Source organism: Novosphingobium organovorum (genome assembly GCF_022832435.1).
GTDB lineage: Bacteria > Pseudomonadota > Alphaproteobacteria > Sphingomonadales > Sphingomonadaceae > Novosphingobium > Novosphingobium organovorum.
The window spans coordinates 1-56,962 of sequence record NZ_JALHLF010000016.1 but is presented as its reverse complement, the minus strand read 5'-3'; the positions used below and the strand labels follow the sequence as shown (position 1 = coordinate 56,962).

Sequence of the window (56,962 nt, the reverse complement as noted above, 5' to 3'; positions counted from 1 at the left end):
GTCTCCAACGGCCTTGATGCCCGTGCTGTCGATCAGCCGATGCAATGGCCCGGAACGGGGCTGGCAGGGGATCTCGACAAGCAAGGTCTTCTGCCTCCGGCTCAGAGTGCTGAAATCCGGCACCAGCCATACAAGCCCGACCATCGCGAGAAGGCGGGCGACCATGCCGGAGGTCTGGCGCAAGGGCAGCTTGAACACGCCCTTCTGGGGCAGGCTGGCCTGGATCGCGGCGTCGGAGAAGACAGGGTGGCGCCCGCGATTACGGGTTGGCGCGGACAGCATTTGCATCCCGGGATCAAACCAGACCTGAAGCGACCCCCTCTGCGCCAGCGCTGCGTTGTAGGACTTCCAGTTCGTCGTGCGGTAGCGTGCGCGGGGCGGTTTGCTCATCACCGACCCATAACCAACTGAGTTCACAATCGGAATCCCTCGGGCATTTGCGCAACAAAGCCCCCTGACTGGAAAATGCTCTGATACCCAAGCGCCGAGAGGTGCAGGCATCAGGGCTTGGTATAAGATAAGGAGCGCGCGCCCGGCTTCGGCCTCAAGGGGCGTCCGGCATCGCCTCGCCTGCCGCGATCACCCCCTGTGGACGCCTGCGTGTCATTTCGCCTTGCATTTCCGGCGCGGGGGCGTGACAGAGCGCAGCGATCCCACACACGAAAGGGCAGCCCAGGCCTGAGATCGTCGCTTGCGGGCGCGCGATCTCACGAAATCGTGGACAGCGCGCTGGAACTTCGCGGGCTTGTCCGGCAATGGGGCTGTCGCAATCGCCTCCACGGTCTCGTGCCCGAGACCTGAAACCTGAGTTGACGACCTAGATATGAGCAGAAATGAACGCGGCGCAGAGATGGAAACGCCGGTTATCGAAGCAAACCGCGGCTCTGTCGCCAAGTTCATAGCCTATGCCAAGCGTCGCGGCACGATCACCGTCGACGAGCTGAACAGCGCCCTCCCGCAGGACCAGATGACCGCCGACCAGATCGAGGACGTCATGGCCGCGATCTCGGAGATGGGCATTCGGATCGTCGAGAACGAGGACGATCCCGACGCCGACGATACCCCGGAAAAGACCAGGGCGCGGGCCGGGGACGAGAGCGACGAGGATTCCCCGTCCGACGAGGATGGCGGCGACGAAGACGATCAAGGCAGCGAGGGCAACGCGGCTTTCGAGAGCCGCGCGGCCAAGCCCCGGAAGGCGGAAAACATCGGCAGCACCGATGATCCGGTCCGCATGTACCTGCGCGAGATGGGCGCGGCCGAGATGCTCACCCGCGAAGGTGAGGCGGCCATCGCCAAGCGTATCGAAGCTGGCCGCGACATGATGATCCAGGGCCTGTGCGAGAGCCCGCTGACGTTCCATGCGATCATCCAGTGGTCCGAGGCCCTCGATTCCGGCCAGATGCAGCTGCGCGAGATTCTCGATCTCGACGCGATGTTGGCCAAGGAAACCCAGTCGGAAACCTTCGCCGAAAGCGACGAGGATGACGGCGGCAACGAAATCAGCGAAAAGACCGCGGGACCCTCGTTCAGCGATGACGAGGATTCCGAGGAACAGGACGCGGACCAGCTGGACGAGAATGGCTCGCCCGCCGCCAACCCGCGCCGCGAAGAAGCCGACGAGGACGAAGGCGGCATCAGCCTTGCGCAGATGGAAGCGACGCTCATGCCCGATGCGCTGGAGCGCTTCGCGCTGATCGCCGGGCTGTTCCGCAGCTTCGAACGCCTGCAGTCGGACCGCACGCAGGCCGCCGGGCTCGGCATCGCTTTCCCCGAGGCGCGCGAGGCGCAATACCAGCAGCTGCGCGGCGAGCTCACCGCCGAGGTCGAATCGGTCAAGTTCCACGCGGCCAAGATCGAGGAACTGATCGACAACCTCTACGTGTTCAACCGTCGTCTCACGACCCTGGGCGGGCAAATGCTGCGCCTGGCCGAGCGCCACAAGGTCAAGCGCGCCGATTTCCTCGATGCCTACGTCGGCCGGGAACTGGACGACAGCTGGGTCGCCGAAATGGCCGGCAAGGACAAGAAGTGGGCGGCTTTCGCGGCGGCCGAAGCCGATGCCGCCGAGCGGATCCGCAACGAGGTCTCGGAGATTGCCGCGGCCACCGGCATGGCGCTGTCCGAGTTCCGCCGCATCGTCAACATGGTCCAGAAGGGCGAGCGCGAGGCGCGTATCGCCAAGAAGGAGNCAACGAGGTCTCGGAGATTGCCGCGGCCACCGGCATGGCGCTGTCCGAGTTCCGCCGCATCGTCAACATGGTCCAGAAGGGCGAGCGCGAGGCGCGTATCGCCAAGAAGGAGATGGTCGAGGCGAACCTGCGTCTGGTGATCTCGATCGCCAAGAAGTACGTCAACCGCGGACTGCAGTTCCTCGACCTGATCCAGGAAGGCAACATCGGCCTGATGAAGGCGGTCGACAAGTTCGAATACCGCCGCGGCTACAAGTTCTCGACGTACGCGACCTGGTGGATCCGTCAGGCGATCACCCGCTCGATCGCCGATCAGGCGCGCACGATCCGCATCCCGGTCCACATGATCGAGACGATCAACAAGCTGGTGCGGGCCAACCGGCGCTTCCTCCACGAACACGGCCGCGAGCCCACGCCGGAGGAAATGGCCGAGCAGCTCTCGATGCCGCTCGAAAAGGTCAAGCGCGTGCTCAAGATCGCGAAGGAACCGGTCTCGCTGGAAACCCCAGTCGGAGATGAAGAGGACAGCCACCTCGGCGACTTCATTCGCGACGAAAACGCGGTGATCCCGGTCGATGCGGCGATCGAGGCCAATCTGAAGGAAATGATCACCCGTTCGCTGGCCTCGCTCACCCCGCGTGAGGAACGCGTGCTGCGCATGCGCTTTGGCATCGGCATGAACACCGATCACACGCTCGAGGAAGTCGGCCAGCAGTTCTCGGTCACCCGCGAGCGCATCCGTCAGATCGAAGCGAAAGCGCTGCGCAAGCTCAAGCACCCGAGCCGTTCGCGCGCGATGCGCGCCTTTCTCGACTGATCATACGGCACCGATCCAGCGTCGCGCGTGAGAGGGTTTACGCCCCCTCACGCGCCGCCGTGCGCGTAAAGAGGATAACGGTCTATTCGCCCCTGTCGCCGCTGGGATAGCTGTACCGCCAATCCTTGCCGCCAAAGACATCGAGCAATGCGGCCTCGGGCACCACAAGCGGCTCGATGCCGCCAGCAGGCAGGCCCAATCGTGGGCCACCCAACCCGAGTTCGTCGAGCCTTCGGACAGGTCCATGGGGGCGATGCCCCAGGCTAGAGCGGTTTTCACGCATTTTCCGCATCGTCTGGTAATTCCACCTGACTGGAAAAAAGCGCTAGGCGCGTTCTGGTGTCACTCCGCACAAAGCCGGTTCAGGGTGCTCCGCACGGTTGCGGCAAGCCCAGGCAGGTTCACAGGGCCATGCGTGTCCACCCGGATGACCGGTCCGACACCAACCGGGCCGTCGTATTCATCCAGCATTTCGCACGAGATATCTTTCAGCGGATGGGCCCGGTGGTGTCCCTTTGCCGCCGCGCGCGCGGAACCGCCATGCGCAGGTCTCGGGTCCACAGTCACAGTGAATTTCGAGGATTGGCCCGCCGAGACCGAGCAGACGCGTGCGCTCATAAGCGCTGCGCGACCGGAAGTTGGCCTCCAGCACGGCGGCGTACGGCGCGCGCTCCGCCAGCGCCCACAGCAGCTCCATCGCCGCGCCTCCGATCCGACGCGATGCGGCCAGATCGCATGCGCGAAGCAGCCGGCCTCGATCACGGGGGCGGGCTGACGGCCGGGCGCATAGAGCTCGTTGTAGCCACCATAGGCATCGGCCTGCAGAATCCCTGCCCAGGACGCCAGATGCGCCCGCGGATGCTCGCCGCGCCGGTCGCGGGAATAGTGGAACAGCGCTGCGGGCGGATCGCTGCCGGCAAAGGGCCGGTCATCGCGGACGTAAACCCACAGGCGCGCCGTATCGGTCTTGCCCTTGGCCAGGACCGGCACGGTCGTATCGTCGCCATGCAGCCGCCGGGCCGCAAGCACGTGCGCCTCGATCCGTCGATAGAGCGGCATCAGGGCGAAGGTCGCCGCGCCCACCTGGTCGGCCAGCGTCGAGGTGCTGAGCGCCACGCCTTCGCGCGCGAAGCGCTCGGCCTGGCGGTTGAGGGGCTGGTGCTGGCCATACTTCTCGAACAGCAGCATGGCGAGGAAGCTTGGCCCGGCCCATCCGCGCGGCACGACATGGAACGGCGCCGGGGGCTGCGTGACCGCCTCGCAATCCCGGGATGAAAACTTCTCGCGGACCGTCTGGATCACCTTCCACTGGCGCGGGATCACTTCGAGCGTCTCGGTCACGTCCTCGCCCAGCTTCGACAGGCGCGCGCCGCCGCAGGACGGGCACGAACACGGCGCGGGAATGACGACGCGCTCGCGCGGGAGATGTTCGGGGAACGGCTTACGGCGTGGGGCATGAATGTCGCGAAGCGACGCGGTATGGCGAAGGCCCGCGTTGCTGTCGCCCGCAAGCTTGCCGTCATCATGCACCGCATGTGGTGCGATCATAGCGAGTTCCGCTGGGGCAAGGCGCCGACCTGCCAGGCAGCATGAGGAGAATTAAACCGCATCCCGCCTGACAACGCGGGTATAGGTCTTTACGAGGAACTCGATCAGGGCGTCGACAAGAGGATCGTAATTCTGGTTGGCTTCGCGCCGCGCGTTGCCCAGGATCGCCTTATATTCGGCTTCCAGCGCCCGATAGCGATCCATAGCAACGGGTTCATTGATGTCCCTGGCCATTCAGCGAGAACTGGAAGAACTCGCGGCCCTTGGGGCTCCTGCACGGGATCAACGACACCAGCTCCCTCGGGAACCGGCGCCTGTACATCAGGATGCCGCTCTTGCTCTTACGGAGGTAATCTACCACGACGATCATCTCATGCCTCGGTGTACGAGTTGGTGTACGACCGAGCGGTTACCGAATGGTGGATTTCCGGGGTTTCATTAGAAACCAACCCTTTAGAAGGGTGTTGGTGCCAGAAGAGAACTCAAAAACGGCAAATTTGTTATTATAATTCAATAGAATACTGCGTCTGTCGTCGGTAGATGCCATAATCGATACCCTGGGACTTTTTGCTTCAGAGGTTCGAGTCCTTCGACGGAAAATTCCGACCTGAAAGCAGGTCAATCAGGCGGGTGATTCGGATAACCCGGTTCCGATCGTTCCAAACAGGAAAACCTAATTTTCGCGCGGAACGATAACCTGAAATCTGCGCATCCCGAAGCGCTTGACCCGGCGTGAGGAGCCGCCGCTGTCCGAAATACGACTTCAAATTTCGGACAGATCATAGGCCGCCAGACCCTGAAGATGCCATTTCCCAGCGTCTCATCGCTACCAGTCGCTTGTTCTCTTCGCTCCTGAACGGGCAGACGTTATCCAAATCATGATACGTTTACATATCTCATTCAGCCTATATGATATGAAAAGGGATCATTCAAATTTGACGTGCCGGCCAAAGCAAGATATGTAGACGCTTCATGTGATTTCATTTTGAAACGTATAGGGATCACCGTGAACGCTATATCCGAAACCCTGCGCGAACTCGGCGACCTCCTGCGGCAGGCGAGGCTGGCGGCCGGGTTGACGCAAGAACAGGTGGCCGATCTGGCTGGCATATCCCGTCCACGCTATCGCGATATCGAAACGGGCATTGCTGCAGCGCGCGCAACGACGCTCATGAATGTCTCCCGTGCGCTCGGGCTGGAGATGATGCTGGTGCCGCAAGCGATGGTCCCGGCCGTCCGGGCATTGATGCGTCCGCGTGACGACGACGACTTGCCCGCCTTTGTTTCACAGCCGGATTGAAGGCGAACCTCATGGCTCAGACTTCTCACGCACCTCAGGCGATCCAGTCCCTGGACGTGTTCCTGAATGCTCTGAAGGTCGGTGTGATCGTCAGGACGCCCGGTGACTTCAACGCGTTCAGCTTTGACGAGGCATACCGGACGACTGGCGGTGTGCCGATCCTCAGCCTGTCCTTCCGCGCGGCCACCGGGGGCTTGCGCAAGGATCCCAAGCCGGTGAGCGGGGCATTGCCGGCCTTCTTCGCCAACCTGCTACCAGAAGACAAGCTGCGCGAGGCGATGGAAAAGCATCATGCAGACGCCGTCCGTCCGGGCAATGATTTCGACCTGTTGGCGGCGCTCGGCGCGGATCTGCCGGGAGCCGTCCGGGTCCTGCCGAGTGACGGCACGAAAGTAACGTTGCAGGACAGTGCAAAGGGAAAGCCGAAGGCGCGTTTTTCACTCGCGGGCGTGCAGATGAAGCTGTCGGTGATGAAGAACACCGGCAAGGGGGGCGGCCTGACGCTTCCGCTCGATGACGACCAGGGGCAATATATCGCGAAGTTCCCCTCCACGGCATTTCCGGGTGTGTCCGAGAACGAGTTTGCCAATCTCGCCTTGGCGGCCGCGATCGGCATGGACGTGCCCGAGCGCGAACTGGTCGAGAAATCCGATTTCGAGGGAATTCCGGACGATTTCGACACGCTGTCAGACGGCAAAGTCCTTCTCATCAGGCGTTTTGACCGTGGCTCACAGGGTGAAAGAATCCACATCGAGGACTTCGCCCAGGTGTTTGGCGTCTATCCTTCGCGCAAATATGAGGGGGCGGCCTATCACGATGTGGCCGCCGCCGTGAACGCGGCCGTGTCCCCTACCTCCGCGCTCGAATTTGTGCGCCGGCTCGCGCTGGCGGTGGTGACCGGCAATGGCGACATGCACCTGAAGAACTGGTCGCTGATCTATCGTGATGACGGCAGTACGCCCGCGCTCGCGCCGATCTATGACGTATTATCGACCATCCCTTACATTCCCACAGACAGCATGGCGCTGTCACTTGGTGGCGAACGGTCGTTCAAGGCGCTGTCGGCGCCGCGCTGGAAATCCTTCGCGAACCGCGCGAGGCTGCCCGAGCCGGCGGTTCTCCAAGCCGTCGTGGAGACGGTGGCTCGCGTCAATGAGCATTGGTGGCATCTGCCGGAGCGCGCCGTCGTCCCAGCGAAGGTGCTCGAGCGTATCGATGCGCATGTGAAAGTGATGACGCCGATTCTGAACTCCTGCGCGGAAAAATAAGCACGGAAGAAACTCGGACGATATTGTTGTCATCGCAAACGAAACAATCTTGTCGAGACGATGATTATCCATGTTCCCAATCGGGAATATGACGCTGCTATCGATCTTCCGCCGCCGCGTTCATTCCCGATCAGCAACATTTTTTTACGTTGCCGCGCGTACACCCTCGACAATTTACTGCTTCAGCCTTCAACCAGCCGCCTCAGGCAGCGATAGGGGATGAATGTCGATCTGCCGATCTTGACGGTCTCGATCTCGCCGGACTTGATTAACTCGTAAAGCGTCGATCGGGGGATGCCTGTGAGCTTCACCGCAGTGGATACCCGCACGCTGATCGGCTCGGTCGGCAATGTCTCCAGAGCGGCAAGGGCTTCCTGCCTCGCCTGTCTGCGCTCTTCGATGGTTGGCGATCTCGTCATGACCGCGATCGCAGGCAATTGAGCGTCATAGTGTGATCCTCCCGGCCGGCCTCTCGAACGCGGCTGCATGCGAGGGTTCGCCACGCTGGAACGAGGTCCACGCGCCATTGTCGAGCGCATAGCGGAATCCTTCAGCGCGAAGGACACCGCGTGCCGATACCACCAGCCGCCATCCGGCAGCACGCAGGGCGTCCAGATCGCGACCTGTGCCAATGCGGGAAGCGTAGGCGATCATCATCGCACCGGGACACGTCGCGAGCGCAAGAAGGCCCGGTCGCTTTCGAGGAATGCGGCCAGCATTGCTGGAATGAGTTCTGCAATCGGCTCTTCGCGCCCATAGGACTCTGCATAGAGCGCGGCATAGTCCTGGAGCATTTGATGCAGGTCTGGCGTGACGGTGAAGGATAGCTTGATCGCCGTCCTGTCCGGCAGCTTAGGAAGCTTGAGTTCCGGCATATGTTCCTCCTAATTGCGCCACGGTGCAAGTATGAGATCACGGTGCACAATCAGCCGTACCGGAGCGCCGGGCCGGATCGTGATCGTCGGCTGGATCTGCAGATTGCGGGACGTGATCTGGTCGCCAGCGCGGGACACGTTCTGCTGAGTGGACTCCCGGATCGCCTGGACGAGGTCGCTTTCGCCGGTGAACGTCAGGTTCGCACCCACGCCGAGCAGGGTCGAGATCGCCACGCCCTTGAGCAGGGCCCAGGTGTGAAAATCGACTTTATCCGAGAGTCCCGCGTAGCCCGAGGGATCGGTGGCGGGCACGTTGTCTATGCGCAACGATGAACCATCGGGCATGACGATCCGCTGCCAGACGATCAGCGCGCGGCTCTGGCCGAATGCCACGACCGAGTCGTAACTGCCGATCAGCCGCGCGCCTTGCGGAATGAGCAGGATCCGCCCAGTCGCGCTATCATAGGTGTTCTCAGTGATCTGCGCGGTGACCAGCCCGGGCAGATCGGAGCGCAGGCCGGTGATCAGGCTCGCGGAAATCACGCTGCCCGCCGACAGGGTATAGGGTGATAGCGGCGGTGTCAGGACATGGGGATTGACGTCGCCGCGCGGATCGAGGTTCCCGACGAAGGCTTCCTTGCGTCCCTGCGCATTGGGATCGGTCGCCGGATCGAGCGCCAGTTTCGGCGGACTGGGCTGGGTACCCTCTCCAGCAGGTACGCTGGCCGTCGGTGCTTCGGCGGATGCCGCTGCCTGCCGTCCCTGTACCAACACACCGGATTCGCGCGCGGCCTTCAGTTCGGCAAGCTGGCGCTCATGCTCGGCCGCCTCGGCCTGCTGGCGCTGCTGATCGCTCGGGTTGATCCCGGTTGCAAGCTGCTGCTGGCGATCAAGGATCGGTTTGCCGAGGTCGCCGGGCAGCGGCGGTCCGAGCCTGGGCACGTCGCCATAGCTTACCGGCAGGCCGCTGAGCGTGTCGCTGGCGGGACGCAGATCGGGCTGGGAGAGCTCCTGCTGACCTGCGACGCGGTGGAACAGACGTGGCTTCAGCGCCAGCCATGTCACCGTCATGAGGCTGACCGATCCCAGCGCCGCGATGGCGATGATGACGCCGCGCTTGAATCGGATCGCGCGCGGCGGGCGCGAACGGAGCGCCAGGTTCTCGGGATCGAGCTTGGCAGGCTGTGTCGTCACCGCCTCGGTCACGACGGCCTCCGCCGACTGATCCGCACCACGTCCTGATGCTTGAGCCCGAGGCGCAGTTCGGCCGCATCGAAGATCCTGTCGACGACATAGTAGCGGCCCTGCACGCGGTAGTTGACCAGCTCGGCATTGCCCTTGGCATCGACCAGGAACAGCGGTGGCGCTTCGCTTTCACCGAGACTGGCGGGGAACTCGATGAACGTCTGTCGCCCGTCATCGAATGCGCGCAGCGGCCGCCAGGCAGGCTTGTCGCCGGTAATGACATAGCCAAAGTGCAACTGCTCGACGGCGAGCCCCGAAGCCACCGGCTGCGCTGCTCGCGCCGCTTCGGCGGCGGCCTTCAATGCGATTAGCGCGTCCTGCGGATAGGTCCAGGAAAGCGCCGACATGGCCGTGCGCGCGGTACTGGTGAGCGCCAGATGATAAGTCCGCCGATCGGTGGTGATGATCACATTGGTGGCGAGCCCAGCCGTGAACGGCTTTACCAGCACATGCGTGCGCTTGGTCTCACCCGAACCGCTAGTCGTATCGCCGATCGCCCAGCGCACGGTATCGCCCGCCGCCACCGCCACCAGCGTCTCGCCGGGCTGGAGCGCGATGTCGGTGACTTGGCCTGGCGCGGTCAGCACATGGTAGATCACGCCGTCGATGTACGGAAAGACCTGCACTGCATTGAGATAGCCGCGGGTCGCCGGTTCGAGCGTCGCGGCGCGATTGGCGGCCCAGACGCGCAGTTCGGCCGGCGAAGGGGAAATATGGCGACGGCGCGGGACCGGCGTGGCGGCCTTCGGCGGAGACGATTCGACAGGTGCGCCAGGCGGTGCCGCGACCGCAACCGATGGCACCGCTGCGCGCGCGGGCAATGCCGGAGCCGTCGATGTGGTCTGGGCGGCAGCGGGAGCAGCGAGGGCAAGTGCCGTCGCCGCGCGAAAAGCGGCTTTCATGGCTGGGTCTCCTGATTTGTTGCGGCGCCGAGGTTGGGGTCGAGCGGCGATCCAGCGGGGATGCTGGCCGGTGACGGCAGCGCAGCGCGCGCCGGCGCGACGGCCGTTGGCGAGGAACCGGCTGGCTCGAGCTCACGGCTCCAGTCGATTGCATCGACGTAGATGCCGAGTGGGTTCTTTCTCAGCGTATCGGCGCTGGTCGGCGGCACCATCTGAACGGTCAGGATTGCCGTCCAATGCGAGGTGCCTGCCTGAGCGCCTCGCTCGTAGGCGGTCTCGACCCATTTGATCTGGAACGACTTGTCCGAGGCGCGCACCACGCTGGTGACCTGCACCGAGACGGTGCGCTCGCCGATATGACCGAACGGATCGGCAGCGCGGGCGTAATCACCGAGGAATATGCTCCCGCGCTTCGTCGTGAAATCATAGGCCGAAAGCCAGTCCTGCCGCATCAGCACCGGATCGAGCGAGACCGAGCGCACATGCTCGATGAACCGGGAGAGGAACCAGGCAACTTGCGGATCGGTCGGCTGATAATCCTTGTCGGCGGGCTGGACGGCGCGCGCCTCGCCGAGCTTGTCGACCTCGACCACATAGGGAACGACGCGGCTTTGCAGCGACTGCCAGAGCAGGCCTCCCGAAAGCGCGGTGCTGAGGCCGAGGCAGCCGAAGGCCATCAGCCGCCAGTTGCGGGCTTGGACGCGGGCTGAGCCAATGCGTTCGTCCCAGAGTTGCCCGGCACGTTGATAGGGCGTCTCTGGCTCGGGTGTATGTCCGTATCGCTGGACGGCGCGCTTGAAAATCATGAGGATCAGTCCTCCCTTTCCTTGATGTCGGGGGTTGCGCCATGACCGCCACGGTCGCCGGATTGGACAGCGTGCATGGCGGTCTGGCGGTGATGGCGGGCGCTCTGCTGCGCCTTCATCGCCCGTGCCCATCCGGGCATGGATGATGCGCTATCCGCGGCATCTCCGGCGACGGATGCCGGCCGTCCGGTCATGGCGTTGAATGCGGCCTGGCGGCCAGATTCGGCGGCCTCGCCAAGACCCAGCGCAGCCGACATCCGCGACCGCGTGGCACCGGCCGCGGCGCTCGCCATTCCGCCGATACCGGCGCCGACGCTGGATGCGCCTGCGCCTTCCTGACCGAGCGTGTAGGCGGTCGATGCCGCCGAACCCATCGCGGTGCCTGCACGCATTGCGCCGAGTCCGGCCGCAGCCAGACCGCGGGCAGCATCGACCGCCCCTGCGCCGCCGAGGTACATGATGCCGCCCGCGCCAAGCGCGGTGCCGAGCGCTGCGCCCGCCCCCAGTTGCGGCGCGCCCGCGACAAGACCCGAGGCAATGCCGGGACCGAAGATGCCGAGCCCGAAAAGAGCAAGGCTTGCCAGCACGAGGCTCATGGCCTGTCCAATGTCGGGTTCCTGACCCTGGAGCGCGGCGGTGAACTGGGTGAAGTAGTTCGAGCCGATGCCGACGATGACCGCGAGCACCATGACCTTGATGCCCGACGACACGACATTGCCGAGCACGCGCTCGGCCAGGAAACTGGTCCGGTTCCACAGCGCGAAGGGCACGAGGATGAAGCCGGCCAATGAGGTCAGCTTGAACTCGAGGATCGTGACGAACATCTGCACGGCGAGGATGAAGAAGGCGAGGATCACGATCACCCACGCGACCAGCAGCACCACGATCGTCAGGAAGTTGTCAAAGAACGTCGTGAAGCCGAGATACTGGTTGACCTGTTGGAGCAGCGGCCAGGCAGCGGAGAAGCCGGTCCCGGCAAGACGGCCGGGCTTCAGCAGATCAGCAGCGGTGATCGTCCCACCGCCTGCGGTCAGCCCGGCCTGCGCGAACGATCGGAAGATGATGTCGCTGAGGGTCGAGAAACCGTTGATGATGAACGCGAAGGCGCCGATGTAGAGGATCTTGCGGATCAGGCGGCCAAGCACATTGTCCTCGCCGCCCAATGCCCAGAACAGCCCAGCCAGCGTAATGTCGAGCGCGATCAGTGTGCGCGTCAGAAAGCTGACGTCGCCGCCCAGCAGGCCGAAGCCGCTGTCGATATAGCGGACGAAGGCCGCCATGAACTGATCGATGACATTGAGATCGCCCATGCGCTTCGTGTCCTGATGCTTGGTTCAAAGGATGCCGCGAGGCGCGGTCTCGGGGAGCGGGAGCCGGACCTCGCGGCGACGGCGGCGACAGAGGCGCGGAGGATCGCCGCCGCCCTGACCGGCGGGCCTACTGGGGCGTGTAGGCGCTGCCGGAGCCGAGGAATTTCGCCGAAGCGCTCTGGGCATCGGTACGCGACTGGGCTTGGTTCGCCCGCTCGATCGCTTCGGCACGGTATTGCGCCGCCATGAGAGTCTGGATCTGGAACTGCTGCTTTGCGACCAGCGCCAGAAGCTGGTTGGTCGCCTGACTGGCCTGCAGTGCGCCTTCGGCGCTCTGGCTTCGCGCGATGATGCCCGTCAGCGCCGCCTGATCGGCGGCGATATTCTCGACCACCTGCGCCTGCACGGTCATGGTCTGCTTGAAGGCCGCGCGCGCAGTGTCCATCCGCGCCCGGGCGCTTTGGACCTGCTGGCTGGTGGTCAGGCTTTGCGCGAATCTGTCAGGGTAGAGTGAGCGGAACTGCTGGTCGAGGCTTGCGACCTTGAACTGGATGCCCTGCGCCTGGCCCATCAACTGGTCGATCTGCTGCATGGTCTGCTTGAGCGCCTGCAACTCGGGAAAGCTGATCGTCGTCAGGTTCTTCGCCTGATTGATGAGGCTTTGCGCCTGGTTCTGGAGCATGCGAATCTGGTTGTTGATCTGCTCGAGCGTGCGCGCGGCGGTGAGGATATTCTGGCTGTAGTTCGAGGGATCGAACACGGTCCATTGTGCCCAGGCAGGCTCGCTCGTCGCCAGCGTGGCGAGGGCGAGCGCGCCGGTGACGGCGCAGCCGAGCGCGCCGGCGATGAGGGGCTTCTTGAAGGGCAGCATTCTGGTCATGGTCATTCTCCGGGGGCTGGAGGTTGGGGAGCGGTGGATCGGGCGGCGCCGGGAAACTCGCCGATCAGATCAGCGGCCCAGGCGAGATCGGCGGAGCGCAGGAAGTGAGCGGCGAAGCCTTCCGCGCCGCGCTCTGTGAGAAGGCCGTCGATTCGCTTCTGGCTGTCGGGATCGGACGCACCGCAGAGCGCCAGTGCGATCGGACCCAGGCCGAGTTCGAACAGGCGATTGCCGCGCGCCGATTGCAGATAGTAATGCCGCTTGGGCGTCGCGCGGCTGATCAGTTCGATCTGCCGGTCGTTGAGGCCGAAGCGTTCATAGGCGGCGCGTGACTGTGGCTCGATTGCCCGATCATTGGGAAGCAGGATGCGCTGCGGGCAGCTTTCGATGATGGCCGGGGCGATGCTGCTGTCGGCGATGTCGGCCAGGCTCTGGGTCGCGAAGAGCACCGCGACGTTCTTCTTGCGCAGCGTCTTCAGCCATTCGCGGATGCGCGCGGCGAAGAGCGGATGGTCGAGGAAGATCCAGGCCTCGTCCAGGATCAGCAGGGTCGGACGGCCATCAAAGCGTTCATCGAGCCGGTGGAAGAGATAGGTCAGCACCGGGGCGACCACCCCGGATTGCCCCATCAGCGCTTCGGTCTCGAAGCACTGGACATCCGCCAGCGCGAGATTCTGCTCAGCGGCATCGAGCAGGCGGCCATAGGGTCCCTCGAGCGTATAGGCGGTGAGCGCGGTGCGAAGCGCGTTCGACTGGAGCAGCATGGCGAGCCCGGTCAGCGTGCGCTCCTGCGGCGGTGCCGAAGCGAGGCTGTTCAGCGCCGACCAGACGGCGTCCTTGACCTCGGGCGTAACCAAGATCTTTTCGTGCGCCAGCAGCGCTGCGATCCATTCCGCCGCCCAGCTGCGTTCACCGGCATCGTCGATCCGGCGCAGCGGCTGGAACGCCAGGGCATCCTCGCCATGAGGGCCGCCCTCCGCGCCGAGCCCGAGAGCATGGTGCGCTCCGCCCATCGCCAACACCGCCGAGCGCGCCGAGAAGCCCTTGTCGAACACATAGACCTGGGAATTCGTGTAGCGGCGGAACTGCAGCGCGATCAGGGCGAGCAGCACCGACTTTCCGGCCCCGGTCGGCCCGACGACGAGCATGTGCCCGACATCGCCGACATGGGTAGAGAACCGGAACGGCGTCGATCCGCTGGTCTGGGCATGGAGCAGCGGCGGCCCGCCGAGGTGACGGTTCTCCGTCGGCCCCGCCCAGACCGAAGACAGCGGCATGAGATGGGCGAGGTTTAGCGTATGGACCAGCGGCTGGCGGACGTTGGCATAGGCCTGGCCGGGCAGCGAAGACAGCCAGGCCTCGACCGCGTTCAGGCTTTCGCGACCGCAGGTGAAGCCGAGGCCGTTGACGATCCGCTCGACCGCGCGGACCTTGTCTTCCACCCGCGCCCGGTCGGTATCGGCAACGGTGATCGTGGTGGTGAGGTAGCCGAAGGCGACATGATCGCCGCCGAGCGCCTGCAGCGCGAGATCAGCATCGACCACCTTGTTGTCCGCGTCGGTATCGAGGAGCTGGACCGGCTGGTTGTACATCACCTCGCGCAGCAGCGCGGTGATCGACTTGCGCTTGTTGAACCATTGCCGCCTGATCCTGGTCAGAGCCTTGGTCGCGTCCTGCTTGTCGAGCGCGATGAAGCGGGTGACCCAGCGGTAGCCGAAATCCTGGTGGTTAAGCGCATCGAGGATGCCGGGCCGGCTCAGGTTCGGGAATCCCAGCACGGTCAGTGTGCGGAGATGTGTTCGTCCAAGCTTCGGTTGGAGGCCGCCGACCAGCGGCGTGTCGGCGAGCAGTGCGTCGAGATAGATCGGCGTATCGAGTGCCGCGACCGCATGGCTACGATCTGAAATCGTGCCGTGGAGATAGGTCAGCGTCTCGGCATCATCGAGCGCACGGACTTCGGGCATGAAGCCGGAGAGAAGGTCGAGGATGCGGTCGACTTCGGCGATGAAGCCGGCAAGGCTGGCGCGCCAGTCGCGGCCCTGCGCATCGTCGGGCCGTTCGACCAGGCTCCGTCCGGCGGCATCGTTGCTGTCGGCGGGCGGCAGCCATGTCAGCGTGCCGTGATAGATGCTCTCGAAATGCTGGCCCTCGGCTTCGAACCCGGCACGCCGTTCCTGATCGACCAGCCAGGATGCGGCGTCGGGAAATGTGCTGTCCGGATAGCCCTGGCTCCCGCGCCGCTCAGCCTCGAAGAATAGCGCCCAGCCTGTACCGAGGCGCTTCAGCACATTGTTGGCGCGCGCGCAGGCCGAGACGAGTTCAGCTTCTGTCGCGCTTTCGAGGTCGGGACCGCGAAAGGCAAAGCTGCGCTGGAAGCTGCCATCCTTGTTGAGGACGACACCGGGCGCCACCAGCGCGGCCCAGGGCAGATGATCGGCGAGGCGGTCGGCCCGCGACCGATATTCGGCGAGGTTCAACATGCCAGATATCCCTTCTGGCGCAGATGGCGGAGCAGCACGGGCGCGAAATCGGGGTCGCGGCGCGCGGCGAACACTGCGACGCTGTGGCCGACCGCCCAGAGCGCGATGCCGACCAGCCACTGCTGGAGACCGAGACCGACCGCGGCCGCGATCGTGCCGTTGACGATCGCGATCGCGCGCGGTGCGCCGCCGAGCAGGATCGGCGAGCCCAGGCTGGCGTGGATCGGCGCCTCGAAGCCCTCAATGTGGCTCATGCGACGAGCGCCCCGCCGCCGAAGCTGAAGAAGGACAGGAAGAAGCTCGAGGCGGCGAAGGCGATCGACAGGCCGAAGACGATCTGGATCAGCCGTCGGAACCCGCCCGCCGTCTCGCCGAAAGCCAGCGTCAGCCCGGTCACGATGATGATGATCACCGCGACGATCTTGGCGACGGGTCCCTGCACGGATTCCAGCACCTGCTGGAGCGGCTGCTCCCATGGCATGCCCGAACCGCTGGCATGGGCCGTGCCGGTCAGGGTGAGCGAAAGGCCGAGCAGCAGGCCGGTCAGGAAAAGGCGGTCACGATTGGGAATGGGAAAGGTGCGCATGTCAGTCTCCTGTGTGGTCAGGGGTTGGGGAGAGATCGACGACGGCGTAGCCGCCATCGGGGTCGATGCCCGCGACGCAGGCGATCGTCTCGATGCGCCGCGCGGTGCCGCGGCCGGCGATGAAGACGATCAGGTTGATCGCCTCGGCGACCAGGCGGCGCGGCACGGTGACGACGGCTTCCTGGATGAGCTGTTCGATCCGGTAGAGCGCGGAAGACGCGCTGTTGGCGTGGACGGTCGCGATCCCGCCGGGATGGCCGGTGTTCCAGGCCTTGAGCATGTCGAGCGCTTCGCCGCCGCGAACCTCGCCGACGATGATGCGGTCGGGCCGCAGGCGCAGCGTTGAGCGCACCAGGTCGCCCATCGTGACAGCGCCCGCTCTCGTCCTGAGCGCGACCGTGTCGCGGGCGGGCGATTGAAGCTCGCGGGTATCCTCGATCAGGATGACCCGCTCGTCGAGATGCGCCATCTCGGCGAGCAGCGCATTGGCGAGCGTGGTCTTGCCCGAGCTGGTGCCGCCGGCGATCAGGATGTTCCGGCGATCGACCACTGCCAACGAAAGCATACGGGCAGCCTCGGCCGACATGATGCCGTCAGCCACATAGTCCATCAGGGTATAGACCCGCGCCGCGGGCTTCCTGATCGAGAAACAGGGCGCGGTCGAGACCGGCGGCAGAATGCCTTCGAAGCGCTCGCCTGCGCCTTGCCCATGCGGCGGCAGCTCGGCCGAGACGATGGGACGCTCGCCATGGACCTCGGCACGGGCATGCGATGCCACCAGCCGGATGATCCGCTCGACCTGGGAGCCATCGAGCTTCACGTCGGTATCGACCCGGCCTTCACCGAGGATGTCGACGCGGAGCGCGCCGTCGGGATTGACCATGATTTCGATGACGCGGGGATCGGAGAGCGCGGCCGCGATTGCCGGCCCCATCGCGGTGCGCAGCATGGCGCGGCGACGATCCGCGGATACGGCCGTCATCATGACCGGCCTCCCTTTGGTTCGGGCGGTGCCAGCGTGCGCGTGCCTGCAGCGATCTGGCGACCGACCTGGGCGACGAAGGATTCGAAGCGGTCGCGTCCGATCGCGCGGCCTGTGGCATCGGCCTCGGGCAGCGGCGCCGTCACCATCAACTGGTAGCGGACAAACAGCGACAGGCTTTCCAGCAGGACATCGATGTCGCGCCGCGCGCCGTCGAGCTCGCGCGACAGCCGGTCGAGACGGACCTTCAAAAGATCGTCGACTTCCTTGGTCCCCCGGCGCGCCAGCCAGTCGCGGAGCGCGTCGTTGACTAGGTGGCTCTTGTTCCCACGGTTGCCGGCGGCGAGCGCTTCGAGCGCGTCGCCAATCTCGCGGTCGAGATAGAGGTTCTGGCGGATCTTCATCGCCGCCTCACAGCCCGGGCACGAGGTCGCGGTGGGCGCCCTCGTTGATCGCATAGCCGCGGGCGACGGCGCTCAGGCCCTGCGCCTGGTCCATGGCGCGCTTGTCGGCCGCGACATCGTCATCGTCGGGCACAAGTTGCGGATCGCGCGTTTCTGCGGCGTCGACGCTCTTGGCTGGTTGCTCGGGTAGACCAGGATGGCGCTGCTGCTGCACACCGCCATCGTCCTCGCCACCCGCGGCGTCCTCGGCCTGATGTAGCCGGGCATCGATCCCGCGCACCCGGTCGGACCAGTCATCGCCGCGCGGCTTCGGGCAATCGGGATAGCGGCCCGGCGTCAGCACCGGCGCGGGAGTCACGCGCGCGGCGAAGTTGCGATCACGGAAATAACGCAGCTTGCGTGCGCGGATCGGTGCAAGCCCGGAGACGAGCACGATCTCCTCGTCGGGCGACAGCTGCATCACCTCGCCGGGCGTCAGGAGCTGGCGGGCGGTCTCCTGGCGGCTGACCATGACATGGGCGAGCCAGGGCGCGAGTCGGTGGCCGGCATAGTTGCGCATGGCGCGCTGCTCGGTTGCCGTGCCGAGCGCGTCGGAAATGCGCTTTGCGGTGCGTTCGTCGTTGGTCGCGAAGGCGACCCGGACATGGCAATTGTCGAGAATGGCGTTGTGCTCGCCATAGGCCTTCTCGATCTGGTTGAGGCTCTGCGCGATCAGGAAAGCACGGATGCCGTAGCCGGCCATGAAGGCGAGGCTGGTCTCGAAGAAGTCGAGGCGGCCGAGCGCCGGAAACTCGTCGAGCATCATCAGGAGCTGGTGCCGGCGTGCGGAAGTGCCGGGCTGGTCCAGCCGCTCGGTCAGGCGACGGCCAATCTGGTTGAGCACCAGTCGGATCAGCGGCTTGGTGCGGCTGATGTCCGAGGGCGGGATGACCAGATAGAGCGACAGCGGCCGGTCGGCCTCGATCAGGTCGGCGATGCGCCAGTCGCAGCGCGAGGTGACCTCGGCAACGGTCGGATCGCGATAGAGGCCGAGGAAGGACATCGCGGTCGACAGCACGCCCGAGCGCTCGTTCTCGCTCTTGTTGAGCAACTCGCGCGCGGCGGAGGCGACGACGGGATGGACCTTGGGATTCTTGTCGTCGCCGAGATGATTGGTGGTCATCATCCTGCGGAGCGTGGCGACGAAGCTGCGCTGCGGGTCGGAAAGAAAGGTCGCGACCCGCGCTAGCGTCTTCTCCTCCTCGGCATAGAGGATGTGGAGGATCGCGCCGACCAGCAGCGAATGGCTGGTCTTTTCCCAGTGATTGCGGCGTTCGAGCGCGCCCTCCGGGTCGACCAGGATATCCGCGATGTTCTGGACGTCGCGCACTTCGTCCACGCCGCGCCGAACCTCGAGCAGCGGATTGTAATGCGCCGACGCGGCGTCGGTCGGGTTGAGCAGCAGGCAGTGCGAGAACCGCGCGCGCCATCCGGCGGTCAGCGTCCAGTTTTCGCCCTTGATATCGTGAACGACCGCCGAGCCGGTCCAGGAGAGCAAGGTGGGGACGACGAGACCCACGCCCTTGCCCGAGCGGGTCGGTGCGAACGCCATGACATGCTCGGGGCCATCATGGCGCAAATAGCGGCCGCGAAGCGTGCCGAGCATCACGCCGGCGTCGTGATGCAGCCCGGCGCGCTCGATTTCGCGGCGGCTTGCCCAGCGGGCTGACCCGTAAGTGGTGACGTTGCTCGATTGTCGCGCGCGCCACAGCGAACCGAAGATCGCCGCCGCACAGCCGATGAAGCCGCTGGCGCCTGCGAACATGCCCGCCCGGTCAAAAACGTGCGGAGCATAAGCATCGTAGTGATACCACCACGGAAACAGCGCCCAGGGATGGTAGACCGGCACGCCATCGAGCCGGAACCAGGGCGCACCCAGTTCTGGTTGATAGGCCAGCATGGCTGCCGCCCATTGTGTCGCCGCCCAGATGCCCAGCAGGACGATGGCGAAGACGACGATGATCTGGCCGATGAGCAATTTGGTGGGTGTCACGTCGAGGCTCCCGCCCGCCGGACAGGACCGGTTCGGGCGGTTTCAGACTCGGTGACAGGCGCTGAAAATTGAACGGGGCTGATGGGCGCAGATGGGCTCGCGCCGGCCTGTTCCGGTTGGATGCCGGAACGGAAGGCTATCCGGGAGTGGGTGCCTGGCGGTTAGAGGCCGGCGTCGGCTTTCAGCGTTTCGAGGCGTTCGCGCGAGACGATCTCGACGATATCGCGCAGGGCACGGACCGCTTGCGACAGGGCGTCGAGGTCGTCATTGCCGATCTCGTAGCTCGCCGAATAGCGGGCCTCGACATAGGCGCGCTTCAGAAGTTCGAACCGGCGGCGGTCGATCCTGGTGGCGCGCGGCCATACTTCGATCAGGCGCGGTTCGCTGTCCTCGGCAAGCGAGCGCAGAAACTTGATGTTGTGCGAGCGAGGAAAATAGAGGGTACGGACCAGTAGGAAGCAGATATAGGCACGTTCCGTCGCCTGATGCAGAAGGAAGGCTGCATCTTTGCTTTCGCCTTCTTGGGGATCGCAAAGGACGCCAGCTTGATACCGCTGTCGACCTTAGCCAGCCAATCATGGAAATAGGCTGATGCCATCTCATAGGCGTCGGCGGCCGTCAGCGGTTTAGGCATTGCGAGCGCGCTACCCGGCAACTCGTAGAGCACGATTCCGTCACGGGCGATGTCAGTCCAGAAATACTCGCCCCGGCTCAGCGCCTGATTCACTTCGTCCAGCGTATGGACGATGATGTTCACCGGCCGCGCGATCGCGCTGTCGTGCAGGATCTTGTCCTCGGCGACATACCAGTAATCGGCGACGTCGGTGAGATCTGGGTGGCTGACGATGACCAGCAGGTCAAAATCCGACTGGTAGCCATTCTCCGGCTCGTCCACCCAGTCGGTCCGGGCATAGCTACCGAACAGAATGATCTTGAGGATCTTGCCGTTCTTCTTCCACGGCTGGTTTGCGCGCGCGATTGCATCGGCAAATTCGCCCATGAGCGTTTGCTTCACGCGGTCCAGTTCGCTTTGCTGGACCAGGGGCAGATGGTCGATATCACTCCGCACGAAGGGGATTCTCGCGGTACGCCATGAAGTTGGCAAGCCTTGACCACATCGACGGGCGCGCCGATGATCGCGCGTCACGCACGAACGCTATCCAGCGTGTGTTCCAGATGATCGCGCACCTTGCCGCCTCCCTTATTTAAGCCTGCTTATCTTAGCTCATTTGCTAATTAAGTGAAGGGGAGATTGCTTAAATAAGGCGTGCCATGCATATTGGCGCGCATGGCTGATCCAGAACCGAATCCGCGGCTGGGCCGTTTTGTGGAAACCCCCGTCGCCGGAGAGATTGTCAGGGCATTCGTGCCGCCGCCGCTGCCACCTGCGCCACCGATCGACGTGCTGGCGCTGCTCGACCGGCTCAGCCTCGCTGAGCGTGCCCTAGGCCGCCTCGACGGCATCACCATGCTGCTGCCGCGTCAGGAACTCTTCCTCTACATGTACGTAAGGAAGGAAGCGGTGCTTTCGTCGCAGATCGAGGGCACACAATCGACGCTCTCCGACCTGCTTCGCTTCGAAACCGAGGCGCAGGCCGGGCAGCCGATCGACGATATCCGCGAGGTCTCTAACTACGTCGATGCCATGATGCATGGTCTCGAACGGCTGGAGGAAATGCCGCTCTCGCTTCGCCTCATCCGCGAAATGCACGAACGCCTGTTGCAAAGCGGCCGGGGCGGCACCAAGAGTCCCGGCGAATTCCGCCGATCGCAGAACTGGATTGGCGGCCCCCGCCTGGGCAATGCGCTGTTCGTTCCGCCGCCAACCATGGAACTCGATGGCTGCCTCGACGCCTTCGAGCGGTTCATGCACGAAAACGAATCCCGGTTGCCGGCACTCATCAAGGCAGGCCTGCTTCACGTCCAGTTCGAGACGATCCACCCCTTCCTCGATGGCAACGGCCGCATTGGGAGGTTGCTGGTCACCTTGTACCTTTGTGTCAACGGCGTGCTGCGTAAGCCGCTGCTCTACCTCAGCCTGTATCTGAAGACGCACCGGAACGACTATTACCGGCTGCTGCAAGAGGTTCGCGAGCGCGGCGCGTGGGAGGCTTGGCTCGATTTCTTCCTCGCCGGCGTGGCCGATACCGCCAATCAGGCCTTTGACGCTGCCACCCGCATCGTCGATCTGTTCAAGGAGGATCGCGAACGGATCACCGCTGAGAGTGATCGTGCCGGATCGGCGCTGCGCGTCCATGATCTGTTCCAGCAGAACCCGTTCCTCAATGCGAACCAACTGGTCGAACGGACTGGCCTGTCGGCGCCGACCGTGAACGCGGTGCTCGCCGACCTTGAATGCTTGGGGGTGGTTGAGGAAATCACGGGCAGGCGGCGTGGTCGCGTTTTCAGCTACCGGCGATATCTTGCGATCCTCAGCGAGGGTACGGAGCCGTTGCTCTCACGAACAATCTGACGTCAGCTTGGTCGGACGATCCGGAGCGTCTCCCTTGCAGAATGCAAAGGCCAGAAGCCGCCATTCCGACTGCTCGATGGTAACGCAGGTACGTCGCCGAGATTGCACACGATCAAACGAAGCTAGGAAGCTAGGCCGCATATCACATTTTCGATGCGTCAAGCGCCTTAATGCACGATGGATTGACAAACCTTGTCTGCCAACTCATTATGAGTCGCATGAAGCGCTTTGATGCATATGATTTTGGTGTGTTGGGTGGCTTCGCGTCAATCTCTGCAGGCTACCCTTTTCGCGGCAAGATCGACGCACTGCCGAAAGGCGGGGTCGCCGTTATACAAATGCGCAATACCGATCCTGACGCTGGGATCGGTTGGAATGGGCTTTCGCGCATCGAGCTGCCACGCCCATCCACAAAAGCATTTCTTCGGCCCGACGACATCATTTTGTCCACGCGCGGTGGACGCAACTTCCCCTATTGCATCGAGGAACGCGGTGAGCAGGTCGTTTGCTCGCCGCATTTCTTCGTCATTCGCGTCATGACAAGTGCGATCCTGCCCCAATTCCTGGCTTGGCAGATGATGCAGAAGCCCGCGCAAGACCACTTCGCAGCGGGCGCGACCGGCTCCTACATCCTCAATCTCAAACGCGAGGTGGTTGAGAGCCTGCCGATCACGATCCCACCACTGGCGCAGCAGCAGCACATTGTCGATTTGGATGCGGCAATGCGCAGCGAACGTGCGATCCTCACCCAACTTATCGACAACAGAGCCGCCGAAATGGCGGCCATTGCCCGGCAGCTGCTTGCACCTGCCTTTCAGCGCTCGGAGCAGAGAACATCGTGAACGACCAGATCAAACAGGACGAAGTGAACAAGGCCGTTTGGGCCGCCTGCGACACCTTTCGCGGGACGGTCTCTGCCGACGTTTACAAGGACTACGTCCTCACCATGTTGTTCCTTAAGTACCTGTCGGACGTCTGGCAGGATCACTATGACGAGTACAAGAAGCAGTATGGCGACACGCCCGAACTGATCGCGGAGCTGATGACGAGCGAGCGTTTCGTCCTACCGGAATCTGCCAACTTCACCACACTCTACAAGGCGCGGCATGAACCGGGGAATGGCGAGCGGATCGACAAGGCGCTGCACGCCATCGAAGAGGCTAACGTCGGCAAACTGCGCGACGTATTTCAGGATATCAGCTTCAACTCCAACAAGCTGGGTGAGGAAAAGCAGAAGAACGACATTCTTCGCCACCTGCTGGAGGATTTCTCCCGTCCCGAGTTAAACATGCGCCCTTCGCGCATCGGCAACCTCGATGTGATCGGCAACGCCTACGAATTCCTCATCAAGAACTTCGCCGCCGATGCAGGGCGCAAGGCGGGCGAGTTCTATACGCCGCCCGAAGTATCCGAACTGATGGCCGAAATCATGGACATGGCTGAGGGCGAAGAGGCCTGCGACCCCACCTGCGGTTCTGGCTCGCTTCTGATGAAGTGCGGTCGCCGCGTGCAGGCCAAATTCGGCGGCTCAAAGCGGTATGCGCTCTTTGGGCAGGAATCGATCGGCAGCACCTGGGCGCTCGCCAAGATGAACATGTTCCTGCACGGCGAGGACAATCACCGCATCGAATGGGGCGACACCATCCGCAACCCCAAGCTGCTCGAAGTGGATCCTCGCCGTACAAATAATATGCTCGAACCGAGCAGGGACCGGCTGAAGCACTTCGATGTGGTCGTCGCTAACCCTCCCTTCAGCCTCGACAAGTGGGGCATCGATACTGCGGAGAATGACCGGTTCGGGCGCTTCCGTCGCGGCCTGCCGCCCAAGACCAAGGGTGATTACGCCTTCATCCTCCACATGATCGAGACGATGAAGCCGAAGACCGGACGCATGGCGGTGGTCGCCCCGCATGGCGTGCTGTTCCGTGGATCGAGCGAAGGCACGATCCGGCAGAAGCTGATTGAGGAAAACCTGCTTGAAGCGGTGATCGGCCTGCCGGAGAAACTGTTTTACGGCACCGGCATTCCGGCATGCGTCCTGATCTTCCGCAAGACGAAGACGGACGACAAGGTGCTGTTCATCGACGCTAGCCGCGAATTCAAGGCGGGCAAGAACCAGAACCAGCTTGATGCGAACCATCTCGCGAAGATTGTCGAAACCTATCGCAAGCGCGAGAGCGTCGACAAATACGCCTATCTCGCCACGCCCGAGGAACTGGCCGAAAACGACTACAACCTCAACATCCCGCGCTATGTCGACACCTTCGAGGAAGAGGAAGAGATCGACCTGGTCGCCGTCCGCGCCGAGCGGTTGAAGCTCAAGGCCGAGCTTGCCGCATTGGAAGACAAGATGGACGGCTACCTCAGGGAGCTTGGCTACTGATGGCTGGCGAGATCATCCAGTACCAGACGGAAGATGGCGTCACCGTCATCCGCCTTCAGGCGAGCGATGGCAGCGTCTGGCTCAGCCAGGCCGAAATGGCCGAGCTGTTCCAGACCACCAAGCAGAGCATCAGCCTGCACGTCCGGAACATTCTGGAAGAGGGCGAGCTCGAGGAAACGGCAACTGTCAAAGAAAACTTGACAGTTCAAACCGAGGGGAAACGCAAGGTTTCCCGCCAGATTTTGCTCTACAACCTGCAAATGATCCTCGCGGTCGGCTTCCGCGTGCGGTCGCTTCGGGGCATGCAGTTCCGGCGATGGGCGTCAGAGGCGCTGAGCGAGTATCTGGTCAAGGGCTTCGTCATGGACGACGAGCGCCTGAAGGAGCCGGACAACGACTATTTCGAAGAGCTGCTCGCCCGCATCCGCGATATCCGCGCGTCGGAGAAGCTGTTCTACAAGAAGGTGCTGGATATCTACGCCACGGCCGTGGACTATGATCCCAGGGCAGAGGCCAGCCAGCAGTTCTTCCAGACGGTGCAGAACAAGATGCACCACGCTGCCCACGGCCAGACGGCAGCGGAAACCAAACTGGCGCGCGCCGATGCCGCCAAGCCGATGATGGGGCTGACCAGCTGGCCTGGCGAAAAGCGGGGGCGCTTGCCCACCAAGCAGGACGCGCAGATCGCCAAGAACTATCTGCAGGATGAGGAGATGGAGACGCTGAACCGCATCACCGTCGCCTTCCTGGAATTTGCCGAGGCGATGGCGAAGAACCGCAAGCCGATGCACATGGCCGACTGGATCGCCAAGCTGGATGATTTCCTCAAGCTGGGCTATCACCCGCTGCTCGATGGCGCGGGCCGGGTTTCCGCCAAACAGGCGCAGCGCCATGTCGATGCCGAATATGACCGCTGGCATGCCCGCGCGATCAATGCGCCGAGCGCGGTTGAGCAGCATTTCATCGAGGCCACCGCCAAGGTGAAAAAGCTTGCCGTTGACAAGCCCGCCAAGGGCAAAGGCGGTGCGAAATGATTCCGGAGGGGTGGCGGGAGCTTCAGCTCGGTAACGTAATCAAACTGGCCAGCGGAGACGGCAGGCCTGCCGATGTTGTCGCTGTCGCCGACGAACAGTGCCGGAACCCCGTGTATGGCGGAAATGGCGTACTCGGATTTTCCGCTATGGCCAACTCACATGGAGACGACATTATCATCGGGCGTGTTGGCGAGTACTGCGGCATTACCCGCTTTGTGCCGGGGGCAAAGTGGATCACGGATAACGCGCTTTACGTCAAAACCATCGAGGCAGGCTTTGACCGCCGTTTCCTTGCAATCAAGCTTCAGCATTATGATTTGTCGCGTCTGCGCGCGAAGGGTGGTCAACCACTAGTAAGCCAAAAGCCGATTTATGGCCTACGCTTCTATTTCCCGCCCGAGAATGAGCAGAAGGCTATTTGGACTGCCGTTGAAACCTGGAACCGCGCTATCGAGACAGTCGAGGCGCTAATCGCCAACGCCCGCGCGCAGAAGCAGGCGCTGATGCAGCAGCTGCTCCCGCAAAGCACCACCCCATCCAAAAAACGCCTCCCCGGCTTTTCGGGCGAGTGGCGTGAGATCAGGCTTGGAGCCGCTTTCTCGGAACGCGTGGAGCGTGGCGACGATCAGCTTCCTCTGCTCTCGGTAACACAGGCGAACGGCGTCATTCCCCAAGGCGAAGCCGGTCGCCGGAACATTTCGAGCGATGATCAGTCAAACTACAAGACGGTCCGCGCTGGCGACATTGCCTACAACACCATGCGTATGTGGCAGGGAGCTTCTGCTCTCAGCACGCTGACCGGAAAAGTCAGCCCAGCATACACCATCGTCACCCCGCGCAAGGGGCATGATGCCTTGTTCTATGCCTACTTGTTCAAGCAGCCGAAGATGATCCACGTGTTTGAACGCCATTCGCAGGGGCTGGTGTCCGACACTTGGAACCTCAAGTATCCCCACCTCGCGAAGATCCGCACTTGCGTACCTGACATCGAGGAGCAGCGAGCAATTGCAGCGGCGTTTGCGAGCATGGACGATTCCACTCGCGCCTACGAGACCCAACTCACCGCCCTCCGCCAGGAAAAAGCAGCGCTGATGCAACAACTGCTCACCGGCAAACGGAGGATCAAACTCCCGGAAAGCGAGGTGGCCTGATGGCAATCGCGCCCTACGGCTATGCCTATGAAAAGCTGTTGGGCGCGATGGAGATCATGGCGACCGGCAAAGGCACCCGCCCGGAACGCCTCGCGCGCGTTGGCAAGCAGTATCTCCTGCCGATCCGCAGCCCGAAGATGCACAAGCTGCCCGACGAACTCGCGGCATCGCTGGACAGCCTTTACCGCGAACTCACTTCCGTCCCGCCGCCAACGCAGTGGGACAATGCCTTCGACGCCACCGCGCAGCGCATGTCCTGGCAAAAGGCCGAGCGCCTGGCCGGACAGCTATTCAGCCTGTTCCTGGCGGTAGTCGAGCTGAGGAGCCGGGCGGCATGAAGTTCGAAGTCTACTGCGATGAGGCCCTACCGGACCTCTTCACCTCCGAAAAGCCACGCGCCAAGTATCTGATGATCGGCGCGCTGTGGCTGCCAGCCGACTTGCGCGAAGAGGCCAAGGCCAAGATCGCAGCGCTGCGCGAGCGGCATAACGTTCATGGCGAAATGAAATGGCGCAAGATTTCTCCTTCCCGGCTTGATTTCTATGCCGAGGTTATCGACCTCTTCTTCGGCTACGCAGCGGATATGCGCTTCCGCTGTATCGCAGTGGATCACGAAAAGACTAATCTGGACCACTTCCACGATGGTGACGGCGAACTGGGCTTCTACAAATTCTATTATCAGCTGCTGCACCACTGGATTCTGGACTTTAACGAATACACCGTCTTCTGCGACCTGAAATCCAACCGTTCGCCCACCCGCCTTGCCGAACTGCGCAAGGTGCTGAGCAATGCGAACCTTTCCGCCGAAATTTTGAATGTGCAGCCCCTGCCATCCGGCCAGCTGGTGCTGATGCAGCTGTGTGACATCCTTCTGGGCGCAGCCAGCAGCCGCCTCAACTTCGATGCGCCCGCATCGCCCGCCAAGCTGGCTATCGTCGAACGGATCGAGGCGCGTCTCGGCCGCAAGATCGGGCCGACTTGGAAGAGCGAGGAAAAGTTTAACGTCTTCAAGATCAATCTGCAGGGAGGCTGGTAATGCCGCCACCCTTGCTCAAGCTGGCGGATCAGGCCGCCTATCAGCAGCATTTCGTGGCCAAGTATTGCGCCGGGCCGCTGATGACGCATGACGGCATCCCCGTCTTTTTCAAACGCCACGCTTTCTATCACGCCTTCTTCGATACCGTGGTCCACAAGGACGATACGTTTTCGGCTGTCCGCGCCGAGCGGATGGACTGGATCGAAGCCACACTGACCGATCCCACGACACAACGCCTGCAAGGCTATCTTGCCAAAACAAAGACGCATGATCCGGCGCGGCGCGTGGAACTGCGCCACCAGAATTTCATCGTCGTGCTGATCATGGGCATGAAGCAGGACGGCAGCCTGAAGGCCGAATTCCTGACCTGCTATGCGGTCAACAACAACCGTCTGCCCAAGGTCCAGCAGGCCCCAGCCTGGAACAGACAGGATTGCGAAAATGTGCTGCGAAAGGGATAATTGGACGTTGGTTCGCTACGCTGGCCCAGCGTCCAAGGCCTTGATAGGTTCAAAGCCGGTAGGCAGTGAACTCGGAAGTGATCTGGGGATATATCCCCAACATGTCAACAAAGAGTTGACTCGGCTCGTCGCTTGTGAAGCTGGGAGCAATTCCGCAATTCGTGAGAAATGCCGTTATCCCAATCGGTTGACTGGGGTGGCGCAATGACCATTACTCCCAATACCGCCGAGCTCTACAGCTCCCATATCCCGGCCCTTGCAACGTTGGTGTCGCTAGGCTGGGACTATCTCTCGCCCGAGGCTTGCCTCGCCGCGCGCGGGGGCAATCAGGGAGTCGTCCTGCGAGATGTGCTGGTTGAGCAGCTGCGGCGGCGGACCTTCGACTACAAGGGACGGACCTACCCGCTTTCGACCAACGCGATCGATCAGATTGTCCGCGAGCTGACGTCGCCCGCGCTCAATGAAGGGCTGATCACCGCCAACGAGAAGCTCTACAACGCCATCACGCTGGGCATCACCGTCACCGAATTCGTTGATGGCAAGAAGCACAGCGTCACCGTGCCGATCATCGACTGGGCTCACCCGCTGGCAAACAGCTTTGTCGTCAGTGATGAGATGGAGGTGCTCGCCGTACCGGGCACCCACACGCGGCGGCCTGATATCGTCGGCTTCGTCAACGGCATCCCGCTGCTGGTGATCGAAGCCAAGCGGCCCGACAGTGGCAATCCCAACAAGTCGATGGTCGACGAAGGGATCAGTCAAACGATCCGCAATCAGGGGCAGGAGGAAATCCCGCACCTGTTCGCCTATGCCCATCTGCTGCTCTCCATCGGCATGACTGATGGACGCTATGGCACCACCAGGACCCCGCGCAAGTTTTGGGCGCAATGGCGCGAAGAGGAGTTTTCCGAGGACCATTTCCGACAGATCAAGAACGCCGTAACGGAAATCGATCCGCGCGCGACGATCCTGAAGAACCATGTGCGCGAAGTGCGTGACCACTTTCGGCACCTATGGAGCGGCGAACAGGCTGTCACCGCACAGGACCGACTGATGATCGGCCTGTGCACGCCCGAGCGCCTGCTCGAATTCGTCCGCTCATACGTCCTGTTCGACCGCAAGGTAGACAAGATCGTAGCCCGCCATCAGCAATTCTTTGGCATCCGCGCGCTGCTTGACCAGATCAGCCGGGTCAAGCCCGATGGCGCACGCGAAGGCGGGGTGATTTGGCACACCACCGGTTCGGGCAAGAGCTTCACGATGGTGATGCTGTGCAAGGCGCTGCTGCTGCACGAGAAGCTTAAGGCCTGCCGTCTGGTTGTGGTGACCGACCGCCGCGATCTGGAAAAGCAACTGGCAGGCAACTTCTTGACCGGTGGAGCCTTCGGCTCGGACATTGGTTCGAAAGATGCGGGCAAGGCGAAGGCGCAATCGGGCCGCGATCTGGCCAAGCGCATCGGCAAGGGAACTGAGCGGATCATCTTCACGATCATCAACAAGTTCGGCAGCGCCGCGCGCCACGCCGAATGCCGCAACAACAGCGCTGACATGATCGTGCTGGTCGATGAAGGCCACCGTAGCCAGGGCGGCGAGAACCACGAGCGGATGCGCAAGGCACTGCCAAACGCCGCCTATGTTGCGTTCACCGGCACGCCGCTGCTGAAGGACGACAAGACGGCCAACAAGTTCGGGCGGATCGTTCACGCCTACACGATGAAGGACGCCGTGTCGGACGGCACGGTAACGCCGCTGCTCTACGAGGAACGGAAACCGATCCTCGACGTGAACGAGCGCGCGATCGACAACTGGTTCGAGAAGGTAACCGCTGGCCTTTCCGATGAGCAAAGGGGCGATCTCAAGAAGAAGTTCGGGACCAAGGGCGCGGTTTATGGCTCTGGCGACCGGATCAATCTGATTGCACTCGATATCGCGACCCATTTCAAGGAAAACTTCAAGGATCTCGATCTCGGTCTAAAGGGTCAGCTGGCTACCGATTCCAAGCGGTCAGCCATCCGCTACAAGAAGGCGCTCGATGCAACCGGTCTGGTCAGCAGCGCTATCGTCATTTCGCCCCCTGATACCCGCGAAGGCCATTCGGAAGTTGATGAGGCAGAGCTGCCCGAGGTGCTGCAATGGTGGAAGGAAAACGTGCGTGGCGAGCCCGAGGATTACGAGCGCCAAGTTATCGAGGATTTCTCGACCGAGGGCCGACCCGACATCCTGATCGTGGTCGACAAGTTGCTCACTGGATTTGATGAACCGCGCAACGCTGTCCTCTATATCGACAAGAAGCTCGAACAGCACAATCTGATCCAGGCCATCGCCCGCGTGAACCGGCTGCATGAGCAAAAGAAGTACGGTTTGCTCATCGACTATCGGGGCATTCTGAAGGCGTTGGATACCGCGCTCACGGAATATCAGGACCTCGCTGAACGCACTCAGGGCGGCTTCGATCTCGACGACATTGATCAACTCTATGCCGATGTCAGCACCGAGTATAAGCGATTGCCAGGCCTCCACGCCGAGCTCTGGGCGATTTTCAGGCCGGTCAAGAACAGGGCCGATATCGAGCAGTATCGGCAGCTGCTGGTGCCACAGACTCGCGAGAGCGAGGGCGGATCACCTATCGACCTGAACCAGAAGATCAGGGAGGATTTCTACGAGGCGCTGACAGCCTACGGCATGTGTTTGAAGATCGCTCTGGGATCGCGTTCCTTCTTCGAAGACACATCGATCACCGAGGTGCAAATTGCGGAATACAAGCGCGACCTCAAGTTCTTTACCAACCTTCGCAAGATTGTGAAGCAGGACGCACAGGAAGCCGTCGATTACAGCGCCTACGAAGACCAGATCAGGAGACTGGTCGATCGCTATGTTGTGGGTGAGGACGTGGAGAACGTGGGCGGCGTTCTGATCGTCAACGAGCTTGGGAATCAACCGGCCGCCGAAACCTGGTCTCCTGAGAAAACCCGGAACGAAACCGATATCATCCGATCCAGAGTGCGCAAGACGATTGAGCAGGAATTGGCTGACGATCCCTATGCGCAGCTATTTTTTTCCGACCTTCTCAAGCGCGCCATTGCGGAGGCGTCCGCGCTCTTCGATCACCCCTACAAACAGTATGTTCTGTTCAAAGATTTGGAGGAAAAGCTCGCTGCCAAGACCGTCGACGATCTGCCCAAAGGCCTCGAAGGTCATCGTCACGCCAGCGCCTATTTCGGGATTATCCGGCTGGAGATGGGGGATGTGGTCGCTGAAGCGGTTGAACAAGAGGAGTTCATCCACGCAGCGCTGGATATGGAGAAGTTTGTCGAGAACGCCATCGCGGAAAATTCGCTGAATCCAGCAAACATTGAAGCGGCCATCCGTAAAGCCTTATTGCCGCGTCTCTTCGGCTTGACCGGATTGGAAAAGGCCAAAGTCATCACCGACAAGATTGTCGAGGTCACCCGTGTCGGCCTTGCTCGTGGTAATGGCGCAAAGGCATGATTGTTCGATACGGCGATCAAGAAGTGTCGTGCCTCGTTCGACAAACCGGTGCTGTCACGGACCGTATCCGCATCCACGTCTACCCCAACGGTGATGTGGAAATTGAAGCTCCCAAAGATAAGGAAGTAGATCACATCAGGGCGGCGGCTCAGCGACGTGCAAGATGGATTTTCCAGCATCGCAACGCAGCCATCGCCGCGCGACGAATGGCGCTACCGCGCGAATATATAAGCGGCGAAACCCACTTCTACCTTGGCCGGCGGCACAAGCTCATTATCCATGAGAGCAAATCGCAGCGCTCGGAAGTCAAACTCTTGCGAGGCAAACTCGAAGTTTCGCTGCCAGTGGCGGATCGAGCCGCCGTAAGACGCAGGCTGAATGCGTGGTATAGTGATCGAGCCGCCGAATATTTGAGCAAGAAGGTCGGCGAAATCTCGGAGCGGCTGAGTTGGATTAGCGCCCCACCACCGTTGAAACTTATGCGTATGAGAACGCAATGGGGAAGCTGCTCGCCCGAAGGGGTTATCTACCTGAATCCTACGCTGATAAGGGCACCACGTCACTGCATCGAATATGTTATTTTACACGAACTCTGCCACCTGATCGAACATAACCACAGCAAGCGATTTTTCGATTTGCTAACTAAGCACATGCTTGACTGGCAGAGTGCTAAAAGGGAGCTAGACTCGCTTGCCGAGTTAATCTTGGCGGAAAATGAATGATCGGCAAAGGTTCGGATCGCATCCCGACCTATTAAACAACGGCTTTTAAGCGGATTTCACCCTACACCGCGCAAGCATGTAAACTCCATACGATCATGAAATCCCCGGCCCGGATCGCCCGCGCCCGATCGACCAGCTGATGCCGTCGCCCCTCATCAATCCCGAGACGGACTTGCCGACCTGCCGCTCCAGCACCGGGCGCCAGGGCACAAGCGTGAAATCCCGCGACCGTTCGATCAGCGCGAACCGGCCGCTGACGAGCTCCACCGACCGGCGATAGACGCCTTCGACGCGGGCACCTTCGGCAGCTTCGCGGAACGGCATCCCGAGTTCGTCGGAAAGCTGTCCCGCTACCCGCAGCAGCTCGCGCCGCTGGAGGGCCGCGATCATGCCGTTCGGAAACATCGTGCCGCCGTCAGCTTCTTCGGCAAATCCCTGCGCCACCAGCCACTGCCGGCGGCGAGCCTGGGCATCGCGCACGTCGTGGCCGAACCCGACATCACGGACGGGCTCGGGCGTGCCCGACACCAGCTCCCGATCGATCCAGGTCGCGGCATCGGCATCGGCAAGCCGATCAAGCGGCTGTTTCGACAGCAAGGTGATCGCGACCGGACGGTCCCGCAGGCGCGCGGCCTCGTAGGCTGCGACCCGATCTAGATGATCAGGAGCTACGATCCAGCGCCCTGACGGCTCGCGCTCGACGATGCCTGCTGTTCGGCGCATCGCCTCAAGCCGCCGGACATGGGTCTCGGCAAAGCCTTCGGTGGCGGTCGGATCGTGGTGCAGATGCGCGTCCACGTCGTAGCGCCCACCATTGGCGGCGGCGATCCTGGCTATGGTGCAATCGACCTCGCGCACCGCGGGCCTGACGGGTTCGATCCGCACGATCGCACCCTGCGGCAAGCTCATGTCGGTTTCGGTGCCCCGGCCGATCGCGACATAGTGGCTTCGGCCGTCTGTGCCGTCGACGATCAAATAATGGCGATCGGCATGTTCATCGGCGAGCCCTCGTACCAGCACGCGGCCGACCAGCGGGCGGGCATCGGGCGCGGCGGGATCGTAGATTGCCTGGTCGGCTGGCACCCGCTGAACGGCGGCGCGCGAAAATTCGCGCTGCATGGTGCGGATGATGTCGCCGCGTTCGCCCAGGCGCCGCAGCGTGTCGGCGAGGTCGGGGGCGAGCCGGAAGCGACCGGCGCCGAGCGACTCTGCCAGGCCCAAGCGTGAAAGCTTCGCCAGCCGGCCAGCGCGCAGCGTCTGGTCGAACCCATCGCGAGCATGGCTTGCGACCACCCGCTCGGCATCCGCGCCCTTGAACAACGCGCGGTCGATCAAGGTAAAGCGTTCCTGCTCGATTTCGGCGCGCTGCGACTGCTGAATTTCGCGGCTCGTGCGTGGCCCCAGATCGAGATCGACCAGTTCGGCGGCGCGCTCGCGAATGCCGGTGGTCAGATAATCTCGGGCGATGATCAGATCGGCCCCGCGCTCGTCCTTCCCGCGCACGACGATATGGGTGTGCGGATGGCCGGTGTTGAAGTGGTCGACCGCGACCCAGTCGAGCTTGGTCCCGAGATCCTCTTCCAACCGCGCCATGAGCCGCCGGGTCAGGGGCTTGAGGTCATCATATTGGTCGCCGTCCTCCGGTGAAACGATGAAGCGGAACTGATGGCGATCACCGGCCCCGCGCTCGCCGAATGCCTTGCCGTCGGCGACATCGGCGTCGCGGCCGTAGAGCGCGCCGCGTGTCCCCTCGCGCGTGGTGCCGTCGCGCTGGAGATAGCGCAGGTGCGCGGCAGCGGCCGACGCGCTCTTGCCGGCGAGCTTGACCACGCTCGTCTTGACGATGACGCGGCGCCGGCTCGCGGCAGCATGGCCGCCCCGACTGGCGAGCAGGCGGCCAACGCCCGCCCCGCGTCCGATCCGGCTGCCGGTGAAGCTCCCCCCGGCAGGCCTGCTTCCAACCCCGCCGCCGCGCGCGAGATTGGCCGCCGCGAGCACACGGCCAAGGTAGCGCCGGGGTCGCTTGATGCCCTGACTACGCTGGTGACCGAGGTGTGGCTCGAAACTGTCGTCGTCGGCCATCTTACTGCTTCCGAATGGCTTGTACGGGTGAGCATGACGCGTGCCGGAACAGATGAAAACCGGTGCTGCCAAACATGGCGGAATCCCGCCGATTTCGCGGGAGATGGCACCGGCACATCAAGGGTAGTGCCGTCAATCTGGCCAAATAACGATGTGCAGACAAAGGCTTATGGAAACGCAGTGCCATAGCTTTATCTTGCCTTACGCCGCTCTCCCGCCTGACCTGCTCCTGTCGCCCATTTCCGTTAACCTGCCGCCCACCCATCTCGCCTGAGCCGAGGCAAAAAAAGAGCCGGGACACGATGCCTATCCGGCACCATGTCCCGGCGTTTCCGAGCCTCCGATCAATGCGTCGCCGCAAAGGCTTCGCGCGCCTGGCGTTCGCTTCCGAAGTTGCGCCGCCCCATCAATCCGTGCGGGTTTCCGTCGCCATCGATGATGCTGACCGCGACGAACCAGCGGCCATTCAGCCGGCCCATGATCGCCACCCGATCGAGCTCGAAATTCTCCTCATCGATGCTCTCATACGCCCCGAGCCATCGCTCCGAAACGCGCGCATCCCACAGGAAATCGCTCTCCTCGGCCTCCAGAAACCGTGCGGCCAAAGCCTCGGCCGCACCCCTTCCGAATTCGATTTCCAGCCCAGCCACGAGCGTTGTCATCACGCGGTCCGATGCGGCACCGATGGTATGAAACATGGTCATGATCGCCTCCTTCGCTTGACGTCCTCCTTATCGAGGACAGACCTCCGGAGACGGGTGGCGGAGCGGCTGTCAGGGCCGCTGGAGGCATAGCCGGAAGCGCCGCGAAGCGGCGGTGGAGGAACCGATTTTGTTGCGCCCAAACGAAAAGACTCGGCTGCGCAGCAGCCCCCCGTATCGCGGCAAAATTGGAGGGGCCGCCGGCCTTGCACAGCCGCTTCGGCGCCCGTCATACTGGGCCTTGCCGAGACGAGCCCCTCCCACCTCTGCCATGCGCACTGTCCTCGCAACCAGTGCCTTGCGACGGTGCCACCCATGCTCGCTCAGCGGGGAGCGCGAACGGCGAACAGCGAATCTGGTGACGCATCCGGCGTGCGCGCTGGTGGCAGATCGACGGATTGCGTTGCAGTCCTGAGCACGACGAATAGCTGCGGCGGCAGACTGCGCGGGACCGATGGCGCAGCCGACAATTCCTGCGGAGTTGTACCCGTCACCGTAGCGAGATAGGCGCGCGTCTCGCCCGGCAGCGGGCGCCCAGTGGTCAGATAGGCGGCATAGCGGCCCGGACCCGCGTTATAGGCACCGAACAGTCCCGGATAGCCGAAGCGGTCGTACATCGCGCGCAGATAGGCAGTACCGGCAAGGATATTGTCGCGAGGATCGTAAGGATTGCCGCCCAGCCCATATGTCGCCCGCATCGCCGTCCAGGTCGCCGGCATCAGCTGCATCAGCCCCATTGCGCCCGCCCGGCTCGTGATCGGCCGCCCGTCCAGCATGGTCATGCCGCCGCTTTCCGCGCGCATCACCCGCTCGATCCAGGCCACGGGCACGCCGAACCGCGCCGAGGCTTCGGCGATCTCGGTGTGCCATCGGGCTACCGGATCGCTTCTCTGCGAATTGGCAATGGCAGGCGCGGCAAAGAGCAGCGCGAGGCCAAGCGCGAGCGTCCTCAGCGCAGCCACAGCGGGGTCGCCCTGCCGATAGTATCGCGTGCCGCGGTCGGACCGAAATAGCGCCCGTCGAACGAGTCCGGCGTCTCGGTCATGAGCAGAAAGACCATGCCCGGGGCCAGCCGGATGCAGCCCTGCCAGGCGGGCAGCGGACGGCCTTCTGCATCGGCGGCGCGGCGCAAGGCAACCCGCCTGCCGTTCACCGTCACGGTGCGACCGACGCCGCAGATCGTATCACCAGCGACTGCCACGACGCGCTTCACTAGCGGGACGTTCACCGGCAGGTAGCGGCGATGCGCGGTGAGTTGCCGCGCTGCCGCCGGCGGCCATGCGATCGCCATATCGCCGGTCCAAGTGCGGTGCCGGGCGATACGGCATAGAGGCCGATCGGCGCGCTGGCGCTGGCGTTCCAGACCAGTCGCGGCAGCGGCGGCTGGGCAATCGTGAGGCCCAAGGCAGCCATGCCGATCCCAAGCAGCACGGTCCGACGCAGCCACATATGGCGGACCCGGGCCATGCGCTGGCGCCGCGCGCGCTGCTCCTTTTCCCAGACGAACAGCGGCAGCGGACGGGTCTTGGGAGGCGGCTCAACCATGGTCTCCTCCGCGTGCGCGGGCCGCCGACCAGGCCTCGATATCGTCGATATGATAGCGCCAGGTGCGGCCGTGCAGACGGCATTTGGGACCCGTTCCCATCTGACGCAGGCGCTTCAGCGTCGAATAGGCGAGGCCGAGATGAAAGGCCGCCTGCTTGGCGGTCAGGAAGGGGCAAGTCTCGCGCGCGGCCTGCGCGCGTGCCCCGATATCTTTCGCGGTGTCGTCCATGATTCCGGTCCATCCACGCCGCCGCTTGGTGCGCCGGCTGATGGGAGCGGAATGGATCGATCCGGCCGTCTTCGGCAGGGTCGCAAATCGGCCCATGCGATTCCGCCCCCCCCCCCCCTTATCGCGCCCCCCTTGGGGCCGGCGGCGAGTGCCCCGCGCCCGGTTCGAGCGCGGGGCGATCCGCTCAGTCAGCGGGATTCCAGATGATCGCGAAGGCATCCTCGTCGTCCTGCCCGGCGGCGCGGCCGAGATTGGCATAGAGCCGGCGCGGGCCGAATTCCGGAGCGGCGAGCGATAGCGACACATAGTCGCGGCCAGACATTTCGCCGCGCCGGACCCACCCGGCCCCGACCTCGACACCGGCCGCCGACACGCGGAAGTCGGGTTGGGTGTCGCCGGACTTGCGGGTGTTGGGAACGCTCTCGATCTCGGTGCGGATCGAGAGCGTCCTGAGCTGGCCCTTGAAGCCGTTTCCATCGCGGGTGACATAACCGATGGCTGGCATTGTTCGTCTCCTTGAAAAGTCGGCCCGAACCGTTTCCGGGCGATGGGCGGACCGAAGGGACGGTCACAGCGGGCCTGCGAACCGGCAGGCCGGAGCGGCAGCGGAGGACCTGAACCGAAGGCTTATTTGAAGCGAAGCGACCGCGAGGAGCCCGCCTTGACGGGCGGGGAAATAAGCCGCGCGGCGATGGTTTCGCGGGACTGCGGCCGTCCCAGGTCATGCGCCCGAGGAGCCGGGAACGGTGCAGGACACGGCAGTGGTAACGACGACAATGCCGCCGGTTCATCCCTCGCGATGGATTGGTCGTGGATTGCGCGGACGAACCACCGCGTCATCGGATCGATCGTCCAGGGCACGCACGGCGACGCTGCCGCCATTATCGGTTGTGCGGTGGACAACGACGGGCCAAGGTCCGCTACGGTATGAAAGGCGGTAAGGTCAGCACCGCATTGATGGTCGTCATCCGCCTGCCGATGAGCTGCGAACCTCAGGCTTATATTGGCGACGTCATCGCCAAGATCGCTGGCGGCCGGCCCATCTCGAGTTGGGATGAACTCATGCCGTGGAACTGTGGCCCATACTTCCAGACAGTCGCCGAAGCGGCATAGGCGACGTCGTAATTCGCCCAACCGGACTCAAACGGCTACAGCAGCGCCCACCCTGCCAGCACCAGTAAGCCAACGGCTGAAGCAATCCAGGCCGCTGCCGACACGTTGACGACATGAACCCAAAACCGTGACTGCGTGAGCAAGGGACTCTCCGTCTCGATGGCGTTGGGATCGACGCCTGTTTGGCTTGTCAGAACTTCTGTGAAGCGCGGCCAAATTTCCTCATGCCGAGCGTCAACTGGTAGCTTCTCGCAAAGCGATGCGAACAAGTCGCCAGCGGTATGCCACCGCGAGGCGTCCGCCTTGTCGAGCTCTACGCCAAAGGCGCGTTCGACATCATCTATGGCAAATAGCTCGTCACCATCACCGCCAAGGCCCACGCTGCTGGGAGAAGTTGCACCCATACGGCCCATGATAAGGTTCTCCCATGCGTCTGCAATGTCCGCTCCCCACCAGTATTGCCATTCTGCGGTCTTCAGACCACGCTTATCCAGCACGGCGGAAACCACAAACCAATACCGCGCGCCCGAGCCCGTCAGGGCGAGGGGGCGCGGCCGAAATTTTCAGGGTTTGCAAGGATTCGGGCGGCGGTACCATTGGCTCCGCCGCCCTCGACGGATCAGGCAGCGAGCCGGTCTGCCGCCGCCTCTTCGTCAGGCTCCGGAGCGGACATCACCATGCCCGGTGCGCTCGGATCGGGCTCATCATCACCCGGCGCCCGCCGCTCGATCTCGCGCGCGGCCTGCGCCTTGGCGTGGGCCGCCACGGTGCCGACGCCGCCGCGCGCGGTATATGCGGCGGGCGGGAAGGCCATCCAGCGAGGCACCCAGTTCTCGCGCCGGTCGCGCCCATTGGTGCCGTCCAGATGATCGCGAACGATGCGTTTCAGGGTCTTGGTCTTCTCGCCTGCATTGGCGTTGGCGACGGTTTCGCCCGCCACCTCGGCCACGATGCGGGTCAGCACTTCGCGGTCGCGGATCAGCTCGAAAAAGGCGTCGTCGGCCTGCCAGCAGCGGGCCATATCGATGCCGATCTCCATCCCCACCGCTTCGACGGCGGCGCTGCCGGAAGCCAGTGTTTCGCCCAAGACAATGGCGATCACGTCCATGACGACCATGTCGGGAAGGTCGAGCAGGCGCTGGAACACGCCGACGACACCATAGTCATCGCAGTTTCCGCCGGTCACGGTCGGCTCCTCGGGCGAGAAGCCGAGAACCGCGAGAACGGCGCGGCGATGTTCGTCGAATTCCGCCTCGGCGCGACTGTTGTCGATACTCTCGCGGACATCGTCGTTGCTTGTTCGTTGCGGCTCGGGCTTGACCGACCAGAGGTGCGAGCCGGTGATGGCATGGGCGACCATCAGCCGCAGCGCGATCCTCGGATGGGCGAGCATCGCGGCGCGGACGGCGGCGTGGCGATGCAGGTCGATATAGGTCTGCATCGTCGATGTCACTTCGGGCCGGGCCTGTTTTTGACCGGTCCCGCCACCGTTCTCCGACCCTTCCGCCTTGGCGAGGCGCGCGGCCTCCTTGCGGCTGACATAGCCTTCATGGACGATCACCTCGCCTGAGGCGCGCACGTCGAGATAGACCCGCCCGCCCTTGCGCTTGCCCGCCTTCTCATATTCCCATGTCGAGAAATGGTCGGACGGCGGCACGATGATCGCATCGGCCCAGCCCTGCTCGACATAGGCGGCGCGCTTCGCGTCGATGGCGGCATTCTGCGCGGTCCAGAAGGCATCCGCATCGGCGACATAACGGTCGTCGCCGAACAGATCGGCGACCGTGGCAAGCCCACTCGCCTCGATGTCGAACAGCGCGTGGCGGGCCGGGATCGACTGCCCGCCGAACAGCCATGCCTTCAACTGATGGCCGGTCGGGACATAGCTGTCGGGATCGTCAGCGAGCGCGAGCCATGCCTTTTGCTGGCTCTTCGACGCCATTGTCAGATGACGCACGGTGGCCGCGTCGATCTCTTCCCGGCGGTAAAGGTCGCGGATGGCGGGGAGCAGGTTGCCGAGCGCGAGCACGCGGCGGACGGCAAGGTCGGGCAGTCCGAAAGTGGCGGCGATGTCTTCAAGCCTGCGGCCTTCCTTGACCAGCCGGGTGAAGGTTTCCCACTGCGTCACCTCGTCGGGGTCGAGCCGCGCCAGGTTCTCGATCAGCGAGGCTTCAACGGCGGCTGCATCGTCGCCCGCGTCGAGGATCGCGCAGGGCAGCAGCGCGGTGTCGGCATCGGCTTCGGCGGCTCCGTCCCTGGCGGCGCGGCGTTCCTCGGCGACGATCTTCGCGGCATGGAAGCGGCGGCTTCCGGCAATGATCTCATAGCCATCCGGTGCGCAGTTCGGGCGAACGATGACCGGCTGGATGACGCCACGGCTGCGCACGGTCGGCAGGATGTCGGAGACATCGGGCGCCTTCCTGCCATAGCGCATGTTGGCCTTGCTCACGATCAGCTTGTCGAGCGGGATGAATTCGAGTTTCATGTCAGCACTCCTTGTGAGTGCCGGTCCCGCGATTTCGTGATGGGAAGAGCGGGACCGGCTGTGCGGAAAGCGGCGTCACGCGCCGCGCGTCATCCGCCGTTTCCCTCGTCGGGATCGGTCGGAAGCTTGGGAACCGGCGCTGCTTCGATGCGGCAGATGATCGGTTGGGCCTCTCGGATCGAACCGGCGCGGCGCGCCGTGTCAGCCCAGACCGACAGGCTGGTGCTGGTCGAAAAGCCGATGTCGCGTTCGATCGTGAGGCCGAACGGCAAATGGAGCCGCGCGATCTCGCCGAGCGAGAAATAGCCGAGTTCGGGACAGCCAAACCCCAGGTCAGCGAGGCCGAACAGCGTATCGCCATCGTCCAGCAGTTCGGTCGCGAGCCATGTCGCCGCGCCCAGCGGGTTGAAGAATTTGACGACCGGCGCGGGGTCGTGGCGGGAATTGCGCGCGCTGTCCTCGGCATGGGCACGAAGCTGCGCGCGCAAGGTCTGGGTGAGCAGGATCATGCCGCGAGCCTCCCCTGCAGGGCTGGGCGTTCGCCGGTGTCACCGTGGATGGCCTCGGTCTGAATGGCCTCGGGTTGGATGGTTTCGGCTTGGGCGTCGGCGTGCCGGGCCAGCAGCCAGTCGGCGGCCTTGCTGGCCGCGCTTGCGGCGCGGAAGATCGCGCGATTGTCCTCGCGCAGGACGTCCAGCCAGTTCGCCAGATAGTCGGCATGGCGGACGGTCGGGACGATACCGAGCGCGGCGCAGAGGAAGGCCGATCCCATTTCGGCGACCAGTTCCTCGCGGGCATAGTCCCTGGTGCCAAAGCCGGTGGTGAGATTGCGCGCCAGCCGCGAGGCGTGGCCGGTCGCGTGGGTCAGTTCATGCAGGCAGGTGCGGTAATAGTTGATCTGCTCGAAGAAGGCCGGTTGCGGCGGCACCTGCACATAGTCCTGCGCCGGGACATAAAAGGCGCGGTTGCCGCCGACGCGAAAATCGATGCCGCTTGCTGCGATCACTTCCTCCGCGACCGGCACGATCTGGCGCTCGGGCAAGGGGATCGGATCGGGGGCGAGGCCGGGGCGCAGCCCCTCGCACTGCGCGACGTTGAACACGGTGAAGCGTTTCAGGAACGGAATGGTCTTGGCGTCGCCGCCGGTTTCGACGGCGCGCGCCTTCTCGGCCTCGGGGGTGAAGCGGTCGGCATAGACGACGGTCGTGCCGCGCTCACCCTTGCGAACGGCCCCGCCCGCCTCCAGCGCCTGCTTGAAGGTCAACCAGCCCTGCGAGGGATAGCCATGCTCGATGACCGCACCCCACAGGATCAGGACATTGACGCCCGAATAGCGCCGCGCGGTCAGCGCATTGCGCGGCAGGCCGGGACCGATCGTACCGCCATCCGCGTCGGGCTGCCCCCACGGCTGGACCCACGGGAAGCGGCCTGCCTCAAGCTCACCGATGATCCGCGCCGTCACCTCGTCATAGAGGTTCGCGCGGTTCGACTCGCCCCCTACACTTTTCGTCCGGGTCTTGGCAGGGACCGCTTTCCCGTCCTTGTCCGCTTGGGGTTTCCGACCCTTGCCGGACACGCGATGGCCAGTGGATGCATGCATCGTTCACCTCCTCAAGCCGCCCGAAAACCACCATGGCCTCCCCGAAAAGCGGGGGTGGGCGGCAAGATGCGACCGGAAAGGCCCGCCGCGAGCGGCGCCTGCACGCAAGCCGGGGCCCCGTCGCGCCAGCGATGGGGTGGCGCAGGGCCGGAACGATAGTGGAGGAGCCGGTCCCGAGCACAGTCGAGGGCCGGCTTGCCGGCGACGCGGGCGGGCCTAGCAGGGAGCGCCGCCCACCCGCGCTTGACCGGGAGAGGCCACCAAAAGCGCCGCCGCGCACAGGCGCGGCGACCGCGTCAAGGACGGGCGTCGCCCGTCCGCCCGCGCCAGCCGATCGTCACCGACAGGACGAGACCCGGTGAAGGCGGGGCTCGGTGGCGAAGACGACGGAAAGCCTTTGACGTCGCCGAGCCATAGAGCGCGGTCGCGCCGTCAGGCGCGAGGCGCCTTCGAGGACCACTCCCTCTTTCCACCGGCAGAGCGCGATTTACACGACCACATCGGCACCATAGATTATGCCCATGGCCGATCGTGATCCCAATCTTGTCGTTTCCGGGCTTTCCGGCACTGTCACACAGGACGGTGTGACCGTGGAGGTCAATATCGTCCGGCTCGAGGGCGAAACCGACTGGTCGCTCGAAGTGGTCAACGCCAGCGGCACTTCGACGGTGTGGGATGATCTGTTCGCTACGGACGCGGCCGCTCTGGACGCATTCCGACAGGCGGTTGCGCAGGAAGGCATGGCCTGCTTTCTGGACAGCGCCACGGTAATTCCATTCCGGAGCCGCTAGCGGCCCACGCCCGACCAAGACACGTCGTTCTGATAAAGTGGCGGGAACGTCCGCTCAGGCGGGGACCCATTCGCAACACTCAACCAACCGGTCAGCCACGCATTCTGTTATCGACCGTTGTTCCGGCGACGAGACGCCCGCCCAAAGTTGAACGCTCAACATCCTGATCCGGAGCTATCGCGGGCGGCGTTATAACAGCGCCGTGGGCCGCCCTGGCGTGCCTGCACTCCAGTTTCGGTCGAGAAGAACGACTGGCGTCTTGCAATTTTCCTTGGCATTTCACGTGCGTGAACGGTGTAGCCTCGATACACAGTCATTCATCGAGCGAAAATTGGGGGCTCAATGGAATCGCATGTCAACCCGATCAACGGGCTGGTCGTACTTGTCTTTGGGAATCCATCGGCGGCGCTGTGGATATCGCTGGTAATACTTCTGTCCTGCGCGCTGATCATTAGCCGCAACAATATCCGTTTCCACCGACCGCTGAAAATGGCGCTGAAGCAACGTGTCGACATACTTGCTCCCGTGCTTGCAGCGGATGACAACGACACGGCGCAGCGTGTCTTCGCCGAGCGGTTCTACGAGATCGATGCAGCGATGGTGGCTGGCGATCGAGGCGCTGCCGAGATCCGGATGGCATGGAGCCAGTTTCGCGAGACGATCCTCGATGAAACCGAAGTGCCGATGCGCGCGACCGTGCGAGCGGACGGCTATTTCCTCCATCTTGGCGACGACACGCGGATCCTCGCCTGGTGGGCGAACATCTTCGTCGCGATCGGGCTCACATTCACGTTCCTCGGCATCGTAGCGGCGTTGACGACCACCGTAACGGCGCTGAGCGCGGCCAATGGATCGGCGAACATGACGCCGGCACTGATCAATTTGCTGACGATCACGTCGGTCAAGTTCTGGACGTCGATCGCTGGCGTCCTGGCGTCTATCCTGCTGCGCGTGTTCGATCGGCGCTGGCACGCTGCCAGCCAGCGCGAGCTTGAAAGCATCGTCGATGCGATCGACCGCGGCACCCTGTTCTCGCCACCGCAGCGGATCGCCGCCGAACAGCTGCGCGAGACCAAGGAGCAGACGACCGCGCTCAAGAGCTTCAGCCATGAACTGGCAATCGCCATCGGCGAGAATCTGGAGCGCCAGATGCAACCGATGGTGCAGGTGCTTGGGGGGATTCAGACAAGCATCGACGATTTCAAAAGCGGCAGCTTCAATCAGATCGGCAAGGAGCTGGGCGATGCTCTGAGCCGGAATGCCGGGGCTGAGATGGCGCAGCTCGGCGCGGCGCTCACGGACATGACGACGCGGCTGGCGACGATCCATGAGCAGATCGAAGGATCGGGCCAGGCCGCGAACGACCAGATCGCCCAGGCCGCCCGCGATTTCGCGACGGCTTCGGACAAGATGACCGCGATGTTCGACGCGCTCCACACCCGCATCGATGCGACCGGCGCTCGGCTGACCGAGACCGCGCAGACCGCCAGCAGCGAGGCGGTTGAGCAGTTCAGCCGCGCAACCACGGGCATCCAAGCCGCCTTCGATCAGATGCGCGGCGAGATCGCCGATATTGGTGGGCGGCTGACGGCGGGCGCCGACTCCGCTGCGACCCGCAATGCCGAGGTGCTCGGACGCGCCGCCGACGCGCTCGAGGCCGCGACCGGGCGTGCCGCGACCGGCATGAGCGAGGCGGTCGATGCGGCTGTCGCCAAAGCCAGCGAAGAAAGCGCGAAGGCGATCGCCAGCGCGTTCGCTTCCTTCGGTGCACGCTTCGAAGAGGCGAGCGGGGGACTTGTCGAGACATTGCGGACAACGGCGGGACGCATGGAAGCGCTCGCCGCCGGAATCGAGCGATCGGCGCAAGCCTCGGAATCGCACGCCGGCAAGCTTGTCGAGGCAGGCCGCGCCGCCGAAGGGGTTGCGGGCACGTTGAACCGCGCAGCCAATGACCTCCAAGGCGCCGCCACGCCGATCCGCAGCGCGACCGAGGCGATTGGCACGGCGGTGGCCAGGGTTCAGGAGGCCATGACCCGGCAGAGCGATGCGGCAAGCGAGCAGCACCGCGCCGTTGCGGGCATTGCCGAAAAGCTCGGTGAGACCAGCGAAGCCGCCAATCGCGCATGGACAAGCTATCGCGACCGCTTCGAAGCCGTCGACACGGCGCTCGCAGCAGCGCTCGACCAGATCAGGAGCGCGTCGGGAGACCATGCCGCGCATCTCAACGAGCAGGTCGGCCGGATCGATAACGCCTTGGCCGGCGCCGTCGACAAGCTCTCGGCAGCACTCGAGCCGCTGACCGAGCTTGCCGATCAGATCGAGGATCTGCTCGGCAAGATGCAGGCGCAGGAGTAAGCGATGGAAAGGCGTGGCGTCCGGCGCAGCCGATCGGAAGAGGAAGAGGAGAGCTATTTCGTGTCGATGGCCGACATGATGGTGGGGCTGCTGTTCATCTTCATCATCCTGCTACTCTATTTCGCACTGCAGTTCCGCCAAACCACTGACACGCTGACCAGCGCCGGCCAGACTCGCCGCGAGATCCTCGAGACGCTCAAGGAGCGGCTCGACAAGAGGCTGAAACCGTACAACCTGACCGTTCGGATCGATGCCGAGACCGGCGTGCTGAGCCTGCCCAACAGTATCCTCTTCGACACCGGCCAGTTCGAGCTCAAGCCGGCGGGACGTCAAGCGGTCGGCATTGTCGCGGACGAGCTTGCGGCAGTGCTCCCTTGCTATGCCGATCGATTGCCGGGCGGACCGGCATGCCGGGGCAAGCCGGTCGCGGCGAACAAGATCGATGCAATCTTCATCGAGGGCCATACCGACAGCGACCCGCTTTCGGGCGGCGGCGTGCTTCGTGACAATATGGATCTCTCGGCACTCCGCGCGACCAACACGTTTCGCCAGCTCACCGATGCGCATCCCGAGCTTGAGCAGCTGGTCAATAGGTCAGGGCATCAGCCAGTGCCGATCCTGGGCGTCGCGGGCTATGGCGAGCGCCGTCCCGTCCCTGACGCGGCGGGAACGCCCGACCAGATAAAGGCGCAGAACCGCCGGATCGATTTGCGCTTTCTGATGGTTACCCCGCGCAGCGCGGAAGGCGCTGCGATGAGTCGCATCCTGGAGCAGCCGCGATGAGCGCGCTCAAGCGCGCGTGCGAACGCGCATCGGCGGCGAAAAGCTTCCCGCGACGGGGCGACCGCTTCGAAATTGAGAGGGCCGAGCAGCGCATCGGTGCCGAGCCGGCGGGCAAAGCGCGAATCAAGGAAGCATGGACGCGCTTCCTGGCGCGGATCGATCCCGCTGCTCCCGAGCGACTCAAGCCCAAGGATCTGAAGCGACTGCTCGATGGGATGTGGGCAGAGGACACGCTCGAGGAAGCGGCACGGCCGGTGCTGAACCAGAGCGTGGCGCGGTCACGAAAAAGTGTCGATCGTGCGATCATCGCCGCCTATCTCCGTCATTTTCCCCTCGACCATTCCGGCTTTGATCACCTGATGCATGCCAGCGCGCTGGTCGCCAATCGGCACGACTGGCCATGGCGAGCGCGCGGCGACAGATGGGCGCTCTGGGATCCCGATGAAGGACCCTCGCGGCTGTCACGCGCTCTGCTTGGTACCGACGGACCGGCGCAGCTGCTCCGTGAGGCGGGTCTCGATGGCGATCTTGCGACTGGCGGCTTTGTCGAGGAGTCGCTGATCGCCGCCTGCGAAGCGGCGGCGGATCACCGCGGCGAAGCCGCCCAGCAAAGCGGGCGCCGCCTGATCGCATTGTTCGAGAGTTTCCCGACGACGAAGGAACTGAACGCCGCGCTGGCCTATGCCCTGCTCGCGCCCTGGACGCAGAGCAACTGCACTGAAGCGCATCAGCGGCTGGTCAGCGCGCTTCTGGTGGCGCGCAATGGCGATCCGCGGCTTGCGCCGCAACGCTGGGCTGCGCTGCGGCGTGATGTGCTGGCCATGTTCCCGGACGCCCAGGTCGATACCGCCTTCGCCGTGCTGCGCGGCTGGCTGGTACGCGCGACCGTCCGGGAGTTCTTCTCGGTGGTGGCGAAAACGGTCGAGCGGCGCGACCAATGGAAGGAACGCACCGATTTCTGGCTGGCTTACCTCGACGCCGGGTTCATCACCGACGCATGGTTCGCGTTCGGCTCGCAAGCGGAGCGGCTCGCGCGCAAGTTCATGGATGACCAGGCAATTGCCTATGCGACGCTTGAAGGCGGTGGTGCCACGACGGCTCAGTCGGCATTGATCTTCTCGATCGGCGACATTCGCATCGCCGAGTGGAGCGATAACGGCAGTTGCCGTTTTTGGCGGGCAGCGGACCAGAAGGCGCCAAGTCTTTACCAGCGTCGCTATCAAGGGCCGGCGCTGCGAACCATGGCGGCGGGCGAAGGCTTCCGTGCGATTCCGCACAATCCGCCCAATGGCTGGCAGCCGAAGTTCGCGCGGCAGGTCTATCAGAGCGCTGGCGTCCAGCACCCCAGGCATGGAGCAGGATGGTGAGTGGTCCCGACGTGCGCTTCGAAGCGCGGCATGAGGATGGGCGCGAGCGGATCGAGCTGATCCGCGTCGAGGGCGGACGCTTCTTCGGCAAGGGTAGGCGCTCCCTGATCCCCGTCGACGACTGGATAATCCAAGCTCCGACTGCGGCGCGTCCGGCGGTCGCACGGTTGCTGCAGGCGATCGGCGATGGCAACAATGCGCCCGATTGCTCGGCACAGGCCGAGGCCTCGGTCAATGCCGTGTGTCTCCACCCTGGTCTGGTCGCCCAGCTGACCGAAGGTGAAGCAACCAGCATTGGTCTTCCGCCGGTGGCACGTCTCGCCCTCAACCTGCAATCGATCGGGGTGGCGCATCAGGACGATTTCCGGATCGAGACGCGCTGGACACGGCCGAACGGCCTGCCCGCCGCGGTCAAGCAAAGCGGTGCGCGCGCGCATTTCGAAGCCAAGGAGTGGCGGATCGCCGAGCCGATCTGGACCACATTGCAGCTTGTCGAGCGGTTAAACGCCGCAACCGGCGAAAGCGAGCGCCAGGCAGCGCTTGCGGCGCTGCGCCAGGCGATCGGGGACGAAGATCGTTCTCTGATCAAGCCCGACGGCTTCATCGAACGGCTTCGGCTCAGCTACGCTGCGGGGTTCTCGCTTGATCTCAAGCCCTCGGCGCTAGGCTTCGATTTCGATCCGGTCCTCTTCAGCAAGGAGCGGATGCGCGAGACCGAAGACGGGGCGATCCTCGACGAGGCCGCTGATGGCCTGCTTCCTCCGGTGCAGCAACAGCTGTTCGCCCGCCGATTCCGCCAGGGTGACGGGACACGGCGCGCCTATCTGCTTGATGGCGGATCGATCCTGTTTCTCGATCCGGTCTTGCAGCGGTCGCTTCGAGTCGTTCGCGACGCCCAGGGCGGGACTGCGGAACAGCGCCGACAATTCGCGCGCAGCCCGCAGCGTCGAATTGCCGAAGCACTCAGCGCGGAGGGTGCCGATGTCGCCGAAATCGGCACGCTGTTTGTTGAGACGCAGCAATTTTCCGAGCGCGTTTCGGGCATCGATATCTGGCGCAAGCCGGTACTGCCCTGGATCAAGCCCAAGCCCAACAGCTGGCTGCCCGAGGCGTTTGGCTTGCGCATCGGCGACCCGCCTGACGACCGGATGGTGGAGATCAAGCCGGAAGAGATCGCGCCCGCCGTCGAGGCTGTCGAGAATGCGCTTCGCGAGGAGCGGTCGACCTTCACCATCGGCGAGGCCGAGATACCCGCAACCGAGCAGACGCGGACCGCGCTGAACGATCTCGCTGCCATCGTGAAGGCAGCGCGCGATGACGAGAACGCGGGGCAGCCGCCGCCGGTCGCGACTCAGCGCTATTTCCTGCAGGTGCGCGACAATCTCGAGGACGTCGCCTATGCGCCCCTCGCGAAGGCGCCCGCGGCGCCCGCCGCCGCACCGCCAGCACTTCCGCAAGCGCTCGTCACCACGCCCAAGCCACATCAGGTCGATGGCTTCAACTGGCTGGTGGCATGCTGGCGGGCCGGGATGCCGGGCGCGCTGCTCGCCGACGACATGGGTCTGGGTAAGACTTTCCAGGCCCTCGCGTTCCTTGCCTGGCTACGCGCAGAACAGCCATCACCGAAGCCCGTTTTGATCGTTGCGCCAACCGGCTTGCTCGCCAATTGGAAGCGCGAGATCGAACAGCATCTGGAGCCCGGCGCGCTGGGCCCGGTGGTCAGCGCCTATGGCGTCGGCCTCAATCGCTCGCGCGAGGAGGTCGGCCGCGATATCGAGCTCGGCCGGGCCGCGATCGACGGCGATGCGTGGAGCCAGGCCGGCGTCGTGCTCACCACCTTCGAAACGATGCGGGACTATCATCTGAGTTTCGCCCGCCAGCCCTTCGCCGCGATCATCTATGACGAGGCGCAAAAACTCAAGAATCCGGCCAGCCAGATGACCCGCGCGGGCAAGACGCTGAACGCCCGGTTCCAGCTGGCGATGACCGGAACGCCGGTCGAAAACCGGCTCCAGGATCTCTGGTCGGTGTTCGACGTAATCCATCCCGGGCTGCTCGGGTCGAGCAAGGCGTTCGAGACCAGCTACCCCGCATCCGATCCGGATAAGCTGCGCGAGCTGAATGTGGTGCTGACCGAAGCCAGCGATACTCGGCCCGCGCTTCTGCTGCGGCGGATGAAGGATGACTGCCTGCCGGGCCTGCCGGCCAAGCACATCCATCCGTTGCCACTCGCGATGCCGCGCCCGCAGGCGGAAGCCTATGAACGGGTGATCCAACGCGCGATGGCGGCCCGCGGGACCGGCAAGCGCGGGCATATGCTGGAAATCCTGCACATGCTGCGCGGCGTGTCGCTTCACCCTTACGCCCCCGAAGATGCCACCGGCAGCTATTTCGAAGAGTCCGCGCGGCTGCGATCGACCTTCGAGACGCTCGAAGCCATCAGGGCCAAGGGCGAGAAGGCGCTCATCTTCTGCGAAAGTCTGGCGATGCAGGCGTTGCTCGCCGCCGAAATCCGGCGCCGCTACGACCTGGGGCATGACGTGCTGCGCATCCATGGCGGCGTGACGGGCGACGCGCGGCAGGCGGCGGTTGAACAGTTTCAGCGCCGCCCAAGCGGGTTCGACGTGATGATCCTCTCGCCCAAGGCGGGCGGCGTCGGGCTGACCCTGACCGCCGCAAATCATGTCATTCATCTCTCGCGCTGGTGGAACCCGGCAGTTGAGGATCAGGCGACCGATCGCGTATTCCGGATCGGGCAGTCGCGCGACGTCCATGTCTACCTGCCCCAATCGCTGCATCCGGACCCGGCGATCGGCCCGACAAGCTTCGACTTGAAGCTAGACGCGCTGATGACGCGCAAGCGGGAATTGAGCCGGGGGCTGCTCATCCCGGGCGAAGACGAGGCCGACACCAGCACGCTGTTCGAGGATGTGCTGGGCGGTCACAACGAGCCCGACCCAGCGGCGGATGGACCGCCGTCCCCGGATGTGGAGGCGCAGGCGGGCGAGCCTTCCGAGCCACCAACCGCTACGCCGGTCGCCGATACCGTGCCACCGAGGCGCCCAACGCTCAGCGTTGCATTGCCCGAGCGGTCGGCTCCGGCACCGTTGGCCGCCCCAAGCCGTTATGTATTCGAGCCGAACAAGCCGCGCGATTTCGCGATCTTCCTGGCGCCGATCGCAGACGACCATGTCATCGAGCTGCTGGTCAAAGACCCCTATGCCTGCGCCCGGTCGCACAACCGGCAGCATCTGATCGAATTCATGAAGCGGCTTGCCGGCGCGGCCCGCCGCATCGACACGGTGACCTGCCATAGCCTGGACGCTGACAGCGTCGATAACCGGCAGGAAACGGACGCGGACCAGCGCAACGATCTCGCGCGGCGATGGCAGACGAGCTTCACGGGTGGGCCAAGCCTGCGTCATGTCCAGATCTCCAAGCGCATCAATCGCAATTTCCATGCGCGAGAGGTGACGGCTCGGCTCGCTTCCGGCCGCGTCATTTTGTGGGATCTGGACAATGGGATCGACGGTGTCATGCGTAGCGACCGGCGCTGTGTCGTCGCCTGTTTTCCACAATAGGTGACGTTGGTGATCGACTTCATCAAGCGCCTGCTCGGCTCTCCGCAGACGGCGCCGCGACGCGCGCCAACCCGGATGGACGAACCGATGCTGAGTTTCGGGGCGGTTGGCGACCGGTTTGTACAGATCGCGTCGCTCGACTTCTTCGGGCAATATCGGCGCTCCCCCGATGGCCGCTGGTTGCTCGCCTGGCGCGATGGCAATGACGCGGGCACGCATGGCGGACATCGCAGCAGCGGGCCGGGGCGCTTCTATCTGTTCGAGGGCGACCGGCTGGCGGCGCAGGGCCGGGCCGAACGTCCGAACGACGGACAAGTCGCCGACAACGGCAGTTTTGTTATCAACGACTGGCTGTTCGGTGACGGCCTCAAGGGGGTGTTCCGTGCCTATCGCGGGGATGGGACGCTCCTTTTAGAGCGTTCCTTCACGGCGAACCTGCTCAATAATGGCATCGCCGACGATGGCGGCATGGCGGTGTGCCAGACCTGTAACGCGCCGGGTCCCGATGGATCGCTGCTCACGATCTTCGACCTCGCGTCGGGTCGAGAGATTGCCGGCTGGGTCCCGGAAAGTGGCTGGGCGCAGAGCTACGCTTTTCCAGAGGCGGGGAGAATCCGGCTCCGCTATCACGACGGCCAGGCCTACGACTATGCGATCGATGGCCAATTCCTCGACCGGGATCGCTGGATCGATGCACAGGCTCGCAGCGACAATGTGCATGTCCTCCACAATCTTCTGCGCGGATCGGCACTCACCCCGATGATGAGCGGCAAGATCATCGCATCCGTCAATGCGATCCTCGCCGAACCCGAGCTCGCCCCCGCCGAGCGCCCCCTGGCGCTCAAGGTGCGGGGGCTTTGTCAGGAAGCGCTAGGCAATCTCGCCAGCGCGCTTTCAGATTATGAGGAAGCGATCGCGCTCGATCCAAAAATCGGGCTGAAACGAAAGGCTGCGGAATTGCGCAGACGTCTCGCCTGACCGTGCAAGCATCTTCGCTACCGTGGCGCACAGGCGCGAGGCGCTGTCCTGCGCTGTTCAGTATTGGCCAAGGCAGTGCGCAATTTGCGGACTTCATGGCTGGCAATGGGAGGAAAAATGGCGCGATTTCTCGATCACAAGCAGGTGCGCGACGCAGTCCAGGCTGTTATCGCGGGTGACGATGTCAGATGCGCCGTCGCGTTCTGGGGAGATGGCGCGCTCAAGGCCCTGTTTGGCTCAAAGAAGCGGGCTTCGAAGGCGCAGATCATCTGCGACCTCTCGATGGGCGGCACCAATCCTGAGGAGCTGGCGCTGCTTGGGGCGCCTAACAATCCCGACCTCAAGCATCTCGGGGGATTGCACGCGAAATTGTACCTTTCGAGCGCTGGCATGGTTGTCACCTCGGCCAATGCCTCGAATCGCGGCATCGGTTTTGTCGAGCCGGCCGTGCTGACCGAGTGCGGCACCTTCCATCGGCCCGGTACGACCGCGTTCCGCAAAGGCGCGGAGTGGTTCGACACGCTCTGGGGGAAGGCCGAGATGGTCGATCCCGTGGCCCTCGCGACAGCGCGCGCCGCTTGGGCAAAGCGACCCCGCCATGGTGCACCAAAGGGCGCGCCCCTGACCGCTCGACCCGATACCCTGCTGCGGAGGATAGCCGCCGATCCGGAGGGCTATCGAGGAATCGGCGTGGTCTTCTCGACGGGCGAGGCCGGTCGCGAAGATGTCCAGCAGGCGGCCGAAGAGGCGATGGCGGTCGAGGGCAAGAGGCGCAAGCCGAAGTTGAAGAAGGAAGAGATCAGCCGCCTGCCGACCTGGCCGAAGGGAAATCTGTTTATCGGCTGGTCAGATGCGGACGCCAACGCCTGGCCCGGACTGTTCCTCTGCGCGCACCGCGGCGCCCGCGGGGCATATTCCTACTGGTGCTATTCACGCTTCTTCGAGGTGAAGCTCAACCGTGATGAATGGTCGATATTCGCGGAACCGTCCCGAGAATTGCGATCACGAATCGGGTTGACGGGCTCCGCCCGGCAGAGCGCCCGCGCGGAAAGTGAACTTCTCGAGAAGATCTTCACCTATCTGGACGCGGTCGCCGGTCCCGATGAAATCGGCTACCGCCTTTGTGAGAGCCCCATGCATCTCGGCCAGTTACTCGCCGATGTCGATGCCGGCCGTTCGACGGATGCGAATCCTGTCGAGTAAAGGGCCGGCCAGCGATAGTAGTATCGAGCTGTTATCGTTGTCGGGGGTTCGATGAAAGATCAGGAGTTCAGGGACTGGCTGAGCAAACGGCTCTGGAAAGGCGAGCCGTTGACGAAGAAGGCTATGGATACGCGGGTGCGCCGCAATCAGCGGGCCGAGCGCGGATTGCATGGTCTTGGCTATTCCCAGTCCACGCTCGACGAGGTCTTCGACGATGGGAGATGGGACGATTTGCTGGCGCAGTTGACGGCGCTGGCAAACGATCCGGCTCCCGACATGGCGATCGTGCGCGCGGTCGTCCCCCAGGCCGAGGATCCCAAGGGCCAGCTCGGCAACATGATCGCCGGCCTGCGGCAATAGGCGTAGTTGAGACGCCAGAGCTTCCTGCCGTTCGGCTTGACGAGGAGATAGAGGCCGGCGCCGTCGGTGAGCTTGTATTCGCGCTCCCTCGGCTTGGCGCTCGTGACGGTCGTCGCGAAGAGTTTTCCCATGGTATCGGCCCGTCCATAAGGGGCCTTCGATACCATGCAGGATACCATATTTGTTCCCGATTGGTGCCGGATCAGCCCGGATTTGACCGGACGGTCTTAGCACAAAAAACGGCTGAAATCAGCCACTTTCGGGACGTTCCCGGACGCTGCCGGAAGAACAAATGGTGCCCAGAAGAGGACTCGAACCTCCACGCCGTTGCCAGCGCCGCCACCTGAAGACGGTGCGTCTACCAATTCCGCCATCTGGGCACGGAAGCGAGGGGGGCAAGTTGCCGTCCTCGCCGGGTAGGAGGGCGCCTCTAAGTGGCTGCGCGATTCGTGTCAACACACGATTTTCACGAAGTGCATTTTTCCTTCGCGCTCAGTGCGTTTCGAGGTCGGGAAGGGGCGTGTGGAGGGCTGCGCGCGGGCGGCGCGGTTGCGTTCGGGGCGCGCGGGTGGGTGCATCTCGCGGTTGCTCGACCCTGCGGCTTGTGGCAGGGGCTAGGCAAGGCGCCGGCGTGCGGGAATCGTCCGCTGCGCGGCGGTGCAAAGAGCTTAAGGACTGTACGCAAAGATGACCATGACCCCGATCGATTCGCTTTACGGTAAGATCGTCACCATCCTGGGTGGCAGCGGTTTCGTGGGTCGCCACCTCGCGCAGGAGCTGCTCGAGCGTGGCGCGCGCGTGCGCGTGGCCAGCCGTCATCCCGAACAGGCCTACATGGTCAAGGCGCTGGGCGATCTGGGCACCGTCCAGTTCGCGCGCTGCGACGTGACCAAGCCCGAGACGCTGGCTCCGGTTCTGGCCGGGTCGGATGCGGTGGTGAACCTGGTGGGCGCGTTCACCGGCAAGCTCGATGCGGTGCAGGGCGAGGGCGTGGGCGCGATCGCCGCGGCGGCCGCAGCCGCTGGTACGGGCGCGTTCGTGCACGTCTCGGCGCTGGCCGCCGACGCGGGGTCCTCGCTGGCCTATGCGCGCACCAAGGCCGCGGGTGAGGCCGCCGCGCTGGCGGCCTTTCCGGGGGCGACGATCCTGCGTCCCTCGGTGCTGTTCGGCCCGGACGACCAGTTCCTGATGATGTTCGGCTCGCTCATGGCGACGCTGCCGGTGCTTCCGGTCTTCGCGCCCGAAGCCAAGCTGCAGCCGGTCTTCGTCGACGACGTGGCGCAGGCGATCGCCAATGCGGCGGGCGCTCCGGCGGTCCATGGCGGCAAGACCTACGAACTGGCCGGGCCCGAAGTGGTGACCATGCGCGGCCTTTACGCGCGCATCGCCAAGGCCGAGGCGCGCACGCCGTGCCTGATGGAGCTGGGCGATGGCCTGGCCGGTCTCGCCACGATCCTGCCCGGCGTTCCGATCACCGGGGACCAGTACAAGCTGCTCAAGGCGGGCAGCGTGGCGAGCGGGGCGCTGCCCGGTCTCGCCGAGCTGGGCGTCACCGCGCGTCCGATGGGGCTGTTCCTCGATCGCTGGATGACCCAGTTCCGCAAGCACGGCCGTTTCGGCGCCAAGCACACGACCGAGGCCTGAGGCGCAGCAGCCAGGTCCTGAAGCGAAAAAACGCGCATCCGCCTTGCTGGCGGTGCGCGTTTTTTCGTGGTGTTACGCCAAGGCGCGATGCGGCAGCCGCCCTGGTATCACACGTCGACTTCGGCGTAGTGTCCCGGCGGCTGGATGACTTCCATCCGCTCGCTCAGCAGTGGCCGGAAGCTCGGCCGTGACTTCATCACCAGATACCACCCGCGCGCCTGCTCGTGGCTCGACCAGTCGAGCCCGCCGAGGTAGTCCGCGACCGAGATCTGCGCGGCGGCGGCCAGATCGGCAAGCGTCATCGTCGCCCCGGCGAGCCAGGGGCGGTTGTCGATCAGGTAATCGATGTAGTCGAGATAGTCGTGCGCGAGCCGCATGGCGTCGCGCAGCATGCGCGCATCGGGCGCCTGGCGCAGGACGAGGCGCTTCTTCATCTTCTCGTGAAGCAGCGGGCCCGAGACGTCGAGGAAGAAATTTTCGTCGAACATCGCGATCAGGCGGCGAATTTCGGCGCGCTGCTGGCTGGTGCCGCTGATGAGCGCGTTGCGCTCCACCGTTTCCTCGAAATATTCGCAGATCGCCCGGCTGTCGGCGAGGACGATGTTCTTGTCGGTTTCGCGCACCACGGGGGTGCGCCCGGCCGGGTTCATCTGGAACAGCCGGTCCTCACCCTCCCACGGGCGGGTGGTCTGAAGCTCGTAGGCGATGCCCTTTTCGGCCATCAGCAGGCGCACCTTGCGGCTGAAGGGGCAGAGCGGAAACTGGTAGATATGCCACATGTCGCGCGTGACCATGGCCCATCGCAGGGCGCAAGGTCCAGCCGCAGGCGGCGCGATGCCCGCGCAAATCGAGTGGATAACTCACCAGCCGGGCTCGGGCTGCGACGGGATGGCGGTGTCGGGCGTCTGCGTGCCCGGTGGCCCCGGTCCCGTTGCAGGAAGCCGGGGCGCCGGGAGGCCGGTGCACCGGTCAGTCGGCGGCGGCGAGCAGGCGGGCGAATTCGGGCGAGAGGCGCTCCATCAGCCGTTCGGGCTTGGCCAGCGCGGTGAAGCCGAGCGCGGCATAGACCCCGTGCGCATCGAAGGTGGTGAGCGCGAAGCGGCGCACCTGGGCGTAGTCGGGATGGTCGAGGAACCATTGCACCATCCGGCGGCCCAGGCCCTGGCCGCGCGCGGGTTCGTCTACCCATACGTCGGCGAGCCAGGCAAAGCTCGCCCTGTCGCTGATGACGCGCGCGAAACCGACCTGCGCCCCGGTGGCGCTGTCGTAAGCGCCCAGGCAGTGCGATCCGGCCATCTGGCGTTCGACCTTTTCGCGCGCGATGCCCGGCGTCCAGTAGCTTGAGGCCAGCCAGGCGTGGACTTGCGCCACGTCGAGGCGCGCGGTGTCGTCGCTCAGTTCAATCATCGTCGTCATGGTTCCTGTCTGCGCTGTCCTTGCGCGCCGGGCGCCATAGGCGGGTCCGTGCGGGGGCGAAAGGTGCAATCGAGAGGTGCAATCGCGTCTTGGCTGGGGTAAAGGCGCGCGCACTATGAGCGAAACCGAATCCGCAGCCGCTTCCCAGCCCGTTCCCGCCCTTGCGCCCGCGCCCAAGCCGTGGATCGCGGCGATCCATGCCTATGTGCCGGGCAAGTCGGCCGGGGCGGACGGCAAGCCGCTCATCAAGCTTTCGGCCAACGAGAACCCGCTCGGCACGAGCGCGGCGGCGCTTGCCGCGCGGGGCGCGGCGCCCTCGCTCTACCCCGATCCCGACAGCCGGGCGCTGCGCG

51 protein-coding genes, 1 tRNA gene and 6 pseudogenes are annotated in these 56,962 nt (G+C 63.9%); 25 read left to right on the top strand and 33 right to left on the bottom strand.

Translation table 11 applies throughout. From position 1 onward, the window contains the following. The coding region (locus MTR62_RS06885) for a transposase (protein ID WP_244018331.1) at positions 1-390 on the bottom strand (390 nt) is incomplete at its 3' end. A 433-nt stretch (positions 391-823) separates the two neighbouring features. On the opposite strand from MTR62_RS06885, the pseudogene MTR62_RS21580 reads away from it, so the two are divergent. Next, a pseudogene (locus MTR62_RS21580) lies at positions 824-2,179 on the top strand (RNA polymerase sigma factor region1.1 domain-containing protein); the annotation flags it as partial. Between the two features lie 29 nt (positions 2,180-2,208). Then, positions 2,209-3,009: pseudogene (rpoD, locus tag MTR62_RS21575) on the top strand (RNA polymerase sigma factor RpoD); the annotation flags it as partial. Between the two features lie 732 nt (positions 3,010-3,741). Here the strand turns inward: rpoD and tnpC are convergent. Continuing rightward, a pseudogene (gene tnpC / locus MTR62_RS06875) lies at positions 3,742-4,461 on the bottom strand (IS66 family transposase); the annotation flags it as partial. Here tnpC and MTR62_RS06870 point away from each other — a divergent pair. Beyond that, positions 4,450-4,602 (top strand): annotated as a pseudogene (locus tag MTR62_RS06870) (IS110 family transposase); the annotation flags it as partial. The pseudogenes tnpC and MTR62_RS06870 overlap by 12 nt on opposite strands. A 6-nt stretch (positions 4,603-4,608) precedes the next feature. On the opposite strand, the gene MTR62_RS06865 reads toward MTR62_RS06870, so the two are convergent. Beyond that, the gene (locus MTR62_RS06865; protein WP_244018329.1) at positions 4,609-4,761 is read right to left on the bottom strand and encodes a hypothetical protein; all 153 of its coding nucleotides are present in this window, start codon (positions 4,759-4,761) and stop codon (positions 4,609-4,611) included. Positions 4,762-5,563: 802 nt separating this feature from the next. Here MTR62_RS06865 and MTR62_RS06860 point away from each other — a divergent pair. Together MTR62_RS06860 and MTR62_RS06855 are read left to right on the top strand one after the other, a co-directional pair. Then, positions 5,564-5,857, top strand: a complete 294-nt coding sequence (locus tag MTR62_RS06860) for a helix-turn-helix domain-containing protein (RefSeq protein ID WP_062068364.1) — start codon at positions 5,564-5,566, stop codon at positions 5,855-5,857. 11 nt (positions 5,858-5,868) lie between these two features. After that, positions 5,869-7,125: a type II toxin-antitoxin system HipA family toxin gene (locus tag MTR62_RS06855; RefSeq protein ID WP_244018327.1), complete on the top strand. Its 1,257-nt coding sequence runs from the start codon at positions 5,869-5,871 to the stop codon at positions 7,123-7,125. Positions 7,126-7,307: 182 nt separating this feature from the next. On the opposite strand, the gene MTR62_RS21445 is transcribed toward MTR62_RS06855, so the two are convergent. The 15 genes from MTR62_RS21445 to MTR62_RS21440 form a co-directional block, all read right to left on the bottom strand. Then, positions 7,308-7,757 (bottom strand): helix-turn-helix domain-containing protein, encoded by a 450-nt coding sequence (locus MTR62_RS21445; protein ID WP_327194385.1) that lies wholly within the window; start codon positions 7,755-7,757, stop codon positions 7,308-7,310. Positions 7,758-7,778: 21 nt separating this feature from the next. Beyond that, positions 7,779-8,000, bottom strand: a complete 222-nt coding sequence (locus MTR62_RS06845) for a DUF2274 domain-containing protein (protein WP_244018325.1) — start codon at positions 7,998-8,000, stop codon at positions 7,779-7,781. A gap of 9 nt (positions 8,001-8,009) precedes the next feature. After that, positions 8,010-9,206: a TrbI/VirB10 family protein gene (locus MTR62_RS06840; protein ID WP_244018323.1), complete on the bottom strand. Its 1,197-nt coding sequence runs from the start codon at positions 9,204-9,206 to the stop codon at positions 8,010-8,012. Further along, on the bottom strand, positions 9,203-10,147 hold the full coding sequence (gene trbG, locus MTR62_RS06835) for a P-type conjugative transfer protein TrbG (protein ID WP_244018321.1): 945 nt from the start codon (positions 10,145-10,147) through the stop codon (positions 9,203-9,205). The genes MTR62_RS06840 and trbG overlap by 4 nt, the downstream gene beginning before the upstream one ends. Beyond that, positions 10,144-10,953 carry a conjugal transfer protein TrbF gene (gene trbF / locus MTR62_RS06830; protein ID WP_244018319.1) on the bottom strand — a complete coding sequence of 270 codons (810 nt, stop codon included), beginning with the start codon at positions 10,951-10,953 and terminating at the stop codon, positions 10,144-10,146. Before trbF ends, trbG begins: the two co-directional genes overlap by 4 nt. 5 nt (positions 10,954-10,958) lie before the next feature. Next, positions 10,959-12,263: a P-type conjugative transfer protein TrbL gene (gene trbL / locus MTR62_RS06825; protein ID WP_244018317.1), complete on the bottom strand. Its 1,305-nt coding sequence runs from the start codon at positions 12,261-12,263 to the stop codon at positions 10,959-10,961. A 127-nt stretch (positions 12,264-12,390) separates the two neighbouring features. Beyond that, positions 12,391-13,149: a P-type conjugative transfer protein TrbJ gene (trbJ, locus tag MTR62_RS06820; RefSeq protein ID WP_244018315.1), complete on the bottom strand. Its 759-nt coding sequence runs from the start codon at positions 13,147-13,149 to the stop codon at positions 12,391-12,393. After that, a complete protein-coding gene (gene trbE / locus MTR62_RS06815; RefSeq protein WP_244018313.1) occupies positions 13,146-15,623 on the bottom strand; it encodes a conjugal transfer protein TrbE in 2,478 nt (825 codons plus the stop codon). Before trbE ends, trbJ begins: the two co-directional genes overlap by 4 nt. After that, on the bottom strand, positions 15,617-15,877 hold the full coding sequence (locus tag MTR62_RS06810) for a VirB3 family type IV secretion system protein (protein WP_058736506.1): 261 nt from the start codon (positions 15,875-15,877) through the stop codon (positions 15,617-15,619). Before MTR62_RS06810 ends, trbE begins: the two co-directional genes overlap by 7 nt. After that, positions 15,874-16,209: a TrbC/VirB2 family protein gene (locus tag MTR62_RS06805; protein WP_244018311.1), complete on the bottom strand. Its 336-nt coding sequence runs from the start codon at positions 16,207-16,209 to the stop codon at positions 15,874-15,876. The genes MTR62_RS06810 and MTR62_RS06805 overlap by 4 nt, the downstream gene beginning before the upstream one ends. A gap of 1 nt (position 16,210) precedes the next feature. Continuing rightward, positions 16,211-17,194, bottom strand: a complete 984-nt coding sequence (trbB, locus tag MTR62_RS06800) for a P-type conjugative transfer ATPase TrbB (RefSeq protein WP_244018308.1) — start codon at positions 17,192-17,194, stop codon at positions 16,211-16,213. Next, positions 17,191-17,595, bottom strand: a complete 405-nt coding sequence (locus MTR62_RS06795; protein ID WP_244018306.1) for a CopG family transcriptional regulator — start codon at positions 17,593-17,595, stop codon at positions 17,191-17,193. Before MTR62_RS06795 ends, trbB begins: the two co-directional genes overlap by 4 nt. Before the next feature lie 7 nt (positions 17,596-17,602). Then, the gene (locus MTR62_RS06790; RefSeq protein ID WP_244018304.1) at positions 17,603-19,627 is read right to left on the bottom strand and encodes a conjugal transfer protein TraG; all 2,025 of its coding nucleotides are present in this window, start codon (positions 19,625-19,627) and stop codon (positions 17,603-17,605) included. 161 nt (positions 19,628-19,788) lie between these two features. Further along, the gene (locus tag MTR62_RS06785) at positions 19,789-20,091 is read right to left on the bottom strand and encodes a HEPN domain-containing protein (protein WP_244018337.1); all 303 of its coding nucleotides are present in this window, start codon (positions 20,089-20,091) and stop codon (positions 19,789-19,791) included. Next, complete coding sequence (locus MTR62_RS21440; protein ID WP_244018302.1) at positions 19,998-20,774, bottom strand: nucleotidyltransferase domain-containing protein; 777 nt, start codon at positions 20,772-20,774, stop codon at positions 19,998-20,000. Before MTR62_RS21440 ends, MTR62_RS06785 begins: the two co-directional genes overlap by 94 nt. Before the next feature lie 141 nt (positions 20,775-20,915). Here MTR62_RS21440 and MTR62_RS06775 point away from each other — a divergent pair, with 141 nt between their 5' ends. The 10 genes from MTR62_RS06775 to MTR62_RS06730 all read left to right on the top strand — a co-directional run bounded on the left by MTR62_RS06775 (position 20,916) and on the right by MTR62_RS06730 (position 32,376). Then, positions 20,916-22,100 (top strand): Fic family protein, encoded by a 1,185-nt coding sequence (locus MTR62_RS06775; RefSeq protein ID WP_244018299.1) that lies wholly within the window; start codon positions 20,916-20,918, stop codon positions 22,098-22,100. A 218-nt stretch (positions 22,101-22,318) separates the two neighbouring features. Continuing rightward, positions 22,319-22,942: a restriction endonuclease subunit S gene (locus MTR62_RS06770; RefSeq protein WP_244018298.1), complete on the top strand. Its 624-nt coding sequence runs from the start codon at positions 22,319-22,321 to the stop codon at positions 22,940-22,942. Beyond that, on the top strand, positions 22,939-24,483 hold the full coding sequence (locus MTR62_RS06765) for a type I restriction-modification system subunit M (protein ID WP_244018296.1): 1,545 nt from the start codon (positions 22,939-22,941) through the stop codon (positions 24,481-24,483). Before MTR62_RS06770 ends, MTR62_RS06765 begins: the two co-directional genes overlap by 4 nt. Further along, positions 24,483-25,517, top strand: coding sequence for a virulence RhuM family protein (locus tag MTR62_RS06760; protein ID WP_244018294.1), 1,035 nt, complete (start codon positions 24,483-24,485; stop codon positions 25,515-25,517). Before MTR62_RS06765 ends, MTR62_RS06760 begins: the two co-directional genes overlap by 1 nt. Next, a complete protein-coding gene (locus MTR62_RS06755; protein ID WP_244018291.1) occupies positions 25,514-26,668 on the top strand; it encodes a restriction endonuclease subunit S in 1,155 nt (384 codons plus the stop codon). The genes MTR62_RS06760 and MTR62_RS06755 overlap by 4 nt, the downstream gene beginning before the upstream one ends. Beyond that, a complete protein-coding gene (locus tag MTR62_RS06750) occupies positions 26,668-27,006 on the top strand; it encodes a hypothetical protein (protein WP_244018289.1) in 339 nt (112 codons plus the stop codon). The genes MTR62_RS06755 and MTR62_RS06750 overlap by 1 nt, the downstream gene beginning before the upstream one ends. Beyond that, positions 27,003-27,704 (top strand): DUF3800 domain-containing protein, encoded by a 702-nt coding sequence (locus MTR62_RS06745; protein WP_244018287.1) that lies wholly within the window; start codon positions 27,003-27,005, stop codon positions 27,702-27,704. Before MTR62_RS06750 ends, MTR62_RS06745 begins: the two co-directional genes overlap by 4 nt. An 11-nt stretch (positions 27,705-27,715) precedes the next feature. Beyond that, positions 27,716-28,165, top strand: coding sequence for a hypothetical protein (locus tag MTR62_RS06740; RefSeq protein ID WP_244018285.1), 450 nt, complete (start codon positions 27,716-27,718; stop codon positions 28,163-28,165). Positions 28,166-28,369: 204 nt separating this feature from the next. Beyond that, a complete protein-coding gene (locus MTR62_RS06735) occupies positions 28,370-31,654 on the top strand; it encodes a type I restriction endonuclease subunit R (RefSeq protein ID WP_244018283.1) in 3,285 nt (1,094 codons plus the stop codon). Next, entirely contained in the window at positions 31,651-32,376 is a 726-nt protein-coding gene (locus MTR62_RS06730; protein ID WP_244018281.1) for a M48 family metallopeptidase, read from the top strand. The genes MTR62_RS06735 and MTR62_RS06730 overlap by 4 nt, the downstream gene beginning before the upstream one ends. A gap of 93 nt (positions 32,377-32,469) precedes the next feature. On the opposite strand, the gene rlxS is transcribed toward MTR62_RS06730, so the two are convergent. The 11 genes from rlxS to MTR62_RS06670 all read right to left on the bottom strand — a co-directional run bounded on the left by rlxS (position 32,470) and on the right by MTR62_RS06670 (position 42,131). Beyond that, entirely contained in the window at positions 32,470-34,458 is a 1,989-nt protein-coding gene (gene rlxS, locus MTR62_RS06725; RefSeq protein WP_244018279.1) for a relaxase/mobilization nuclease RlxS, read from the bottom strand. Positions 34,459-34,802: 344 nt separating this feature from the next. Further along, complete coding sequence (locus MTR62_RS06720) at positions 34,803-35,162, bottom strand: hypothetical protein (RefSeq protein ID WP_244018277.1); 360 nt, start codon at positions 35,160-35,162, stop codon at positions 34,803-34,805. Positions 35,163-35,482: 320 nt separating this feature from the next. Then, positions 35,483-36,121, bottom strand: coding sequence for a lytic transglycosylase domain-containing protein (locus MTR62_RS06715; RefSeq protein ID WP_244018275.1), 639 nt, complete (start codon positions 36,119-36,121; stop codon positions 35,483-35,485). After that, complete coding sequence (locus MTR62_RS06710) at positions 36,109-36,450, bottom strand: S26 family signal peptidase (RefSeq protein WP_244018273.1); 342 nt, start codon at positions 36,448-36,450, stop codon at positions 36,109-36,111. The genes MTR62_RS06715 and MTR62_RS06710 overlap by 13 nt, the downstream gene beginning before the upstream one ends. After that, positions 36,384-36,704 (bottom strand): hypothetical protein, encoded by a 321-nt coding sequence (locus tag MTR62_RS06705; protein ID WP_244018271.1) that lies wholly within the window; start codon positions 36,702-36,704, stop codon positions 36,384-36,386. Before MTR62_RS06705 ends, MTR62_RS06710 begins: the two co-directional genes overlap by 67 nt. Beyond that, the gene (locus MTR62_RS06700; protein ID WP_244018269.1) at positions 36,697-36,933 is read right to left on the bottom strand and encodes a helix-turn-helix transcriptional regulator; all 237 of its coding nucleotides are present in this window, start codon (positions 36,931-36,933) and stop codon (positions 36,697-36,699) included. Before MTR62_RS06700 ends, MTR62_RS06705 begins: the two co-directional genes overlap by 8 nt. A gap of 184 nt (positions 36,934-37,117) precedes the next feature. Further along, the gene (locus tag MTR62_RS06695) at positions 37,118-37,438 is read right to left on the bottom strand and encodes a DUF736 domain-containing protein (protein ID WP_244018267.1); all 321 of its coding nucleotides are present in this window, start codon (positions 37,436-37,438) and stop codon (positions 37,118-37,120) included. 643 nt (positions 37,439-38,081) lie between these two features. Next, the gene (locus MTR62_RS06685) at positions 38,082-38,543 is read right to left on the bottom strand and encodes a hypothetical protein (RefSeq protein WP_244018265.1); all 462 of its coding nucleotides are present in this window, start codon (positions 38,541-38,543) and stop codon (positions 38,082-38,084) included. Positions 38,544-38,665: 122 nt separating this feature from the next. After that, positions 38,666-40,531: a ParB/RepB/Spo0J family partition protein gene (locus MTR62_RS06680; protein WP_244018263.1), complete on the bottom strand. Its 1,866-nt coding sequence runs from the start codon at positions 40,529-40,531 to the stop codon at positions 38,666-38,668. 89 nt (positions 40,532-40,620) lie between these two features. After that, complete coding sequence (locus MTR62_RS06675) at positions 40,621-41,040, bottom strand: DUF2958 domain-containing protein (protein ID WP_244018261.1); 420 nt, start codon at positions 41,038-41,040, stop codon at positions 40,621-40,623. Next, entirely contained in the window at positions 41,037-42,131 is a 1,095-nt protein-coding gene (locus MTR62_RS06670; protein WP_244018259.1) for an ArdC family protein, read from the bottom strand. Before MTR62_RS06670 ends, MTR62_RS06675 begins: the two co-directional genes overlap by 4 nt. 521 nt (positions 42,132-42,652) lie before the next feature. Between MTR62_RS06670 and MTR62_RS06665 the strand changes: the two genes are divergently transcribed. The 8 genes from MTR62_RS06665 to MTR62_RS06630 all read left to right on the top strand — a co-directional run bounded on the left by MTR62_RS06665 (position 42,653) and on the right by MTR62_RS06630 (position 53,549). After that, positions 42,653-42,922, top strand: a complete 270-nt coding sequence (locus MTR62_RS06665) for a hypothetical protein (RefSeq protein WP_244018256.1) — start codon at positions 42,653-42,655, stop codon at positions 42,920-42,922. Positions 42,923-43,264: 342 nt separating this feature from the next. Further along, complete coding sequence (gene zorA, locus MTR62_RS06660) at positions 43,265-45,277, top strand: anti-phage ZorAB system protein ZorA (RefSeq protein WP_244018254.1); 2,013 nt, start codon at positions 43,265-43,267, stop codon at positions 45,275-45,277. A 3-nt stretch (positions 45,278-45,280) separates the two neighbouring features. Then, the gene (locus tag MTR62_RS06655) at positions 45,281-46,060 is read left to right on the top strand and encodes an OmpA/MotB family protein (RefSeq protein ID WP_244018251.1); all 780 of its coding nucleotides are present in this window, start codon (positions 45,281-45,283) and stop codon (positions 46,058-46,060) included. After that, the gene (locus MTR62_RS06650; RefSeq protein WP_244018249.1) at positions 46,057-47,427 is read left to right on the top strand and encodes an EH signature domain-containing protein; all 1,371 of its coding nucleotides are present in this window, start codon (positions 46,057-46,059) and stop codon (positions 47,425-47,427) included. Before MTR62_RS06655 ends, MTR62_RS06650 begins: the two co-directional genes overlap by 4 nt. Beyond that, entirely contained in the window at positions 47,424-51,008 is a 3,585-nt protein-coding gene (locus MTR62_RS21435; RefSeq protein ID WP_244018247.1) for a DEAD/DEAH box helicase, read from the top strand. The genes MTR62_RS06650 and MTR62_RS21435 overlap by 4 nt, the downstream gene beginning before the upstream one ends. 9 nt (positions 51,009-51,017) lie before the next feature. Continuing rightward, the gene (locus MTR62_RS06640) at positions 51,018-51,986 is read left to right on the top strand and encodes a tetratricopeptide repeat protein (protein ID WP_244018245.1); all 969 of its coding nucleotides are present in this window, start codon (positions 51,018-51,020) and stop codon (positions 51,984-51,986) included. Between the two features lie 117 nt (positions 51,987-52,103). Continuing rightward, positions 52,104-53,189: a phospholipase D family protein gene (locus tag MTR62_RS06635; protein WP_244018243.1), complete on the top strand. Its 1,086-nt coding sequence runs from the start codon at positions 52,104-52,106 to the stop codon at positions 53,187-53,189. Positions 53,190-53,240: 51 nt separating this feature from the next. Then, entirely contained in the window at positions 53,241-53,549 is a 309-nt protein-coding gene (locus MTR62_RS06630) for a hypothetical protein (protein ID WP_244018241.1), read from the top strand. A 44-nt stretch (positions 53,550-53,593) separates the two neighbouring features. On the opposite strand, the pseudogene MTR62_RS21430 reads toward MTR62_RS06630, so the two are convergent. Both MTR62_RS21430 and MTR62_RS06625 read right to left on the bottom strand, forming a co-directional pair. Next, a pseudogene (locus MTR62_RS21430) lies at positions 53,594-53,680 on the bottom strand (integrase); the annotation flags it as partial. A gap of 162 nt (positions 53,681-53,842) precedes the next feature. Beyond that, positions 53,843-53,929 (bottom strand) — tRNA-Leu (locus MTR62_RS06625). 307 nt (positions 53,930-54,236) lie between these two features. Here MTR62_RS06625 and MTR62_RS06620 point away from each other — a divergent pair. Then, on the top strand, positions 54,237-55,193 hold the full coding sequence (locus MTR62_RS06620; protein WP_244018239.1) for an SDR family NAD(P)-dependent oxidoreductase: 957 nt from the start codon (positions 54,237-54,239) through the stop codon (positions 55,191-55,193). Positions 55,194-55,300: 107 nt separating this feature from the next. Here MTR62_RS06620 and MTR62_RS06615 read toward each other — a convergent pair whose 3' ends face one another. Continuing rightward, entirely contained in the window at positions 55,301-55,972 is a 672-nt protein-coding gene (locus MTR62_RS06615) for a glutathione S-transferase family protein (protein ID WP_244018335.1), read from the bottom strand. A 190-nt stretch (positions 55,973-56,162) separates the two neighbouring features. Continuing rightward, positions 56,163-56,600 carry a GNAT family N-acetyltransferase gene (locus tag MTR62_RS06610; protein WP_244018333.1) on the bottom strand — a complete coding sequence of 146 codons (438 nt, stop codon included), beginning with the start codon at positions 56,598-56,600 and terminating at the stop codon, positions 56,163-56,165. Between the two features lie 124 nt (positions 56,601-56,724). On the opposite strand from MTR62_RS06610, the pseudogene MTR62_RS06605 reads away from it, so the two are divergent. Next, positions 56,725-56,962, top strand: a pseudogene (locus MTR62_RS06605) (histidinol-phosphate transaminase); the annotation flags it as partial.

Excerpts from the sequence above, each read along its gene's own strand:
- MTR62_RS06865 (WP_244018329.1), bottom strand. The coding sequence starts at position 4,761 with ATGGATCGCTATCGGGCGCTGGAAGCCGAATATAAGGCGATCCTGGGC.
- MTR62_RS06855 (WP_244018327.1), top strand. The coding sequence starts at position 5,869 with ATGGCTCAGACTTCTCACGCACCTCAGGCGATCCAGTCCCTGGACGTG.
- MTR62_RS06845 (WP_244018325.1), bottom strand. The coding sequence starts at position 8,000 with ATGCCGGAACTCAAGCTTCCTAAGCTGCCGGACAGGACGGCGATCAAG.
- trbG (WP_244018321.1), bottom strand. The coding sequence starts at position 10,147 with ATGAAAGCCGCTTTTCGCGCGGCGACGGCACTTGCCCTCGCTGCTCCC.
- trbF (WP_244018319.1), bottom strand. The coding sequence starts at position 10,953 with ATGATTTTCAAGCGCGCCGTCCAGCGATACGGACATACACCCGAGCCA.
- trbL (WP_244018317.1), bottom strand. The coding sequence starts at position 12,263 with ATGGGCGATCTCAATGTCATCGATCAGTTCATGGCGGCCTTCGTCCGC.
- trbJ (WP_244018315.1), bottom strand. The coding sequence starts at position 13,149 with ATGACCATGACCAGAATGCTGCCCTTCAAGAAGCCCCTCATCGCCGGC.
- trbE (WP_244018313.1), bottom strand. The coding sequence starts at position 15,623 with ATGTTGAACCTCGCCGAATATCGGTCGCGGGCCGACCGCCTCGCCGAT.
- MTR62_RS06810 (WP_058736506.1), bottom strand. The coding sequence starts at position 15,877 with ATGAGCCACATTGAGGGCTTCGAGGCGCCGATCCACGCCAGCCTGGGC.
- MTR62_RS06805 (WP_244018311.1), bottom strand. The coding sequence starts at position 16,209 with ATGCGCACCTTTCCCATTCCCAATCGTGACCGCCTTTTCCTGACCGGC.
- trbB (WP_244018308.1), bottom strand. The coding sequence starts at position 17,194 with ATGATGACGGCCGTATCCGCGGATCGTCGCCGCGCCATGCTGCGCACC.
- MTR62_RS06795 (WP_244018306.1), bottom strand. The coding sequence starts at position 17,595 with ATGAAGATCCGCCAGAACCTCTATCTCGACCGCGAGATTGGCGACGCG.
- MTR62_RS06775 (WP_244018299.1), top strand. The coding sequence starts at position 20,916 with ATGGCTGATCCAGAACCGAATCCGCGGCTGGGCCGTTTTGTGGAAACC.
- MTR62_RS06770 (WP_244018298.1), top strand. The coding sequence starts at position 22,319 with ATGAAGCGCTTTGATGCATATGATTTTGGTGTGTTGGGTGGCTTCGCG.
- MTR62_RS06760 (WP_244018294.1), top strand. The coding sequence starts at position 24,483 with ATGGCTGGCGAGATCATCCAGTACCAGACGGAAGATGGCGTCACCGTC.
- MTR62_RS06755 (WP_244018291.1), top strand. The coding sequence starts at position 25,514 with ATGATTCCGGAGGGGTGGCGGGAGCTTCAGCTCGGTAACGTAATCAAA.
- MTR62_RS06750 (WP_244018289.1), top strand. The coding sequence starts at position 26,668 with ATGGCAATCGCGCCCTACGGCTATGCCTATGAAAAGCTGTTGGGCGCG.
- MTR62_RS06745 (WP_244018287.1), top strand. The coding sequence starts at position 27,003 with ATGAAGTTCGAAGTCTACTGCGATGAGGCCCTACCGGACCTCTTCACC.
- MTR62_RS06735 (WP_244018283.1), top strand. The coding sequence starts at position 28,370 with ATGACCATTACTCCCAATACCGCCGAGCTCTACAGCTCCCATATCCCG.
- MTR62_RS06730 (WP_244018281.1), top strand. The coding sequence starts at position 31,651 with ATGATTGTTCGATACGGCGATCAAGAAGTGTCGTGCCTCGTTCGACAA.
- rlxS (WP_244018279.1), bottom strand. The coding sequence starts at position 34,458 with ATGGCCGACGACGACAGTTTCGAGCCACACCTCGGTCACCAGCGTAGT.
- MTR62_RS06720 (WP_244018277.1), bottom strand. The coding sequence starts at position 35,162 with ATGACCATGTTTCATACCATCGGTGCCGCATCGGACCGCGTGATGACA.
- MTR62_RS06710 (WP_244018273.1), bottom strand. The coding sequence starts at position 36,450 with ATGGCGATCGCATGGCCGCCGGCGGCAGCGCGGCAACTCACCGCGCAT.
- MTR62_RS06705 (WP_244018271.1), bottom strand. The coding sequence starts at position 36,704 with ATGGTTGAGCCGCCTCCCAAGACCCGTCCGCTGCCGCTGTTCGTCTGG.
- MTR62_RS06700 (WP_244018269.1), bottom strand. The coding sequence starts at position 36,933 with ATGGACGACACCGCGAAAGATATCGGGGCACGCGCGCAGGCCGCGCGC.
- MTR62_RS06695 (WP_244018267.1), bottom strand. The coding sequence starts at position 37,438 with ATGCCAGCCATCGGTTATGTCACCCGCGATGGAAACGGCTTCAAGGGC.
- MTR62_RS06680 (WP_244018263.1), bottom strand. The coding sequence starts at position 40,531 with ATGAAACTCGAATTCATCCCGCTCGACAAGCTGATCGTGAGCAAGGCC.
- MTR62_RS06675 (WP_244018261.1), bottom strand. The coding sequence starts at position 41,040 with ATGATCCTGCTCACCCAGACCTTGCGCGCGCAGCTTCGTGCCCATGCC.
- MTR62_RS06670 (WP_244018259.1), bottom strand. The coding sequence starts at position 42,131 with ATGCATGCATCCACTGGCCATCGCGTGTCCGGCAAGGGTCGGAAACCC.
- MTR62_RS06665 (WP_244018256.1), top strand. The coding sequence starts at position 42,653 with ATGGCCGATCGTGATCCCAATCTTGTCGTTTCCGGGCTTTCCGGCACT.
- zorA (WP_244018254.1), top strand. The coding sequence starts at position 43,265 with ATGGAATCGCATGTCAACCCGATCAACGGGCTGGTCGTACTTGTCTTT.
- MTR62_RS06655 (WP_244018251.1), top strand. The coding sequence starts at position 45,281 with ATGGAAAGGCGTGGCGTCCGGCGCAGCCGATCGGAAGAGGAAGAGGAG.
- MTR62_RS06650 (WP_244018249.1), top strand. The coding sequence starts at position 46,057 with ATGAGCGCGCTCAAGCGCGCGTGCGAACGCGCATCGGCGGCGAAAAGC.
- MTR62_RS06635 (WP_244018243.1), top strand. The coding sequence starts at position 52,104 with ATGGCGCGATTTCTCGATCACAAGCAGGTGCGCGACGCAGTCCAGGCT.
- MTR62_RS06630 (WP_244018241.1), top strand. The coding sequence starts at position 53,241 with ATGAAAGATCAGGAGTTCAGGGACTGGCTGAGCAAACGGCTCTGGAAA.
- MTR62_RS06620 (WP_244018239.1), top strand. The coding sequence starts at position 54,237 with ATGACCATGACCCCGATCGATTCGCTTTACGGTAAGATCGTCACCATC.
- MTR62_RS06615 (WP_244018335.1), bottom strand. The coding sequence starts at position 55,972 with ATGTGGCATATCTACCAGTTTCCGCTCTGCCCCTTCAGCCGCAAGGTG.
- MTR62_RS06610 (WP_244018333.1), bottom strand. The coding sequence starts at position 56,600 with ATGATTGAACTGAGCGACGACACCGCGCGCCTCGACGTGGCGCAAGTC.